We start from the raw sequence: 56,490 nt of genomic DNA on the forward strand, positions 1-56,490 counted from the left end.
GTGACGACCTCGACCTTCGCGTCACCGCACCACTCGAGCAGCTCCAGGATCTTCCGCGCCCCCGCCCGGTGCCCGTGCGCGACGTCGGTGAACCCGGCCTCCCGAGCCCACCGCCGGTTCCCGTCGAGCACGACACCGACGTGCTTGGGCACCTGCGTCCCGCTCAGCTCGCGCCGGAGAATCCACTCGTAGAGGTGGATAGCGACGTCTTTCACACGCGTGCGGAGTGCCACGTCCGAACAGCGTACGCCGTGCGGAGTTCATCACTGATCCATGGTCGGAAACCTACGGTGGCGTAACCTGTTGTCCTGTGACCGCTGCTGCGCCTCTTCCCCCACAGCCCGGACTGCGGCCGCGCCTGCGTGGATGGCTGCACCTCTGGTCCTTCATAGTCTCCGTCGCCACCGGTGCCACGCTCATCGCGCTGGCGGCCTCCACGGTGTCCGGCCTCGCCGCACTGGCGACCTCCGTCTACGGCGCCACCGTCGTGGGCCTGTTCGGCGTCTCCGCGCTGTACCACCGCGTGACGTGGCAGTCCGAACGCGTCCGCACGTGGATGAAGCGCCTCGACCACTCGATGATCTTCGTGTTCATCGCCGGCACCTACACCCCGTTCGCACTGCTGGCGATGGACCGCGACACCGGCCACGTCGTGCTCTGGGTGGTCTGGCTCGGCGCACTGGCCGGCGTGACCCTGAAACTGGTCTGGCCGCACGCCCCCCGCTGGCTCGGCGTGCCCATCTACATCGCCCTGGGCTGGGTGGCCGTCTTCGTCCTGCCCGAACTGCTGCACCACGCCGGGGCGGCCGCTCTGGTGCTGCTGCTCGTCGGCGGGCTGCTGTACACCGCCGGGGCCGTGTTCTACGCGACCCGGTGGCCGAACCCGTGGCCGCAGGTGTTCGGGTACCACGAGTTCTTCCACGCGGCCACCGTGGTGGCGGCCATCTGCCACTACATCGCCATCTGGCTCGCGATGTACTCGTGACCTGCGGTTTTCGGTCTAGCGGATCTTCCAGGCCGTCATACTCGTCCACATGACACGAGTGAGATGCCAAGCGGTGCGCTGGGTGAGCGATGAACCTCAACCGGGTTGGGTCGAGGTTCAGCTCACCGACGCCGACGGAGCGGTCTGGAGCCTCTTCGACAAGCCGCCGGTGTTCGATGCGGATGACCGGCTGACGCCCGACGCGGTGTACCCGGTCGAAGTCGAGCTGGACTGCGAGATCGTGTCGCGCCAAGCCGACGCCGGCGGCCGCGATCTGATCACCATCTCGACCCGGCGTCCCCGGGGCGTTGAAACGGAGACCGGCCGAGACCAGTTCACGGTCGCACCAAGTCAGCTCATCCGTGCCTAGCTGCAGCATCACGCCGTCTCCAGGCTGACGGCCTTCCTGCTCTTGTCGCCGCTGAACGGCATCAGGTGCGTGTAGACGCGACGGACCGGACGCGTTCAGCCTCCGAGGAACTCCACCCTCAGCGCCCGATCCACCACGAGCGCGCGGAGGTCGTCGAAGCGACGCCCCCGCGCACCCGGTCCTGCCGTGCTCCCGACGGACGACCTGGGCGTCAACGTCCGCCGCGGGCCATCCGCAGCACGTCCAGCGCCTCGTCCAGCTGCTCCTCGCTCAGCTTCCCGGGCACGTGACCGCGCTCCAGCACCACCGCGCGGATCGTCTTGCGCTCCTTCAGCGACTGCTTGGCGATGGAGGCGGCCTCCTCGTAGCCGAGGTAGCGGTTCAGCGGCGTCACGATCGACGGCGACGACTCCGCGTACTCGCGCATCTGCGACTCCTGGGCCTCGGCGCCCGCGAGCACCTTGTCGGCGAGCAGGCGGGCGACGGCGGCGAGCAGGCGGGAGGACTCCAGGACGTTGCGGGCGATCACCGGGAGCATCACGTTCAGCTGGAAGTTGCCCTGGGAGCCGGCGAACGCGACCGCGGCGTCGTTGCCGATGACCTGGGCCACGACCATCATCGTGGCCTCGGAGATCACCGGGTTGACCTTGCCGGGCATGATCGAGCTGCCGGGCTGGAGGTCGGGCAGTGCGAGCTCGCCGAGGCCGGTGCGGGGGCCGGAGCCGAGCCAGCGGAGGTCGTTGGCGATCTTGAACAGGGCCACGGCGGTCGCGCGGAGCTGGCCGGAGATCTCGACCACGCCGTCCTGGGTGGCCTGGGCCTCGAAGTGGTCGCGGGCCTCGGTCAAGGGGAGGCCGGTCGCGGTGGCGAGCTCGGCGGCGACCGCCGCGCCGAACCCCTCGGGGGCGTTCAGGCCGCTGCCCACGGCGGTGCCGCCGATCGGGAGCTCGGCCAGGCGCGGGATCGAGGCGTTCAGGCGTTCGACGCCGTAGCGGACCTGGGCGGCCCAGGCGCCCGCCTCCTGGCCCAGGGTGATCGGCACGGCGTCCATCAGGTGCGTGCGGCCGGACTTGACCAGGTCGGACCACTCAAGAGCACGCTGCGAGAGCACCGACTCCAGGTGTTCCAGTGCCGGGACGACGTCGGTCACCACGGCTTCCGTTGCGGCCACGCGCAGGGTCGTGGGGAACGTGTCGTTGGACGACTGGGAGGCGTTGACGTGGTCGTTCGGGTGGACGTCACGGCCCAGGGAGCGCGTGGCGAGGGTGGCGATGACCTCGTTGGCGTTCATGTTCGACGACGTGCCGGAGCCCGTCTGGAAGACGTCGACCGGGAAGTGCTCGTCGTGGGCGCCGGAGGCGACGTCGTCGGCGGCCGCGGCGATCGCGGCGGCGACGTCGTCGGGGAGGACGCCGAGGCGGGCGTTCACGCGGGCCGCCGCGGCCTTCAGCAGACCGAGGGCGCGGATCTGCGCGCGTTCCAGGCCTCGACCGGAAATCGGGAAGTTCTCGACCGCGCGTTGGGTCTGGGCACGCCACAATGCGTCGACCGGCACGCGGACCTCGCCCATCGTGTCGTGCTCGACGCGGTACTCCTGTTCAGACATACCCCGAGTCTCTACGCTCGATCACAGCACTGCCACCCACCACTGGCAGAAGGGCACCACTCATGGAGCGTGACGTCGACCTCCTCATCGTGGGCGCTGGTCCCACGGGGTTGTTCGCCGCTTACTACGCAGGCTTCCGGGAACTCTCCGTCGCACTCGTCGACGCCCTGCCCGAACCGGGCGGCCAGGTGACGGCGATGTATCCGGAGAAGATGATTTTCGACGTGGCCGGGTTCCCTGCGGTCCGCGGCCGAGACCTCGTCAACGGGCTCGTCGAGCAGGCGGGCCAGTTCAAGCCCACCTACCTGCTCGGCCGGCAGGCGCGAACCTGCGAGTCCACTGAGGACGGTCTGCGGGTCGGGCTCGCGGACGGCACCACCCTCAACGCCGGCGCGGTGCTCATCACCGCCGGCATGGGCGAGTTCAACCCGCGTCCGCTGCCCGCGGGCGACGGCTGGCTGGGGCGCGGCATGGTGCACTTCGTGCCGGTGCTCGCCGAGCACGCCGACCAGCACGTCGTGATCGTCGGCGGTGGCGACTCGGCGTTCGACTGGGCGCTGGCGCTGCACCCGATCGCCGCGAGCGTCACGCTGGTGCACCGCAGGGCGAACTTCCGCGCGCACGCCGCGACCGTGCGGCAGGTCCGCGAGCTGGGCATCGAGATCATCACCGACGCCGAGGTGCTCGCGCTGCGCGGCACACCGCTGTCCGAAGTGGACGTCAAGGTCAAGGGCGAGGACGTCAAGACGCTGCCCGCCCACACCGTGGTCGCCGCGCTCGGGTTCACCGCCGACCTCGGGCCGATCGAGTCGTGGGGCCTGGAGCTCGACCACCGCGCGGTCGTCGTCGACACCACCATGCAGACGAAGATCGACCGCGTCTACGCGGCGGGTGACGTCGCGCAGTACCCCGGCAAGGTCAAGCTGATCGCGACCGGGTTCGGCGAGGCGGCCACGGCGGTCAACAACATCGCCGTGGCGCTCAACCCCGGCGCCCACCTCTTCCCGGGGCACTCCAGCAACGCCGGCTGACCACGACCCGGCACCGCGCGCTACGGCAGCGGTGCCGGGTCGTGCTTCGCGATGGCCTGGAAGATGATCGACGTCCGGAAGCCGACGATCTCCTTGCGCTGGCTCAGCCGGTCCACCAGGAACGCGTGCAGGTGCTCGTTGTCCTGCGCGCTCACGTGGATCACGAAGTCGTCGCTGCCCGCCATCACGAACACCGACTGCACCTCCGGCAGTCCGGCGGCGAAGTTCTGGAACGCGTCGATCACGGCTCTGCTGAGCGGGCGGACCTGCACCGACACCAGGGCCTGCACCGAGCGGTTCAGCGCGATCGGGTTGATGTCGGCGTGGTAGCCGCGGATCACGCCGCGTTCGCGCAGCAGCCGGGTGCGTTCGAGGCACGTCGACGGCGCCACGCCCACCTTGCGCGCGATGTCGCGGTTCGACTGCCGGGCATCGCGCTGCAGTTCCCGCACGATCGCCGAATCAAGTTCGTCCACCACGCCTCCCGCCTGCCTCTGCCGAACAAGGTTCGGCACAGCATCCACGACCTTGGTCATCACCCTAACTTCAGGTGCGGATGTTGTTGGAAGTTCGGGGAGGACACGAGATGTGGGAACACGAGCGGCTGGTCGTGCGCACCGGGCGGAGGTCGGGGATGACCACGATGGTCGCCGTCCACTCGTCCGCGGCGGGCCCTGCGGTCGGCGGCTGCCGGATGAAGGCCTACCCGGCGGTCGGGGACGCCATCGCCGACGTGCTGCGGCTGTCCAGGGCGATGACGCTCAAGTGCGCCGCGGCCGGCCTCGCGCACGGAGGTGCGAAGAGCGTGATCGTGGCCGACCGGCCGCTCACGCCCGAGCTGCGGCGGGCGGTGCTGCTCGACCACGCGGAGCTCATCGAGGAGTTCGGCGGGCAGTACCGGGCGGGGCCGGACGTCGGGACCGGGCCGGACGACATGCTGGTGCTGCGCGAGATCACCCCGCACGCGTACTGCCTGCCGGAGGAGCACGGCGGCACGGGCTCGTCGAGCGGGCCCACGGCGCGCGGGGTGCTGGCGGCGCTGCGCGCGGCGGCCGAGGAGGTGTTCGGGAACGCGGACCTGACCGGGAGGAAGGTCGTCATCAGCGGGTTCGGGTCGGTCGGCGAGCTCATCGCACGGGGGCTGCCTGACGCGGACGTCGTGGTGTCCGATGTGGACCGCAGCAGGCGGACCGGCGAGTTCGGCTGGGTGGAGCCGGAGCAGGCGTACACGACGAAGGCCGATGTGCTGGTGCCCGCGGCCGTCGGCGGAGTGCTGAGCTCGGAGGTGGTGCGGTCGCTGGACGTCCGGCTGGTAGTCGGCCCGGCGAACAACCAGCTGACCGACGACGGCGTCGCGGACCTGCTGGCCGAACGCGGGATCGTGTGGGTGCCCGACCACGTCGCGGGCGCGGGCGGGGTCGTCTACACGCTCGCACGGGAGGACGAGGGCCTCGACCACGAGGCGGCCCTCAAGCGCGTGGACGGCATCGCCGGGACCGTCCGGCGCCTGCTGCACGGCGGCTGACCGCGCGACGAACCCGCCGGAGTCCACTTCGGACCCCGGCGGGCACGTCACCACTCGATCAAGGAAGGACCTGCACCTGCTCGCCGACCACCAGGTTGTCGTAGAACACCTGCGAGGCGTCGAGCGTCATCCGGATGCAACCGTGCGACTGGACCGCGATGTCACCCTGGTGGAACGCGATACCGGTCGTGGTGAAGTACACCGCGTTCGGCATCGGGCCGTTGTAGGGGACGCTCCAGTCGTTCTTCACCTTGCGCAGTACCGAGAACGTGCCGACGGGGGTTTCGTGCCCCGGCTTGCCGTGGCTCACCTTCACCGGGCCGTAGCTCGTCTTCCCGTTGTAGACGAGCCATGCCAGGTTCGAGTGCTTCTCCAGACACGCTCCGTTGTAGACGGTGCACCCCGCCTGAGCCTGAGCGGGAGTGGCGAAGGCCGCCACACCGAGGAGCAGGAGCACCGTCGTGATCAGAACTCGCATCCTCATCACCCCTCGGTGATGGGATAACCACCCTCAGGTGACTTCAATCATGTTCGGATGCACCCCGGCCACGGCACGAGCGGCGGTCGCGACGCGGAGGACCCGCCTCCCGCGATGAAGGGGAGACGGGTCCTCGGGGCTGCGCTTACCGCCGTGCGACTAGACGGTGCCGGCGTACTGGCTGATCCACGAGCGGAAGTACGGGACGTCCACGTAGATCGACGGGGCCTGGGCGCAGTTCGCGCCGCCACCGGAGCGGCTGGTCGCGCCGATGAGCTCCCAGCGGCCGTTGATCGACTTCACCTCGGGGCCACCCGAGTCGCCGTAGCAGGCGCCCTTGTTGCCGTCGGTGTTGTTGGTGCAGATCTCCGACGCGGCGCTGATGCCGGAGCAACGGCTGTCCGAGACGATCGAGGTGTTCAGCTCCTGCAGGGTGACCGGAGCGCCACAGGCACCGCGGACCGGGCAGGTCTGGCCCCAGCCGATGATGCGGGTGGCGGTGCCGACCGGACCGGACGTGGCCGCGACGGGGGCGGGCGCCTGGCTGACCGAGGTGCTGAGCTGCACCAGCGCCAGGTCGGCCGACGGGTGCGTGACGATCCGGGACGCGCCGGTGACCGTGCCGCCGCTGGTGCGGTTGGTCGTGCCGATCCGGGTGCGGATCGAGGCCGCCGAGGAGCCCTGGACGCAGTGCTTCGCCGTCACGACCCAGTTGGCCTTGATCAGCGTGCCGCCGCAGAAGTGGCTGCCGGAGGTGCTCTGCAGGGAGACCATCCAGGAGTAGACCTGCGTGGCGTTGCCGCCACCCACGATCATCGGCGAGACCTCGCCGTCAGCGGTGGGGGTGGGGGCCGCCGTCGCCGAGACGGCCGAGGCGAGCAGAGCGCCCGCGGCCACGACGAATGCGGAGAACAACGAACGTGCCCTCATCGTTGAGTTCCTTTCCTGAACCCGGCGCAGGGTTGCCGGGGTCAGGACGGAAACTAAGGACAAAACCGACCCGGTCACTAGGGTCACTCGGAGGGTGACAGTCCGTTGACGGTTCACAGATTCACAGCGACCTACGGCAGCGGCTGCTGGACGTTCTCGGGCGCGTCGAAGTCCACCGAGGCGTATTCGCGCAGCTTGTGCAGGCTGTGGAAGCCGTCGATCATGCGCACCGTGCCGGACTTGGACCGCATGACGATCGACTGGGTCGTGCAGCCACCCGCCCGGTAGTGCACACCGCGCAGGAGGTCGCCGTCGGTCACGCCGGTGGCGCAGAAGAAGACGTTGTCGCCCGACACGAGGTCGTTCGTCGTGAGCACGCGCGACAGGTCGTGGCCCGCGCCGATCGCCTTCTCGCGCTCCTCGTCGTCCTTGGGCCACAACCGGCCCTGGATCGCGCCGCCGACGCACTTGAGCGCCGCCGCCGCGATGATGCCCTCCGGCGTGCCGCCGATGCCCACGAGCATGTCCACACCGGACGTGGGACGTGCGGCCGCGATCGCGCCCGCCACGTCGCCGTCGGAGATGAAGTGGATGCGCGCGCCGGCCTTGCGCACCTCCCGCACGATCGACTCGTGCCGGGGGCGGTCGAGGATGCACACGTTCACGTCGGACACGTCGCTGTGCTTGGCCTTCGCCACCCGGCGGATGTTCTCCGCGATCGGGGCGGTGATGTCGATGACGTCGGCCGCCTCCGGGCCCACGGCCAGCTTCTCCATGTAGAACACGGCGGACGGGTCGAACATGGCGCCGCGCTCGGCCACGGCCAGCACGGCCAGCGCGTTCGGCATGCCCTTCGACATCAGCGTGGTGCCGTCGACCGGGTCGACGGCCACGTCGCACTCGGGGCCCTCGCCGTTGCCGACCTCCTCGCCGTTGAACAGCATGGGCGCCTCGTCCTTCTCGCCCTCGCCGATCACGACGACACCGCGCATCGACACGGTGTGGATCAGCTTGCGCATCGCGTCGACCGCGGCGCCGTCACCACCGTTCTTGTCGCCGCGTCCCACCCACCGGCCGGCGGCCATCGCCGCGGCCTCGGTGACGCGCACGAGCTCCAGCGCCAGGTTCCGGTCCGGGGCTTCGCGACGTCGTTCCGCGGGGGTGTTCACCATTGCGCGCCTCCATGCGACTACTCAGCGTGCCGGGTTTGTGATCGGCAATCTGAATCCTTGCACGGGATCACGCCTGCGAAACGTCCTCCTCGACCACGGCGAGAGCTGCATCGATTCGCTCGCGCGCACCGGCGAGATGCTGCTCACACGTCTTGGCGAGCGCCTCACCGCGTTCCCAGAGCGCGAGCGAGTCCTCCAGCGACAGGCCACCGGCCTCCAGCTTGCGGACCACCTCGACCAGCTCGTCGCGGGCGGCTTCGTAACCCAGTGTTTCCTTCTGTGCTTCCGGACTCACGCGGACTGGCTCCTCAGACGGCTCAGCACGGTCGCGACGGCCAGGTCGTACCCGACCAGCGCCTCCGCGAACTCCTCGCCGTCACCCTCTCGCACCGCCTCGTCGATGAGCGCCTCGGCCTCCGCGACACGCCGGTACTGCACCGTGCCCGCGGTGGCCTCGCTCAGGTCGTGCAACGTCAGGATCAGCGTCCGGCGGCTCGCGGTGTCGCAGTCGCCCACCAGATCGGTCCAGCACTCCGCCGCGGCCCTGTTCGCCGCCTCCGCCTTGGTGCGCAGCCCGGACGCGCACGCGCCGGCCGCCTCCATGGTCAGGGGCAGGAACACGGCATCACGCATCATCGGTACCTCCCCCTCCCGCATCGGTTCCCGCGCTGGTCACCACAGCGCGCACTGCTCCGTCAACGACGCGCACCCGCAGCTGTGTTCCGCCGGGGGCGTCCGTCACGGACCGCAACACACCGTCCGGCCCGTCGGGTGTGACGAGTTGCACAACGGCATATCCGCGCGCCAGCGTGGCGGCTGGTCCCAGGGTCGTCAAGCGGGCTTTCGTCCCGGAGAGGTGGACGTCCTCGCGGTCGAGACGTTGCGTGACCGCTCGCCGTCCCTGCTCCCGCAGCCGGTTCACCTCTTCGGCCCTGCGGTCGAGCGGACCGTGCGGGTCCGAAAGCACAGGTCGTGAGCGCAGCTGGTCGAGCAGGCGGCGTTCGCGGTCGACCCAGCCGTGCAGCGCGCGCCGGCCGCGGTCGCGCATCTGCCTGACCCGTTCACCCTCCTCGGCGACATCGGGAACCACCCGTTTGCCCGCGTCGGTGGGCGTCGAACACCGCACGTCAGCGACGTGGTCGATGAGTGGGGTGTCCGGTTCGTGCCCGATCGCGGACAGCACCGGCGTGCGGCACGACGCGACCGCGCGGCACATCGCCTCGTCGGAGAACGGCAGCAGGTCCTCCACGCTGCCGCCGCCGCGGGCGATGATGATGACGTCGCACTCCGGATCGCGGTCCAAAGTGGACAGTGCGGTGATCACCTGGGTGACCGCGGTCGGGCCCTGCACGGCGACGTTGATGACGCGGAAGTGCGCGCCGGGCCAGCGGTTCCGCGCGTTCGTCAGCACGTCCCGCTCCGCCGCGGAGGCGCGTCCGGTGACGAGCCCGATCTTCTGCGGCAGGAACGGCGGCCTGCGCTTGCGGCGCGGGTCGAACAGGCCCTCGGCGTGCAGCAGCTTGCGCAGCCGTTCGATGCGGGCGAGCAGCTCGCCGATGCCGACCGCGCGGATCTCGTCCGCGCGCAACGAGAGCGTGCCGCGGTTCGGGTAGAAGCTGATCTTGCCGTGCACGATCACGCGACTGCCCTCGGTCAGCTGCAGCTCGCGCACCATCCCCGAGCTCGCGGTGATCGACATGGACATGTCGACGCTCGGGTCGCGCAGCGTCAGGAACGCCGTGGAGCTGCGGGCGTTCAGCTGCGTCACCTGGCCCTCGACCCAGACCTCGCCGAGCCGGTTGATCCAGTCGAGCAGCTTGCGCGCGACCGTCCGCACCGGCCACGGGTTCTCCGGCGTGGATTTGTCGGTCACTGAGCCTTGACCGTCGCGATCCGCCGGTTGAGCATGCCGATGAACTCCGGCCGCGCGGCGTGGTCCAGCTCGTAGCGCAACAGCTCTTCGAGGTGCTCCAGCGACAGGTTCCGCAACCGGGCGCGCAGCTGGGCGATCGTCAGCTCGTCGTAGGACGGCAGGAACTCCGGCACCTCGGCGAGCGCGCGTTCCTCTTCCTCCCACGGGTCACCGGCGGGGGTTTCCTGAGAAGTCGTGACCGGCGTCTCGTCCTCGTCGAACGTCGCCCACTCCGGCTCCTCCTCCGCGGGCCTCAGTCCGGAGAGGACGTCGTCGCCCTTGATGGCGAGTTCGGTCACATGCTGCTGCACCCGCATGGAGAGCTGCATAGCCTCGCTGACCACCGTCAACGGGAGTCCGGCCAGCTGCTGCGGCAGCTTGCGGGCCTGTTCGAGGGCGGTCACCGCGAGCCCGGCGGCGACTCGGACACCCAGTGGCAGTGGCTTCATACCTCCTAGCCTGCCGCACCAGCGCGGCAAATGCCTAGGAACGGTCCTGGGTACCCTGGAGGCATGCCCAAGCGAGTCCTGTTGGCGAAGCCGCGTGGTTACTGCGCGGGCGTTGATCGTGCCGTCGAGACGGTCGAGCTCGCCCTCGAGAAGTACGGCGCTCCCGTCTACGTGCGCAAGGAGATCGTCCACAACAAGTACGTCGTGGAGACCCTGTCCGACCGAGGCGCGATCTTCGTCAACGAGACGGACGAGGTCCCCGAGGGCGCGCTCGTGGTGTTCTCGGCGCACGGCGTGTCGCCCGCGGTGCACGCGGAGGCCGAGCAGCGGTCGCTGCGCACCATCGACGCGACCTGCCCGCTGGTCACCAAGGTCCACAAGGAGGCCGTGCGGTTCGCCAAGGAGGACTACGACATCCTCCTGATCGGCCACGAGGGCCACGAGGAGGTCGAGGGCACCGCCGGTGAGGCACCCGACCACGTGCAGCTCGTCGACACCGCGGAGGACGCGGCCACCGTCGAGGTGCGCGACCCGAACAAGGTGATCTGGCTGTCGCAGACGACGCTCTCGGTCGACGAGACCATGGTGCGCGTCCGGCAGCTCAAGGACCGCTTCCCCGAGCTGCAGGACCCGCCCTCGGACGACATCTGCTACGCCACGTCGAACCGCCAGACCGCGGTGAAGACGATGGCGCCGTCGTGCGACCTGGTGCTGGTCGTGGGCTCCAAGAACTCCTCCAACTCGGTCCGCCTGGTCGAGGTGGCGCTGCAGCACGGCGCCAAGGCCTCGTACCTCATCGACTACGCCAAGGAGGTCGACCTGGCGTGGCTCGAAGGCGTCGAGACCGTCGGCGTCACCTCGGGCGCGTCGGTGCCGGACCTGCTCGTGATGGAGCTGCTGAAGTTCCTGGAGACGCACGGTTACGGCGAGGTCGAGGAGATCACCACGGCGAACGAGCGGATCACGTTCTCGTTGCCGCGCGAGCTCCGCAAGGACCTCGTCCGCTAGTCCTCCGAAGTGCACGCGGGGACCTTTCGTACTCTCACTGAGTACGAAAGGTCCCCGCGTGCCCTCAGCCGAGGTTGTGCGGGGTGTGGTTGAGCGGGCTGGGCCCGGACAAATGAGTCAGGGTGTTTCAGCAGCTCAGCGGTCGTCGCGTGGGGGGCGGGGTCGGCGCTGGCCGGCCGGGCGCTCGCCGCGGGCGGCACCTTCCGGGCGCGGGCGGCGGGCCGGAGCACCCTCCGGACGCGGACGGCGTGCAGGGGCCCCCTCAGGACGTGGGCGGCGCGGACGCTCCTCCGGCTCGTCGACGACCTCTTCGCGCGCGGGCTTGCGAGCGGGCTTGTTGCGCGACTTGATCTCGGCCTTCGCCTCGCGGACCTCGTCCGCGCTCGGCCGGTTCGGGTCCTTCTGCAGGAAGATCCGCACGATGCCCAGCGCCACGGTGACGGCGGTGGTGATCGCCATGACCGGGAAGCTGTCGATCAGCGGCTTGCCCAGGCCCAGCGCCATGGCGGCGAGGCCGCCCTTCTCCACCCCGCCGGTCATCAGGACCAGCAGCGGCACGGTGGCGGCCAGCACGAGCGGCGGCTGCACCATCGGCGCGAACAGGCTGCGGCGCTGCACCAGCAGGATCGCGGCGAGCGCGCCGAGGAAGAACGCCACGTTGAACGTCCAGCCGACCGTCTTGGTGCCGCTGATGTCGATGAACGCACTGATGGCCGCCGGGATGAACGCGCAGAGGATCGCGGCCCACCACGGGATGCCCTTGAACGACCCGCCGATGGCCCGGTAGTTCCACGGCACGGCGTCGTAGTCCTCGACCTCGTCGAGGTCGTCCTGACGGTCACGCAGCTCACTCACGAGGCACACGGTAGCCGTTCGGCCATTCGGTGTTCGTCAGTCCGTGGTTATCTCACGAGAAAGCAACCCGACTGCACGCTCTGTGCGTTTTATGCGGACTGTTCGTCCGCCCTTCGGACGATCGGGAGGGGCGTTGGGGTGGCGGAGGCGTCGGTGAGCGGCTCCACGCTCGCGCGGAACCCCTCCAGCGCGTCGAGCTCACGGCGCCGCGCGCTGAGGAAGCGCTGCAGGTGGGTGGAGGAGAGGTTGACCGCGTCGATCGCGGCGTCTGCGGCCCGGTGGGCCCGCCCGGCCTGCACACGGACCTGTTCGACGTCGTCGGCCAGTGCCCGTTCGGTCACCGCGAACATCGCGGAGGACGCGATCACCGCGAACCCGGTCGGGCCGCACAGGAACACCCGGCGGTCGAGCAGCCAGCGCAGCAGCTCCGGGTCGGTGTCCAGGGCGGCGACGACGGCGCCGTCGTTGGGGACGAACATGATCGTGCCGTAGATCGCGTCGGCCCAGCGCTGGTAGCCCTTGCCGGCCAGCTCCGCGGCGCGCGAGCGGATGTTGCGGACGTGCACCCGCAGCGCGTCCCGGCGTTCCTGCGGGTCGTCGGTCTCGACCGCTTCCGCCCAGGTCGCCATCGACATCTTCGAGTCGACCGGGACCGCGCGGCCGCCGCCGACGTTGAGCACCATGTCCGGCCGCACCGAGCCGCCGCCGGCCACGTCCGTCTGCAACGTGTAGTGCAGGTTCTCCCTCAGGCCGAGTGCGCGCGCCGTCTCGACGAGCACCTGTTCGCCGAGCTCGCCGCGGCCGGAGACGCTGGAGAACGCCACCTCGTACCGTTGCAAAGCCGCTTGCTGGGCGTCCACGCGCGCGCGTTCGGCCTGGATGGCGAGCATGGCCTCGTCGGTCCGGCGGACGCCGTCCTGGTACAGGCGCCAGACGAACACCAGCGCCCCGGCGCACACGAGGGCCAGGACGAGGGAGGCGGTGATGATCACTGCGGTCACGGCACCGATGATGCTCCACCACCGATGTGAACTCGATCGGGTGACACGCCGGGAACCCTGGCGGAGTTTGGTCGGACCCCGTCTCTACGGTTGGGCCCATGCGGATCCTGCACACCTCCGACTGGCACGTGGGGCGGACGTTCCACGGCCGGGACCTGCTCGTGGAGCAGGAGTCGGTGCTGGGCGGCCTCGCCGACCTGGTCGCCTCCGAGCGGGTCGACGTGGTCGTGATCTCCGGCGACCTGTACGACCGGGCGGTGCCGTCGGCGGACGCGGTGTCGTTGTGCGCGCGGGTGCTGATGCGGATCAGGGCGGCCGGCGCGCGGATCGTGATCACGCCGGGCAACCACGACTCGGCGGCGCGGATCGGCGTGTTCGGCGAGTTCGCGGCGGCCGGCGGGCTGCACCTGCGCACCTCGATCGCCGAGCTGGCCACGCCCGTCGAGCTGGCCGACGAGCACGGACCCGTTGTGCTGTACGGCATCCCGTTCCTGGAACCGGAGCCGGCCCGGCACGTCCTGGGAGTCGTGGAGAAGGGTCACGCCGGGGTGCTGACCGAGGCGATGCGGCGGGTGCGGGCCGACCTGGCCGGTCGCGCGGCGCGGTCGGTGGTGCTGGCGCACGCGTTCGTCACCGGCGGGGCGCCGTCGGAGTCGGAGCGCACCATCGCGGTCGGCGGCGTGCAGGACGTGTCCTCCCGGGTGTTCGAGGGCGTGGACTACGTGGCGCTGGGGCACCTGCACGGGCCGCAGACGTTGGCGGACAACCTGCGGTACTCGGGCAGTCCTTTGGCCTACTCGTTCTCCGAGGCGCGGCACCGCAAGTCCGTGTGGCTGGTGGAGCTCGACGAGGGCGGCCTGGTCGGCGTGGAGCGGCGCGACCTGCCGGTGCCGCGGGCGCTCGCGACGGTGACGGGCACGCTGGAGGGCGTGCTGTCCGACCCGGCGCACACGCCGCTGGAGGACCACTTCCTGTCGGTGGTGCTGACCGACCGGGTGCGGCCGATGGACGCGTTGCGGCAGCTGCAGAAGCGGTTCGAGCACGCGGTGCACGTGGAGTGGCGGCCGCAGCAGGGCCAGCAGCACACCATGACCTACGCCGAGCGGGTGCGCGGCCGCACCGACGAGGAGGTGGCCTGCTGCTTCGTCTCCGACGCGCGCGGGTCCGAGCCGTCGGAAGCGGAGAAGGCGTTGCTGCGCGAGGCTTTCGCGTCGGTCGCGAGGGAGCGGGAGCGATGAGGCTGCACCGCCTGGAGCTGACGGCGTTCGGGCCCTACCCGCGGCCCGAGGCGGTCGACTTCGACCAGCTCGGCGCGGACGGGCTGTTCCTGCTGCACGGGGACACGGGCGCGGGCAAGACGACACTGCTCGACGCGGTGGCGTTCGCGTTGTTCGGCCGGGTGCCTGGCGCGCGGGGCGACGTGAAGAAGCTGCGCTGCGAGTACGCCGACCCGCAGACGCCGACCGAGGTGTCGCTGGAGCTCACCGTGCAGGCGCGTCGGTTCCGGATCGTGCGCTCGCCGGAGTTCGACCGGCCGAAGAAGCGCGGCGGCGGCTTCACCACGCAGCCCGCGAAGTGCTCGCTGACCTGGCTGGAGGGCTGGGACGGCGAGGGCATCACCCGCATCGACGACGTGGCACGCGCGGTCGAGGACCTGCTGGGCATGTCGTACGAGCAGTTCTTCCAGGTCGTGCTGCTGCCGCAGGGCGAGTTCGCGAAGTTCCTGCGGTCGGACACGGCCGAGCGGGAGGTCCTGCTGGAGAAGCTCTTCGGCACCGAGCGGTTCCTCGACGTGGAGAAGTGGTTCCGCGACAGGCGGCTGACGGCCGGCCGCGCGCTGGACGAGCGCCGGCGCGGTGCGAACGAGCTGGTGCACCGGGTCGCCGAGGCCGCAGGCGAGGAGCCGTCCGACGAGCCGGACTGGCTGGAGGCGTTGCTCGACCGGCTGTCCCGCGCGGTGAAGGAGCTGGAGGAGCGGTCGGTGGAGACCGCGGGGCTCGCCGACTCGGCCGACGCGCTGCTCGCGCAGGCGCGCGTGCAGGCCGACCAGATCCGCCGCGTCCGCGAGGCCCGCGACCTGTTGCAGCGGGTGGAGGACGCGGACTCCGCCGCCTGGTTCGCCGAACGCGACGCCGCCCGCCGCGCCGTCCCGGTCGTGCCCGCGCACGGTGAGATCGCGAAGCTGCGGCAGTCCCACGAGTTCGCGCTGCGCGACGAGGCGCGGGCCGCCGAGGCGCTGGAGCGGCTGGGGTACGCGGGCACGGAGCTGCGGGCCGACGCCGAGCGGTTCCGCGAGGAGGCCGGTGGGCTCGGGGAGCTGGCCGCGGAGGCCGAGCGGCAGAAGGCCGACGAGCGGCGGCTGTCGGAGCTCAAGCACGCGTCCTACCAGGTCGAGCGGCGGCTGCTCGCGGTGAACGCCGAGCTGGAGGTGCTGCCGGAGGAGCTGGCGCGGTGCCGTGCCCAGCTCGACGCCGCGGCCGAGGCGTCCGCGCGGCTGGAGGGCCTGAAGGCCAAGGCGGACGCGGCCGAGGCGCTGCCCGGTGCGCTGAAGGCGTTGGAGGCGCGCAAGAACGAGCTGCACCAAGCGATCGACGTGCACCAGAAGGCCAAGGACGTGCTGCAGCAGGTCCGCCAGCAGCGCCTGGAGAACATGGCGATCGAGCTGGCGTCGGCGTTGCAGCGGGGCAAGCCGTGCGCGGTGTGCGGGTCGCCCAGCCACCCCGCTCCCGCGCAGCCGATGCTGGGCGGTGTCGGTGCCGCCGACGAGGAGGACGCGGCGCGCGACGAGCAGGCCGCGCTGGAGCAGCGCAACGCGGCCGAGAAGGCCCAGCACGCAGCCGAGCTGCGCATCCAGTCGTGCTGGGAGGTGCTGGGCTCCGACGAGCCCGCCGTCGTGGTCGCCGAGCACCGCGCCGCGGCGGAGCTCGCCCGGACCCGGTCGCAGCGGCAGACGGAGTTCGTGGCGCTGGAGGCCAAGACCCGCGAACTGGGCGCGGAGAAGTCGCGCGTCGAGCAGGACCTGGTCGGCCTGCGCACCGAGCACGCCGCCCTGACCACGACCGTCGAGGTCCGCGCCGCCCGCCTGGACGCCGCGCGCGGTGAGCACGACGACGTGCTGACCCGCCGCGACCACCTCCTGCGCCTGGCCAAGGCCCTGGTGGAGCTGGCCGACCGCCGTTCCGCCCGCGACGCCGCGCTGGCCCGCGTGACCGAGCAGGAGGCGCTGGTCGCCGCTCTCGCCGCGGAAGCCGGCTTCGCCGACGTGCCCACCGCCCTGGCCGCCGCCCGCCCGCCGGTGAAGCTGCAGGCCCTGGACGACCGCATCGCCGCCTGGGAACGCGCCCGCGCCAGCGCCACCGCCACCCTGGAGGAGCTCGCCGGCGTCGACCCGGCCACCGCCGTGGACCTCGACGAGGTGGTCGCCCAGGCCACCGCGGCCCGCACGACCGCCTCGGAGGCCGCCACCCGCCTGGCCCGCGCCCGCGGCGCGTTCGACCGCGTCGGCGAACTGGCCGCCCGCCTGCGCGCCGAACGCAAGGCGCTGGAACCGCTGGAAGCCGCCTACGCCGAGCTGGACGCGCTCACCGACGTGATCAACGGCCGCGGCCAGAACTCGAAGAGGATGACGCTGCGCTCCTACGTCCTGGCCGCCCGCCTGGAGGAGGTCGCCGTCGCCGCCTCCGCCCGCCTGCACCGCATGAGCCAGGGCCGCTACAGCTTCGTGCACTCCGACTCGGCCGGCGCCCGCGGCACCCGCGGCGGCCTCACCCTCGACGTCCTCGACGACTACTCCGGCCGCGAACGCCCGGCCAAGACCCTGTCCGGCGGCGAGTCGTTCCTCGCCTCCCTCTCCCTGGCCCTGGGCCTCGCCGACGTGGTGGCCAACGAGACCGGGGGCGCCCTCCTCGACACCCTGTTCGTCGACGAGGGCTTCGGCACCCTCGACTCCGACACCCTCGACATCGTCATGAACACCCTCGACGAGCTCCGCGCCGGTGGCCGCGTCGTAGGCCTGGTCTCCCACGTCGAGGAACTCCGCCAGCGCATCCCCACCCGCCTGCGCGTCCGCAAGGCCCGCACCGGCTCCACGCTGGAGGTGTCGCTGGCCTGACCGTCCCGCACCACCTCCAGCGCGGAGCCGGTGTCACGCGGTTGGTCGCGCCGCGACCAGCTCGCTCGGTGTTCGTCGCGCCGCCGTCGGCTCGCACGCGGTTCGCCTGCGCGCCCGCAGGCTCGCGCTCCGCTCGCGTCCACCCGCTTTGCTCAGGTGCCACTCGCGACCGCTCCGCCCGCACAGCGGCCCTGCGCCTCGCCCGCTCGTGTTTCGCCCGTACGCGCCGCGCTTCGTCGCTGGCTCCGCTTCGCCCGGACGCGTCTCGCTCCGCCGCCTTGCCCGAACTGCCGTTCCGCGCCCGGTCCCTATCGCCCGGGGCTCAGCTCTCGTGCGCGAGCAGCCAGCGCTTCACGTCCAGCCCCCAGCGGAACCCACCCAGGTCCCCACCGATCCGGATCACGCGGTGGCACGGCACGAACAACGCCGCGGAGTTCCGCGCGCACGCCGACGCCGCCGCCCGCACCGCCGCCGGACGCCCGGACAGGGACGCGTACTCGCTGTAGGTGACCGGTTCGCCGGCGCGGACGGTCCGCAGGACGTCCCACGCGTGCTGCAGGAACGGTCCCGACCTCTGCCGCACCTCGACGGTGTCGATCACCTCCAGGTCACCCTCGTGGTAAGCCTCGACGGCCTTCGTCACGGTGCCGAGGTCGGGGCGCGGGACGATCTCCGACGGCATCAGCGAGGCGTGGATCTGCGGCGTCAGCAGCGCGAGGTCCGCGGTCCAGCCGCTGGCCAGCACCGCTCCGTCCGCCGCGACGACCGCGGTGAACGGGCCGGTCGGGGTGTCCACGGTGGACGTGTGGGCGACGCTCATGGGGTTGCTGCCTTCCTCGTCAGGTGTGCGCTCGCGTAGGAGCGCCACGGCCGCCAGTCCGGGCCGTGGGGAGCCAGGTCGCGCAGTCGCGCGGGGAGCACCAGGACGTCCGGTGCGCCCAGGACCCGCATGGCCACCTCGTCGGCGTTCTGGGCGCCGACCAGGGGTGCGAGCTCTTCGGTCAGGTCTTCGAGGGAGCGGCCCACGTCCACGACGAGTCTGCCGCTCGCCAGCGCCTCGGCCACCGGGTGGTCACCCGCCGAGTACAGGTGCGTCAGCGCGCCGTCCGGGACCCGCAGCGGGACGCCCGCGAACGGGGCCACGAGGCGCAGCAGGGTCTCGGCGCCGTCGACGCTGCCCGCGACGCGGATGCCGGGGACCGCGCGGACCAGCGGGCCGATCAGCGGGTCGGCGCCGAGGAACGAGTCCACGGCCACCGGGTCGGCGTCGAGGTCCAGCAGGCGCCGCACCCGCGCTACGGCGGCGCCCAGGTCGCGGACGTCGGCCAAGCGCAGCGAGCACAGGACGTGGTCGGCCGGGAACGTCAGCCGCACGGTCGCCTCGCCGTGCGGCAGGAGCAGCGTGCGCGCGTAGGAGTCGTCGGTGACCTCCTCGACGCCGGGCAGTGCGTGCGCGCGGAAGTGCGCGAGCAGGCCGACGGCGTCGAACGGGGGCCGGTAGGGCAGGCGCAGCACGATCCGTCCCGGCGTGCCGACCGGCGCCTTGCCGCGGCCGCGCATGTCGGAGGGCGTGGAGGCGAACACCATGCGGATGGTGTCGTTGAACTGCCGCACCGAGGCGAACCCGGCCGCGAACGCGATGTCGGCGAATGCCATCTCGGTCGTCTCGATCAGCAAACGGGCGGCGTGCGCGCGGTGGGCACGGGCCAGCGCCAGCGGACCCGCGCCCAGCTCGGCGGTCAGCACCCGCGTGAGGTGGCGTTCCGAGTAGCCGAGCTTCGTCGCCAGGCCGGACACGCCGTCGCGTTCGACCACGCCGTCGCTGATCAGCCGCATCGCGCGGGCGGCCAGGTCGGCGCGCAGGTTCCACTCCGGCGAACCGGGCGTGGCGTCGGGCAGGCAGCGGCGGCAGGCGCGGAAGCCGGCGGACTGCGCGGCGGCCGCGGTGAGGAAGAACCGGCTGTTGCGGCGCTTCGGGGTCACCGCGGGGCACGACGGCCGGCAGTAGATGCCGGTCGTGCGCACCGCGTGGATGAAGCACCCGTCGAACCGGGCGTCACGTGCGGCGCACACCCGGTACGCGTGCTCTTCGTCGATGACCATGTCAGCGATCCTGCCAGCGGGAACGCGCTATGGCTCGCGGGAATCGGACACCACCGTGGTCTGCCGTAGACTCGTCACCCGTGAGTTTGACCCTCGGTATCGTCGGCCTGCCCAACGTCGGCAAGTCCACCCTCTTCAACGCACTGACGCGCAACGACGTGCTCGCCGCGAACTACCCGTTCGCGACCATCGAGCCGAACGTCGGCGTCGTGCCGCTGCCGGACGCGCGCCTCACCAAGCTCGCCGAGATCTTCGGCTCGGAGCGCGAGGTGCCGGCCGTGGTGTCGTTCGTCGACATCGCAGGCATCGTCAAGGGCGCGTCGGAGGGCGAGGGCCTCGGCAACAAGTTCCTCGCCAACATCCGCGAGGCCAACGCGATCTGCCAGGTCATCCGCGTGTTCGACGACCCCGACGTGGTGCACGTCGACGGCCGCGTCGACCCCGCCTCCGACATGGAGACGATCAACACCGAGCTGATCCTCGCCGACCTCCAGACCCTGGAGAAGGCCGTCCCGCGCCTGGAGAAGGAGGCGCGGATGCAGAAGGACCGCCGCCCCGCCCTCGAGGCCGCGCAGAAGGCCAAGGAGATCCTCGACTCCGGCCGCACGCTGTTCTCCGCGAAGTCCGAGGTGGACCACGCGCTGATCCGCGAGCTGTCCCTGCTCACGACCAAGCCGTTCCTCTACGTCTTCAACGCCGACGAGGGCGTGCTGGGCGACGAGGCCCGCCAGAAGGAGCTGCGCGAGCTGGTCGCCCCGGCCGACGCGGTGTTCCTCGACGCCAAGGTCGAGTCCGAGCTGCTGGAGCTCGACCAGGAGTCGGCCCTCGAACTGCTGGAGTCCATCGGCCAGCACGAGCCGGGCCTGCACTCGCTCGCCCGCGCCGGCTTCCACACCCTCGGCCTGCAGACCTACCTGACCGCGGGCCCGAAGGAAGCGCGGGCGTGGACCATCCCGCAGGGCGCGACCGCCCCGCAGGCCGCGGGCGTCATCCACACCGACTTCGAGAAGGGCTTCATCAAGGCCGAGGTCGTGTCGTTCGACGACCTGGTGGCCGCGGGCTCGAAGGCCGACGCGAAGGCGGCGGGCAAGGTCCGCATGGAGGGCAAGGACTACGTGATGGCGGACGGCGACGTGGTGGAGTTCCGCTTCAACGTCTGACCCCGGACGACGGTGCCGGATCGTCGAGGTCCGGCACCTGACGCATTGACGCAATGTTTGCGTCATTCTATTGTTGGTCGATGCTGTACCCCACGCCCGTCCTCAGGTCTGAAGATCAGCGTGTTCTGCACGAGATCGAGGAACTGCGGCGCTCGTTGCGCCTCCAGGTCCGGTCCGCTCCGACGAAGTGGACCGACGGGCTGCGCAAGTTCCTGACCGCTGACGCGGTGGCCGCCTCCAACTCGATCGAAGGCTTCAAGGTGTCCACCGTGGACGTCGAGGACCTGATCGACGGTGAACGGGACGTCGACGTCTCCGAAGAAGATCGCGAGGAGACGCTCGCCTACCAGCGGATGATGACGTACATCCAGACGCTGCACGACGTCGAGGACTTCCGGTACGGCAAGGAGCTCCTCAACGCGCTCCACTGGATGCTGCAGGGGCACCGCAACACCCCGCGCAAGCCGGCTGGCCAGTGGCGTCGCGGCGCGGTGTACGTGACGGATGCCCGAGACCCCAGCATCGCGGTGTACACGGCGCCCGAAGCGGCCGACGTGCCGGATTTGATGGGCGAGCTGGTGGAGTGGCTGAACGCGGACGACGGCAGTCATCCGCTCGTGCGTGCCGCGATGGCGCATCTCCACCTCGTCTCCATCCACCCGTGGGCGGACGGGAACGGCCGCATGTCCCGGTCGCTCCAGACGCTCATGATCGCCAGGGAGGGAGAGCTGGCGCCGGAGTTCTCCTCGATCGAGGCGTGGCTCGGGCGGCCGGGCAACACCTGGGAGTACTACCGCGAACTGCAGAGCCGCGGGGCGATCTACCGTCCTGACCAGGACGTCTCCGGCTGGGTTCGGTTCAACCTCACCGCTTACCACCAGCAGGCGCAGACCGTGCGCAGTCGCCTGGACCGTTCTGGTCGCGTGTGGGTGCTGCTCGACGAGTTCGCCGCGTCCCGGGGGCTGGAGCAGAGGGTGGTGTCGGCTCTGCACGACGTCGCGATGTCGGGCCGGGTGCGCCGTACCCGCTACGAGCGAGCCGAGGACCTGGGCCTGCAACGAGCCCAGCGTGATCTCAGGGACCTGGTCGCCGCCGGGGTCCTCACACCTGTCGGTCGCACCCGTGCGCGCTTCTACACGGCCGGTTCGGCTTTTCCGGAACCGGCCCTCGAAGCGGCTCGGACACCGCTGACGCTTATCGACCCGTACGCGTCCTGACGGTGACCTGGACTCCCGGCCCGCGCGGTCGGAACGCGCGGGTACTCGGTTGACGATCACACCTAGACTCTCGCTGTGTGATCGTCGAGTACCGCGTCCTGGGACCGCTCGAGGTGCTGGCCGACGGCGAGCCGATCGCCGTCCCGGCTGGGCGGGGACGGGTGTTGCTGGCCACCTTGTTGTTGCGCGCCAACGAGTTCGTGTCCGTCGACGAGTTGGTGGACCGGGTGTGGGAAGGGGCGCCGCCGGCTGCGGAACGGGCGCACAAGACGTTGCAGACGGTCGTGTTGCGGTTGCGGCGGGCGTTGGGGGCGGCCAACTGCGTGCGGACGGTGTCCGGTGGGTACCGCGCGGAGGTCGCGCCGGAGCAGCTGGACCTCACGCGGTTCCGGGCGTTGGTGGAGCAGGGGGAGTTCCGGGCGGCGCTGGGGTTGTGGCGGGGGCCGGTGCTGGCCGACGTCGCTTCGGAGGCGTTGCACCGCGAGGACGTGCCGCCGCTGGTGGAGGAGCACGTCGTGGCGTTGGAGCGGCGCATCGACGAGGACCTGGCGCGGGACACCGACGTGCTGGTGCCCGAGTTGCGGGCGTTGATCGGGAAGCACCCGTTGCGGGAGACGTTCTGGGCGCAGCTGGTGCTGGCGTTGCACCGGTCGAACCAGCAGGCGGAGGCGCTCGCCGTCTACGAGGAGGTGCGCAGGAGCCTCGCCGACGAGCTCGGGGTCGACCCCGGTCAGCGGTTGCGCGACGCGCACCGGCAGGTGCTCAGCGGTGAGGTGCCGTCCGGCGGTGTGCCGCGGCAGTTGCCGGCCGGTGTGCCGCACTTCGTCGGTCGGGAGCGCGAGCTCGACCGGCTCACCGAGCTGGTGCGGACGCGGCCGGGTGAGCCCGTGCTGATCTCGGCGATCAACGGGATCGGCGGCGTCGGCAAGACCGCGCTCGCGGTGCAGTGGGCGCACCAGCAGGCCGACCGGTTCCCCGACGGGCAGCTCTACGTGAACCTGCGCGGGTTCGACTCCCAGGCCGAGCCCGCGGACCCGATGTCGGTGGCCCGCGACTTCCTGGTGGCGCTGGGCTTCGCGTCGCACGAGATCCCGACGTCGGGGGAGCCGCTCGTGGCGGCGTACCGGTCGGCGCTGGCCGAGCGGCGGATGTTGCTGGTGCTCGACAACGCGCGTGACGTCGAGCAGGTGCGGCCGTTGCTGCCCGGTGGCGCGGCGAACCTGGTGGTCGTCACGAGCCGCAACCGGCTCGCCGGGCTGGTGGCGCGGGAAGGGGCGCTGCCGGTCGCGCTGGACGTGCTCGACGAACGGCAGGCGGTCGCCCTGCTGGTCGAACGCGTCGGCGCCGCCAGGGTCGAGGCCGAGCCGGACGCGGTGCGGCGGCTGGTCAAGCGGTGTGCCGGGTTGCCGCTCGCGCTGAGCATCGTCGCCGCCCGTGCCGCGTACGGGGACTCGCTGGGCACCCTCGCCGACGAGCTGGACGACGAACGGCTCGACGCGCTGGACATCGACGACCCGACCACCGGCGTCCGCGGTGTGTTCTCGTGGTCGCTGCGGTCGGTCAGCGAGCCGGCGGCCAGGACGTTCGTGCTGCTCGGGCTGCACCCCGGCCCCGACTTCGCGTTGAGCGCCGTGGCGAGCCTCACCGCGCTGCCGGCGGCCGAGGCCCGGCGCGCGCTCGCCGAGCTGGTCGCGGGCAGCCTCGTGCAGGTCGGTGCGAGCGGCCGGTACTCGCAGCACGACCTGGTGCGCGACTACGCGGCGGAACGGGCGGCCGAGCTGCCGGCGCAGGTGCGGGACGCGGCGGTGCACCGGATGTTCGAGCACTACCTGCACCTCACCCAGAACTGCTGGCAGCGGTTGCAGTTCAACATCCCGCCGGTCGTCACGGAGCCGCCCTCGCCGGGGGTGGTCGTCGAGGAGGTCCCGGACTCGGACGTGGCGTGGGCGCGGTTCGGCGCCGAGTACCCGGTGCTGTTCGGCACCGTCGAGCGCGCGAACGAGCTGGGAGCGGACCACGTCGTCTGGCGGGTGCCGTTCATGCTGCACGGCTACCTCTCCCGGCAGGGCTACATGCGGGAGGCGGTGGGCCTGCACCGCCTCGGGCTGGCGGCGGCGCAGCGGCTCGGCGACGTGGAGGCGCAGAGCCTCATGCACCGCAGGATCGCCGCGATCCTCATGAGCTTCGACGACTACGGGGAGACCGAGTTCCACCTGCGCGAGGCGATCCGGTGCGCCCGACCCGGCGGCAACGTCCTCGCGGAGGCGCACCTGCGGCGCGGGCTCGCGTTCGCCTACGAACGGCAGGGCCGGCTGGCGGACGCGCTCGACGTGCTGGCGGAGATCCACCCGCGGATCGTGGGCCAGGACGACAGCTACGAGGTCGGCCGCCACCTCGCCGCACTGGGCCGTGCCCACCACACCGTCGGGCAGCACGAGCGGGCCCTGCAGCTCTGCCTGCAGGCGGCCGAGAAGTTCGCGGAGACCGACTTCAACGGCCAGGACGAGGGACCGTGCGGCAACACGGAGACGCTGGGTGACATCCACCACGCGCTGGGACGGCACACCGAGGCCGTCGTGATCTACCGGCGGGCGCTGCAGATGTGGCGGGACATGCGGACCGCGACCAACATCGCCGACTGCCTGCGCAAGATGAGCGAGGCGTTCATCGCCATGGGGGACGCCGTCCAGGCGCGCGAGTGCCTCCTCGAAGCCGTGCAGATCATCAAGGGCAGCCAGGACTCGACGTACTACCAGGGGGCGGAGGACCTGCAGGACCTGCTCGCCCGGCTCGACCGGATCGAGGACGCCGACGGGACGACGGCGTGAAGGCCGAGTACCGGGTGCTGGGGCCGCTGGAGGTCCTGCTCGACGGTGCGCCGGTCACCGTCCCGGCCGGCCGCTGCCGGGTGCTGCTCGCGACGTTGTTGTTGCGCGCCAACGAGTTCGTGTCCGTCGACGAGCTGGTGGACCGGCTGTGGGACGGCGCACCGCCCGCACCGGACCGGGCGCACAAGACGTTGCACATGGTCGTGACGCGGCTGCGGCAGGCGCTCGGCGCGGCCGGCTGCGTCACCACCCGCAGCGGCGGCTACGCGGCCGTGGTGGCGCCGGAACAGCTGGACCTCACGCGGTTCCGCGTGCTGGTGGAGCAGGGGGAGCTGCACGCGGCGCTGGCGCTGTGGCGCGGCCCGGTGCTGGCCGACGTGGTCTCCGAGCCGCTGCACCGCGACGACGTGCCACCGCTGCTCGAAGAACAGGTCGTGGCGCTGGAACGCCGGATCGACCAGGACCTCGCCCGCGACACCGGCGCGCTCGTGCCCGAGCTGCGGGCGCTGGTCGCGCGGTACCCGTTGCGGGAGGTGTTCTGGGCGCAGCTGGTGCTGGCGTTGCACCGGTCGGACCAGCAGGCGGAGGCGCTGGCGGTCTACGAGGAGGTCCGCGCCCGCCTCGCCGCCGAGCTGGGAACCGGTCCCGGGCAACGGCTGCGCGACGCGCACCGGCAGGTGCTCAGCGGTGAGGTGCCGCCCGACGACGTGCCCCGGCAGCTGCCGGCCGGTGTCCCGCACTTCGTGGGCAGGGAGCGGGAGCTCGACCGGCTCACCGAGCTGGTGCGGGCGCGGCCGGGTGAGCCGGTGCTGATCTCGGCGATCAACGGGATCGGCGGGGTCGGCAAGACCGCGCTGGCCGTGCGGTGGGCGCACGAGCAGGCCGGACGGTTCCCCGACGGGCAGCTCTACGTGAACCTGCGCGGGTTCGACTCGCGTGCCGAGCCGGTCGACCCGCTGTCGGTGGCCCGTGACTTCCTGGTGGCGCTCGGTTTCGCCGCGGCCGGTGTGCCGGCGGCGGAGGACGCCCTCCTCGCGGCCTATCGGTCGGCGCTGGCCGAACGCCGCGTGCTGCTGCTGTTGGACAACGCGCGTGATGTCGAGCAGGTGCGGCCGTTGCTGCCCGGCGGTGCGGCGACCCTCGTGGTCGTCACCAGTCGCAACCGGCTCAGCGGGCTGGTGGAACGGGAGGGTGCGCGGCCGGTCGCGCTGGACGTGCTCGACGACCGGCAGTCGGTCGACCTGCTGGTCGAACGGATCGGGCCGGCCAGGGTGGCGGCGGAACCCGAGGCGGTGGCCCGCCTGGTGCGGCGCTGCGCGGGTCTGCCGCTCGCGCTGAGCATCGTCGCTGCCCGTGCCGCGTACGGCGACGCGCTGGGCACCCTCGCCGGCGAGCTGGACGGCGAACGGCTCGACGCGCTGGACATCGACGACCCCACGACCGGCATCCGCGGCGTGTTCTCGTGGTCGCTGCGGTCGGTCAGCGCGACCGCGGCGAGGGTGTTCGTGCTCCTCGGCCTGCACCCCGGCCCCGACTTCACGGCCGACGCCGCGGCCAGCCTCGCCGCGGTGCCGGTGGAGACCGCTCGCGCGGCGCTCGGCGAGCTCGTCGCCGGCACCCTCGTCCAGCACGGCGCGGACGACCGGTACTCCCTGCACGACCTGTTGCGCGACTACGCGGCGGAACGGGCCGCCGAGCTGCCGGAGACCGAACGGGAGCACGCGCTGCGCGGCATGTTCGACCACTACCTGCACACCTCGCTGCTCGCCTGGGCGCAGGTCCGGTCGGTGGTCGTCGAGCCGCCGGTCGCACCGCCGGTCGCGCACGCGGTGGTCCGGCCGGTCGCGGACCTGGCCGCCGCGGGGGAGTGGTTCGCCGCGGAGAAACCGGCGCTGCTGCGGGTCGTGGCGCACGCGGCCCGGTCCGGCGCGGACGACGTCGCGTGGGCGCTGGCGTTCTCGATGCACCTGGCGGTCCTGCGGGCCGGTGACCTCGCCGTTGCCGTGGCGCTCAACCTCCAGGGGCTCACGGCGGCGGAACGCGCCGGCAGCCGCTGGGGCCGTGCGCGGATGCACCGCTGCCTGATTGGCACGTACATCGCCATGCGGGCGCTGGACGACGCCGAGCTGCACCTGCGGGCGGCGCTGCGGCTGGAGGAGGACGACCCCGCCTCCAGGGTGAACCTGACCAGGGGCCTCGCCCAGATCTACCAGTTCCAGGACCGTCCTGCGGACGGGCTGGCCGCCCTGCTCGGGGTGCGGGACCTGGCCGATGGGCTCGCCGACCGGGTGGAGCGGGCGAACTACCTCGCGAGCCTCGGCGACTTCTACCTGATGTCCGGTGACGACGAGCAGGCGCTCGTGGTCGGGGAACAGGCGCGGGCGGCGATGCGGGAGGCCGGCGTCCGGCCGACCCCGGTGCTGTGCCGCAACATCGAGGGGCTCGCCGCCCTGCACCTGAAGGCCGCGCGGTATGCCGAGGCCATCGCGTACTACGAGGAGTCCGTGGGCCTGCTGCGGGAGATGCGGGCGACCTACGACCTGGCGCACACGCTCGTGCTGCTCGGGAAGGTCCTCAAGCAGACCGGTGACCTGCGGCGGTGCGAGGAATGTCTGCGCGAGGCGGAATACATCATCGGCGAACGTGATGACGGATCGTCACGAGACGTGCGCAGAGAGCTGAATGTCGTGCGGGGCTAGAAAATTCGTGTTTGTACCGACCTTCGTGGGGTATCCGAGTTGAGGATTTCCCCACCTGGAGGTGTCATGATCGTCCTCGGACTGATCCTGCTCGTCGTCGGATGGCTCGCCGGCATCAGCATTCTGACGACCATCGGTGTCGTGCTGCTGGTCATCGGCGCGATCCTCGCCGTTCTCGGCGCGGTCGGCAAGCCGATCGGCGGTCGCGCGCACTACTTCTAAGAAGGTCCTGACGCCAGGACCGCGGTCCTGAAGCAGGGCTACGAAGCCAGAAGGGGGAGCCTCCACTGTGGAGGCTCCCCCTTTCGGCTTGGGTGGCAACGGTTTGTGGACGTTGCTCCGGCTTCAGCTGCCTAGAGGCTGCTCTTGCTCCGAGCGGCCGCCGCGAACACTCCGAACGCGACTCCCAGCATGCCCAGAGCGGCGACAGCGGCAACAACAAGATCAACAGACATGATCAGAAAAACTCCCTACAGCGATCTCTCCCGTTCTGATGACGCTCGGGTACCCACTCGCGTTGCATCGAGTAACGTTTTCCGCGTGAAACTCCGTGCTGTGGAAGCGCGTGTGCTCTCCGTAGCGCCGTGGCTGCTCGCCCTGTCGGTGGTCGGGCACCTGCTCATGGTCGCCTTCCAGGCGAAGATGACCATGATCGACCTGCTCGTCTACCGCAACGGATCACCGCACCTGTTCCGGGGCGACCTCTACGAGTGGCGGCTCGACCAGTACGCGGACGTCTTCCCGCTGCCGTTCACCTACCCGCCGTTCGCGGCCGCGATCTTCACGCCGATGAGCTGGGTGCCGTGGGAGGCCTCCCGCTGGATCTGGCAGCTGATCTGCCTCGGGTGCCTGTACTTCATCGTCCGCACGAGCCTGAAGCTGCTCAGGCTCGACGACCCGCGCCGCGCGATGCTGTGGACCGCGCTGGTGCTGTGGATCGAGCCGGTGCGCACCACGCTCAACTACGGGCAGATCAACCTGGTGCTGTGCGCGATCCTCATCGGCACGCTCGCGAGCGCGCGCAACTGGGTCGGTGGCGCGGGTGTCGGTTTCACCGCGGGCATCAAGCTGACGCCCGCGATCTCCGGTTTGTACTTCCTCATCACGAAGAGGTGGATGGCGGCCGTTTGGTCGTTCGTCGCTTTCGCGGCCACGTACGGCATCGGCTGGGCGATCTCTCCGTCGCAGTCGGACAGGTTCTGGTTCCAGCTGCTCGGCGACGCGAGCCGGGTCGGGCCGGTCGGCAGCGCGATCAACCAGTCGATGCGCGGCGCGCTGAGCCGCACGGTCGGCCACGACGTGCAGACCGGGCCGCTCTACCTCGTCGCCGTCGTCGTCGCGGCCGCGCTCACGTGGTTCGCCGTCAGCAGGACCAGGGACGTGCTGGCGTTGATCGTCAGCGTGCAGTTCCTCGGCCTGCTGGTCTCGCCGATCTCGTGGAGCCACCACTGGGTGTGGGTGGTGCCCGCCCTGCTGTGGCTGGTCTACGAGGGCGGCCACGTGCTCTGCACGATCACCGCCGGCCTGTGGGTGCTGCTGACCGGCGGCTTCCTGATCTCGTTCCTGCTGCTCGCCCAGCCGAACATCTGGGACTTCGCCCGCCCCTGGTACCTCGTGGTGCTCGGCTGGGGCTACCCGGCCGCGGGCCTGCTGACGCTGGTCGCGATCGGGCTCGCGGCCCGGCGCCGGGCCGGCGGCCCGCCCTCCGGTGAGGAGAAGGCCGCCGACGGCGCACCGAGCCGGGTCGCCGGCTGACGGCAGCCTTCCCTCAGGAGAGCGCGTCCACCACCCCGTCGATCTCCTCGGCGAGGGAGACGTCCAGCGCGGTGATCCCGCCCTTGTAGTGCGTGCTCAGGCGGAATGTCAGCGTCCTGTACCGGATGTCGACGTCCGGGTGGTGGTTGTCGTTCTCCGCGATCTCCGCGACCCGGTTCACGACCATGATCGCCTGCGCGAAGCTCGCGAGCTCCACCGTCCGGACCAGTGCCGCGTCCTGGGCGGTCCAGTCGGGCAGCTTGGGCAGCACGTCGTTCAACTGATCGTCGCTCAACAGCTCGGCCATGTCCTGATCGTCCCACCACGTCACGTAAGCTGCGCGTTCGCCACGGGAGTCCGGTGAAGCGCCGGGCTGAGAGGAGGGCTCGCAAGCCCTCGACCGTCCACCTGATCCGGGTCATACCGGCGTAGGGAGAGATGATGAGAAGGATTTTCGCTGCTCTGACCGCTGCGGCGCTGGTCACCGGGTGCTCGGCCGGCACGTCGACCGCCCCGCAGGCGCGCGAGGTCACGCTGGTGACGCACGACTCGTTCGCGGTGAAGGACGGCCTGCTCGACGAGTTCAAACAGGCCACCGGCATCACCGTGAAGCAGATCGCGAGCGGTGACGCGGGTGAGCTCACCAACAAGCTGGTGCTCACCAAGTCGAACCCGATCGGCGACGTCGCGTTCGGCGTCGACTCGACGTTCGCGTCGCGGGCGCTGGCCGAGGGCGTCTTCGCCGAGTACGCCTCACCGGAGGCGGCCAAGGGCGCGCAGCGCTACCAGGTCGACGGCACGAACCGGCTGCAGGCCGTCGACGTCGGTGACGTGTGCCTCAACATCGACCCGGCTAAGCTCGGCGGCGTCGAGCCGGCCTCCTACGAGGACCTGGTCGACCCGAAGTTCAAGGACAAGCTGATCGTGGAGAACCCGGCCACGTCCTCGCCCGGTCTCGCGTTCCTGCTCGGCACGATCGCGAAGTTCGGCGAGAACGGCTGGCAGGAGTACTGGACCAAGCTCAAGGCCAACGGCGTCAAGGTCGTGAGCGGCTGGGAAGAGGCCTACAACCAGGAGTTCTCCGCCACCAAGGGCGACCGGCCGATCGTCGTGTCGTACGCGTCGTCGCCGTCGGCGGAGGGCGGCAAGACCAAGGCCGTGCTCGGCACCTGCTACCGCCAGGTCGAATACGCGGGCGTGCTGTCCGGCGCGAAGAACTCCGAGGACGCGAAGAAGGTCCTCGACTTCCTGCTGGGCGAGAAGTTCCAGGCGCAGGTCGCCGAGCAGATGTACGTCTACCCGTCGCGCGAGGGCGTCGCACTGCCCGAGTCGTGGACGAAGGACGCCCCGCTGCCGGCGAACCCGCAGACGCTGCCCGCCGACAAGGTGAAGGACAACCGCGAAGCCTGGGTCGAGCAGTGGCGCAAGCTCGTGCAGGGCTGACGCTGGTCTCGGCCCGCACCGGGTGGTCGGCGGCGGCGCTGCTGCCGCTGGCCTTCCTCGGACTCTTCTTCGCGTGGCCGGTGCTGGCGATCGTCACCCTCGGCCTGCGCGAGGGCGGGGTGCTCGACGCGGTCCTCGCCGGGGAGACCTGGGAGCTCGTCGGGTTCACCCTGGGCCAGGCCCTCGCCTCGACGGCCGTGGCGGTGCTCGCCGGGATGCCGCTCGCGTTCGTGCTGGCCCGGTGCCGGATTCGCGGGCTCGGGTTCGTGCGCGCGGCGGTGATGGTGCCGTTCGTGCTGCCGACCGTGGTGGTGGGCCTGGCGTTCCGGACGTTCTGGCCCGACGGCGGGGTGCTGCCGATCGTGCTGGCGAACGCTTTCTTCAACGTCGCCGTGGTCGCGCGGACCGTCGGCGGGCTGTGGGCGCACACGGACCGGCGGGCCGAGGACGCCGCCCGTGCGCTGGGGGCGTCACGGCCGCGGGCGTTCCTGTCGGTGGTGCTGCCGGCGCTGGCCCCCGCCGTCGGGTCGGCCGCGGCGGTGGTGTTCCTGTTCTGCGCCACCAGCTTCGGTGTGGTGCTGGTGCTCGGCGGGTCGCGGTACCGGACCCTGGAGACCGAGATCTACCTGCGGACGGTCGAGCTGTTCGACCTGTCCGGTGCCGCCGCGCTGTCGTTGCTCCAGTTCGCCGCAGTGCTGGCGGTGCTGGTGCTCGGAGCACTGGCCCGCAGGCGGCGGGAGACCGCGCTGTCGTTGCGCGGCAGGGAGGAGCTGGCACGCCGGCCGTCCGGTGGTGAGTGGTACGTGGTCCTCGCGGCGTTCGCCGTCGTGGCCGCGCTGCTGACGCCGGTGGTGGGGCTGGTCACGCGCTCGCTGTCCACAAGGGACGGCTGGAGCCTCGCCGGGTACGCCGCGCTGGCCACCCGCGGTGACCGCGGGACGCTCGCGGTCACCGGGATCGACGCGGCGCTCAACTCGGTGCGCACGGCGTTCGACGCGACCGCCGTGGCGCTGGTGGTCGGGGTGTTCTCGGCGGTCGTGCTGGTCGGGTTGCGGCGCGCGGGCGGCCGGTTCGCCGAGGTGCTGGACACCGCGCTGATGCTGCCGCTGGGCGTGTCCGCGGTGACCGTCGGCTTCGGGTACCTCATCACGATGGACGCGTTGCCGGGCGACTTCCGCACCTCGCCGCTGCTGGTGCCGCTGGCGCAGGCGCTGGTCGTGACGCCGCTGGTCGTGCGGATGGTGCTGCCCGTGCTGCGGGCGGTCGACGAACGACTGCGGCAGGCGGCGGCCACGCTGGGCGCCTCGCCCGCCCGCGTGTGGCGCGAGGTCGACCTGCCGCTGGTCGGGCGCTCGCTCGCGGCGGCGGCCGGGTTCGGGTACGTGGTGGCGCTGGGGGAGTTCGGTGCCACGAGCTTCCTGGCGCGGCCGGAGTCGCCGACGCTGCCGGTGGTGATCGCGCGGCTGATGTCGCGGCCGGGGGAGTTGAACAGCCAGATGGCCTACGCGGCGTGCGCGCTGCTGATGGTCGTCACGGTCGGGTGCGTGCTGCTGATCGAGCGGTTGCGCGTGCCGAGCAGCGGGGAGTTCTGATGGCACTGGCACTCGGCTCGATCACCGTCCGGTATGGACGGACGACGGCCGTCGACGGCGTGTCGCTGGAGGTCGCCGACGGCGAGGTCGTGGCGCTGCTCGGGCCGTCCGGCTGCGGCAAGTCGACGCTGCTGCGCACCGTCGCGGGACTGGAGAAGCCGTCCGCGGGCGCGGTGCGCTGGGACGGCGCTGACCTGGCCGGCGTGCCGGTGCACCGGCGGGGGTTCGGGCTGGTGTTCCAGGACGGGCAGCTCTTCCCGCACCGGTCGGTGGCCGGGAACGTGGCGTTCGGGCTGCGGATGCGGGGCGTCGACCGCGAGGAGCGCGACAAGCGGGTGGTGTCGCTGCTGGAGCTCGTCGGCCTCGACGGGTACGCCGACCGGCGCGTGACGCAGCTGTCCGGCGGCGAGCAGCAACGGGTGGCGCTGGCACGGGCGCTGGCGCCGTCGCCGCGGTTGCTGCTGCTGGACGAACCGCTGTCGGCGCTGGACCGGGCGTTGCGCGAGCAGCTCGCGGTGGACCTGGCGCGGCTGCTGCGGGAGTCGGCCACGACGGCGCTGGTCGTGACGCACGATCACGACGAGGCGTTCACGCTGGCCGACCGGGTGGCGATCATGTCGCGCGGCCGGGTCGTCCAGGTCGGGCCGCCCGCGGAGGTCTGGTCGGCGCCGGTCGACGTGGAGACGGCGAAGTTCCTGGGGTGCGGCAAGTTCGTGCCCGGTTCGTTCGTCGGGCTGGACGTTGCGCGAGTGGGGCTGCGGGCGACGGCGTTGCGCGTCGACGCCGACGGGCCGTTGTCCGGGACGGTGGTGGAACGGGTGCACCGGCGCGACCACGTGCGGTTGCTCGTGGAGATCGACGGCGAGGAGTACGAGGCCGTCGGACCGGTGTCGGTCGGTGACCGGGTGCGGCTCGCAATCGACTTGGACGGTGTCGCGCGCGTCGGGTAGTTGTTGGCCCATGGGACATCTCGACGGGCGGGTCGCACTGGTCACGGGCGTGAGCAGGCGGCAGGGCATCGGGTACGCGATCGCCACGCGCTTGGCCGGACTCGGCGCGGAGCTGTTCGTGCAGCACCACGTGCCGCACGACGCCGAACAGCCGTGGGGTGCCGACTCGGTCGACGAGGTCGTCGCGGGCATCGGCGGACGGGTCGAGCACCTGGGCCTCGACCTGGCCGAGCCGGACGCGCCCGACCGGCTGGTGGCGGCCGCGGTCGAGGCGTACGGCCGGGTCGACGTCCTGGTCTGCAACCACGCCCGCTCCGGCGGTGACGGGCCGTTGGGCGAGCTGGACGCGGCGATGCTCGACGCGCACCACGCGGTGAACACGCGGTCGACGATCCTGCTCGCGCAAGCGTTTGCCCGGCAGCACGACGGTGCTCGCGGCGGACGGGTCGTGCTCATGACGTCCGGTCAGAACCTGGGCCCGATGCCCGGTGAGGTCGCGTACGCGGCGTCGAAGGGGGCCCTGGTGGGAATCCTGCCGACGTTGTCGCACCACCTGATCAGGCAGGGGATCACGGTCAACGCCGTGAACCCCGGCCCGACGGACACCGGCTACGCGACGCCGGAGGTGCACGAGTGGGTGCGGGAGCGGATGCCGCTGGGCCGCTGGGGCCGGCCGGACGACGCCGCCCGGCTGGTCTCGTGGCTCTGCACCGACGACGCCGGCTGGGTCACCGGCCAGGTCATCAACAGCGAGGGCGGCTTCCGCTGACCCCCCTGCCTGCCCAGGCAGACGTCAGTTGTCCTTCGTGATCAGGCGAGCCGCCGCCAGGCCGGTGCCGATCAGCAGGTAGCAGCCCGCGAGCAGGGTGCTGTCCCAGATCTGGTCGAGCGGCATCGGGTCGCGCATCACGTCGACCAGGCCCGGGAAGCCGGTCGTGAGCAGGAACGGGTGCAGCCAGTCGAGCGACGGGAACTGCCCCAGCACCTGGAACACGATGATCCCGGTCATCGTGGCCGCCTGCACCACCAGTGGGTGCTCGGTGGTCGACGAGACGGCCAGCGCCACCGCGCCGACCGCGATCATCTGGAACGTCACCAGCACGATGAAGAACGCGATCCGCAGCAGGCCCTCACCGGTCGACAGGGTGTTGCCGGACAACGTCATCATGCCGTCGTTGCCCAGGAACGCCGTGCCCGCGGCCATGCCGACGACCGCCATCAGCGTGACGGCCAGCAGCGACATCGCGCTGATGCCGAACAGCTTCACGAACAGCAGCCGCACCCGTGACACCGGCGCGACCAGCAGCCCGCGCAACGTGCCGTGCTGCGCCTCGCCCGCGAGCCCGTCCGCCGCCCAGATCGACGCCACCAGCGGCAGCAGCAGGTTGAGCGACAGGAACAGCGTGAAGATGGACACGACCAGGCCGTTGCCGGTGAGGATCGCGGACAGGCCGGGCCCGCCGCCGTCGCCGTCGGCCGTCCAGATGCCGAAGCTGATGACGATGGGCACGAGCACCAGGCCGAACAACCCGATGAGGGTCCGCGGCCTGCGCAGCATCCAGCGCACCTCGGACCCCAGCTGACGCGTGATCATCGCGTTCCCCCGTCCAGCGTGTCCACGGCGGACATCCCGCGCTCGGCCTCCTCGGCCTCGGTGAGCCGCGCGAACAGCTCCTCCAGGCCGGTCTTCCAGCGCGTCGCCTCGTGGACGTGCACGCCGGCCTTGACCAGCGTCTCGATCACCTGCGGGGCACTGGTCCCCGCGAGCTCGACCCGCAGGCCCTCGCCGAGCGGCCGCGCGGAGATGCGGGCCTGGCGCAGTGCGCCGAGCGCGTCCTCCACGTCCGGCGTGACCACCTGCAGCGCCGAACCGCCCGCCTGCAGCAGCTCGGTCAGCTCTCCTTGCGCCACAACGGTTCCCCGGTGCAGCACGGCGACGTGGGTGCAGGTCGCCTCGACCTCGCTGAGCAGGTGGCTCGACACCATCACGGTGCTGCCGCTCGCGTGCAGCTCGGCGATGATCTTGCGGATCTCCCTGGTGCCGGCCGGGTCGAGCCCGTTGGTGGGCTCGTCCAGCACGACGAGCCTGCGCGGCACGAGCAACGCCCCGGCGAGGCCGAGACGTTGCTTCATGCCGAGCGAGTACCCGCGGAACCTGCGGTGGGCCGCCTGGGCGAGCCCGACGCGTTCGAGTGCGTCCTCCACCGCCTGCTTGACCTGCTTCTTCGGCAGCAGCGGCTCGAACGCGGCACAGCGGATGAGGTTCTCCCGCCCGCTCAGGAACGGGTGGAACCCCGGACCCTCGACCAGCGCGCCCACGTGCGGCAGCGCCTGCTCGGCCCCGTCCGGAAGCGGCCGGCCGAGCAGTTCGATCTCCCCCTTGGTGGGCCGCACCAACCCGAGCAGCATCCGGATCGTGGTCGTCTTGCCCGACCCGTTGGGGCCGAGCATGCCGAGCACGGCCCCCTCCGGCAGCTCCAGGTCGACGCGGTCCACGGCGACCGTGCTCCCGTACTCCTTGCGCAGACCCCTGGTCCGCGCGGCGACCCCGGTCTGCACCGGTGCGGCCGCCGGCGCGCTGGTCGAGGTGGTCACTTCACCTGTCCGATCGTGTCGAACAGGACCTGCTCGGGAACGGCACCCGCGACCACGCGGCCGTCGTCCGCGATCAGGACGTTCGCGACCTTCGTGGTGAACAGCTTGCCGGTGCCCCAGCTGCCGCTGACCTTCTTCGTGAACCGGTCGACCAGCCCCTGCGCCTCGGCGGGCACCCGGGTCATGGCCTGAGCCGGGATGCGCGCGCCGACCACGGTGTCCCAGCCGTCGCCGAAGAACTGCGGGTCCTTGCCCTGCAACGCCTGCTCCAGCGCGGCCTCGGGCTTGCGGTCACCCCGCTGCTCCTTCGCCTCGGGCGTCGTGACCTTCGCACCGGCGGCCGGGGTGAACTCGAACAGCTTCGCGTCCTGCGGTCCCACGGTCAGCTGGGTGAAGCCGACCTGGGCAGCGGGGGAGCTGGCGCCGTTCGTGTGGAACGCGACCCGCAGCGGCATCTTCGTCTCGGAGTCGACGGCGATGCGGACCTCGCGGACGAGGGTCTTCTCGGTCGGCTTCGGGGTGAGGACGAGCTCGTAGGCCGCGCGGTCGGCGACCCGCGCGGTGCCGTCGACGCTGAGGTCGCTCGACTCCTTCGTCAGGTTCACGATCTCCCTGGCCGCGGTCGTCGGGTCGACGGCCTTCGCCTCCGCGGGCGCCTTCCCCGCGTCGGCCCCGTGCTCGGCCTTCGTGACCTCGTTGGTCTGCGAGTTCCACGACCAGGTGGTCTTGCCGTCGTTGACGATCGTCTGCTCGGACTGGCCCGTCGGCAGGGCGAGGCGGAACTTCTCGTCCCCGTCGGTCCAGATCCGCGCGGTGTGGTTGCCGTCGGCCAGCTGCGGGATCTCGGCGATCGCAGGCAACCCGAGCTTGTTCTCGGCCTGCACGGTGCCGCCGAACGCGGCCGGCTTCGTCGTCAGGACCTGCTCGACCAGCGCTTCCGGGGTGATGGGCGGAAGCGTCGGCGGCTGACCTGCGCCTGCGGGCATGGCGAGCAGGCTGAGGCCTGCCGCGCCGGTGACCACCGTGGCCGCTGCCGCGGCCAGGGTCACCTTTCGCTTGTTCATCGCTGTGGTCCCCTCCTCCATGGGCTTGTGGGACCAGCTTGCTGGGGGCGAGCTGAGATGGTGCTGAGACTAACGTCGTCGCTGGTCGGCGGCATCGGGACGCGGCGTCGCACCGTGCCCGGCACCGGTCCGCTGAGAGTCGGCTGAGACCGTGCGAGCGACCGGGGTGGCGTGGGTGCATGCTGATCTCGTGAAGCCTCGAGTGCTGGTCGTGGACGACGAAGCCGGCGTGCGCCGGGCGTTGGAGCGCGGGTTGTCGGCCGAGGGCATGGAAGTCGTCACGGCCGCGGACGGGCCGACGGCGTTGCGGGTCGCGTTGACCGGGGCGTTCGACGTGGTGCTGCTGGACATCATGTTGCCGGGGCTGTCGGGGTACCGGGTGCTGCAGCGGATGCGGGCCGACGGGGTGCGGACGCCGGTGCTGATGGTGTCGGCCAAGGACGGTGAGGTCGACCAGGCCGACGGGCTCGACCTCGGGGCGGACGGGTACCTGGTGAAGCCGTTCAGCTTCGTGGTGCTGGTGGCGCAGGTGCGCGCGTTGCTGCGCAGGGGCGGGGGTGCGCGCCGCAGGCTGACGCTGGGGGAGCTCGTCATCGACCGCGGGTTGCGGGAGGTGAGCTGGGCGGGGCAGGACGTGTCGCTGAGCCCGCGGGAGTACGCGGTGCTGGACGTGCTGGCGTCGCGGGCCGGGTCGGTGGTGACGAAGGACGAGCTGCTGCGGACCGTGTGGGGCGATGAGCAGGCGGCCACGCGCAACGCCGTCGAGGTGTACGTGGGGTACCTGCGGCGGAAGCTGGAGGCGGTCGGGGCCGGGGAGGTGGTGCGGACCGTCAGGGGGCACGGGTACATCGCGTCGACTCCGGACCTGGACAGCGCGCTGGGGAACAGGTGAACCCTCGTCGCTGGTGGTCGCGGCGCAGTCTGCGGTTCCGCATCACCGTGGTGGCGACGGGGGTGGCGCTGCTGTGCCTGCTGGCGTTGACGGGGCTGGCGCCGTCGTTGATCGGGCTGGTCCAGCTCACCGCGGTGGACCGGGAGCTGGCGCAGGAGCCGCCGCGGGTGCTGGACCTCGCGGGAACGCCGGTGGACGGCAAGCCGGAGCTGCCGCTGACCGGGCAGGACGTCCGCGCGTTGAAGGCGGGGGAACCGGTGCTGCGGCTCGACGGGGCGTCCGCGTACCGGTGGCGGGGGCAGGTGGTGTTCCTCGGCGACGGGACGCCGCGGCTCGAGGTCTACGGCGACAAGCTGCTGGGGTACGAGAACGCCAACACGGTCGGCACGCGGTGGCTCGCGGTCGCCGCCGTGCTGGTGGCCGGGCTGGTCGGCACCGCCACGTGGCTCGCGGTGCGGTCGTCGCTGCTGCCGGTGGAGCGGATGCGGGTGGCGGCGGGGGCGCTGCCGCACGGGGAGCGGTTGCCGGTGCCGCCGTCGCGCGACGAGCTGCAGGCGCTGGCGCAGGCGCTGAACGCGTTGCTGGCGCGGCGGGACGAGGCGTCGGACCGGTTGCGGCGGTTCACCGGGGACGCGGCGCACGAGCTGCGGTCGCCGGTGGCGTCGGTGCGGGCGCAGGCCGAGGTCGCGGTGGCGCACCCGGACCCGGACTTCTCCATCGAGGTGCTGGAGTCGGTGGTCGAGGAGTCGATCAGGCTCAGCCGGCTCGTCGACTCGCTGCTGATCCTCGCGCGGGCGGACACCGCGGCACCGGGACGGGCCGAGGCGGTCGACCTGGTGCTGGAGGCGGAGGCGGCGATCTCCCGGCTCGACACCGAGCTGCTGGTGCGGCTGAACGCGCCGCCCTCGGCGTGCCTGGTGTCGGCGACGCGGTCCGAGGTCGAGCTGGTGCTGGACAACCTGCTGCGCAACGCCGGGCGGTACGCGTACTCGACGGTCACCGTCACGCTGGCGCCGGTCGGGCGGGACGTGCGGCTCATCGTCGACGACGACGGGCACGGCATCCCCGCGGAGCACCGGGCGAAGGTGTTCGACCGGTTCTACCGGGTCGAGGAGGACCGCGGGCGGGCCTCCGGCGGCTTCGGGCTGGGGCTCGCGCTGGTCGCGCACCTCGTGCAGCGGCGCGGCGGGACCGTGCTCGCGGCCGAGTCACCGGCCGGTGGCGCGCGTTTGGAGATCCGCTGGCCGTCCTGGTAGTCAACGCGGGTGCCTGAGTTGCGAGCGTCGGCGTTGGTCGACGCGCCCGTCGCGGTGGTCGCCGGTGCCCTGCTGGACACCTCGTTGCTGACCGGTCTCGGTGTGAGGGTGCCGGGGCCGCTGCTGTGCACCGGGGACGTGCTCACCGGGCCGTTCGGGGTGAAGCTCACCGTCACGCGCGCCGACCTGTCCGGGGTGTCGGCGGCGGGGGCGTTCCTGGAGCTGCACACGGACCTCGTGGTCACCGGTGCCGGGACGATGGTGGTCGACCGGGTGGGCTGGACGACCGTCGGCGGCGCGGTCGGGCGGTTCGCCGACGTCGTGGTCGGGCGCGGGATGGCGTTGCGCCTGCTGGAGAAGCGGTCGGCGGCGCTGGCCAGGCGGTGCGCCGAGCTGGTGGCCGCGCGGGTCGTCGTCGGAGCGGCCGTCGTCCGGGGTGGACGGTTGCTGGCGCAGCAGCGGTCGTACCCGGAGGGCCAGGCGGGGCAGTGGGAACTGCCCGGTGGCCGGGTCGAGGACGGGGAACGGCCGGAGGACGCGCTGGTGCGCGAGTGCGTCGAGGAGCTCGGCGTGCCGGTCGTGGTCGGCGACCGGGTCGGACCGGACGTGCCGCTGAAGCGGGACCTCGTGCTGCGGATCCACGCCGCACGGCTCGACCCCGCGGGCGGTGAGCCGGAGGCGTTGGAGCACAACGCCGTCCGGTGGCTCACCGCCGACGAGCTGCCGGGACTGCCCTGGCTGCCGGCGGACCGGGTGCTGGTGCCGGCCCTGCTGGACCTCCTCAGCTGAGCCCGGACAACCGCAGCGCCGCGTCGAGGCGGGGCTGCGCGCGTTCACGGGCCCGGTCGGCACCCGCGCGGCGGATGCGGTCCAGCTCCGCGGGGTCGGCGAGCAGCGCGAGCGTGCGGTCGCGGACCGGGCGCAGCTCCTCGACCACCGCCTCCGCCACGGCCTCCTTGAGCTCGGAGAACCGGCCCGTGAAGTCCTCCGGTTCCGCACCGGTGCACGAGGCGAGGACGTCGGTCAGGTTCGCGATGCCGTCGGTCGACGACACCGCGCGCCGGATCTTGCGCCGAACCAGGTCCGGTTCGTCGAGCACGAAGACCACGCCGGCCGAGCTCTGCGCCGACTTGTCCATCTTGCGCGCCGGGTCGGACAGGTCCTTGATCCGCGCGCCCACCTTCGGCACCACCGCGGTCGGCACGACGAACACGTCGCCGTAGGCGTGGTTGAACCGCCGGGCGAGCGCGCGGGCCAGCTCGACGTGCTGGAGCTGGTCCTCCCCGACCGGTACCTCCGCGGTGCCCTGCAGCAGGATGTCCGCCGCCATCAGCACCGGGTAGGTGAGCAGGCTCAGCCGCACCGACTCGCGGCCGAGCGACTTCTCCTTGAACTGGATCATCCGCGCGGCCTCGCCGTAGGTGCAGGTGCACTCCAGGACCCAGTTCAACGCCCCCAGCTCGCGGATCAGGTCGGACTGCACGCAGGTGCTCTCCGGTTCGATGCCGCACGCGATCAGCACCGCGAACTGCTCCCTGGTGAGCGATCGCAGCCGTTGCGCGTTGTGCGAGGACGTCATCGCGTGCAGGTCGCTGATGAAGTAGACGTCGTCCTTGGTGCCCTCACGCGCCCACGTGCGCAGCGCCCCCAGGTAGTTGCCCAGGTGCACCTGGCCGGACGGGGTGATGGCCGACAGCCTGATCATGGTCGGGTCCCTTCGAGGTTCGGGACCGCCCGCACGGAACGCATGAAAAAGCCGCCCCTGCCGGGCGGCCCGTGTTCGCGTCAGCGCACAGCTGTTACGGCCGCCTGGAAGCGGCCCACCAGAACGCGTTCATCGTGCGCATGCCCGGCAGTATAGGACTACCGTTGCTCCATGTTCATAGTGTTGCTGGAGTACGCCGCGCCGCTGGAACAGATCGACTACGCCCTCCCCGACCACCGCGAGTGGGTCGAGGAGCAGTACGGGCGGGGGCTCTTCCTCGCGTCCGGGCGTCAGGTGCCGAGGACCGGGGGCGTGATCATCACACGCCCGATGCCCCGGGGCAGGCTCGAGGCGCTGCTCGCCACGGACCCGTGGGCCGAGCAGAAGTTGGTGAAGTACAAGATCATCGAGTTCGAGGCGACGCGGACCGCCGACGAGCTCGCCAAGCTGAACGAGGCCGTGCTGCCGGCCCACTAGCCCGGTTGGCCGGCCTGCCACCCGATCGAGGCGTCGAGCACCCGGTCGCGGGTGCCGCTCGTGCCGGGAACGGCCTCGCGGAGTGAGCTTGCGCACGTGGAACGGCCCGTCCACGCGTGGACGGCAGGCGGTCTCACGCCGCCTTCTGGGCCTTCTTGGCGGCCTTCGCCGCCTTCTTCGCGGCCTTCTTCCTGGCCTTGTCGCGCTCCTTGAGCAGGAAGGGCACCGGGCAGCGCTTGCACTGCGGCTTCGACCTGCAGCACTTCTTCTTGAGCTTTTTACCCACGTGTTGAACTCCCCCTCACTCCTGCCGCTACAGTAGGTGAGGCTCACTTCACTGGCACTCTTGTGTGGTAATGCCGCCCCGGCCGGTACTCTGGTGTACGGCTGTGCGCATCGACGTGTCCGGCGCGAGCCCCCTCCACGACTTTCAAGCTCTAGGAGTTCTGCGTGCCCACGGCCACCGCGTCCGCCCTACAGACGCGCACTGACCTGCGCAACGTCGCTATCGTCGCGCACGTCGACCACGGCAAGACGACTCTCGTCGACGCCATGCTGCGCCAGTCCGGCGCCTTCTCCGCGCGGGCCGAGCTGGTCGACCGGGTCATGGACTCCGGCGAGCTCGAGCGCGAGAAGGGCATCACCATCCTCGCGAAGAACACCGCCGTGCGTCGTCACACGCCCGACGGTGACGTGATCATCAACGTCGTCGACACCCCCGGCCACGCCGACTTCGGCGGCGAGGTCGAGCGGGCGCTGTCGATGGTGGACGGCGTCGTGCTGCTCGTCGACGCGTCCGAGGGCCCGCTGCCCCAGACGCGCTTCGTGCTGCGCAAGACGCTGGCCGCCGGCCTGCCGGTGATCCTGCTGGTCAACAAGGTCGACCGCCCCGACGCCCGGATCTCCGAGGTCGTCGAGGAGGCCCACGACCTGCTGCTCGACCTGGCCACCGAGGTCGGCGCCGACGAGTCCGTGCTGGACCTGCCGGTCGTCTACGCCTCCGCGCGCGCCGGTCGCGCCTCGCTGACCCAGCCGGAGGACGGCGGCCTGCCGGACGAGGAGAACCTGGACACCCTGTTCCAGGTGCTGATGGAGCACATCCCCGCGCCGCACGTCGACGTGGACGGCCCGCTGCAGGCGCTGGTCACGAACCTCGACGCCTCGACGTTCCTCGGCCGCATCGCGCTGTGCCGCATCCACCAGGGCACGATGCGCAAGGGCGAGACCGTGGCGTGGTGCCGCGAGGACGGCGAGCCCGTCAAGGTCCGCATCACCGAGCTCCTCATCACCGAGGCGCTGGACCGCGTGCCCGCCGAGTCCGCTCGCGCGGGCGACCTGGTCGCCATCGCCGGCATCGCGGACATCACCATCGGTGACACGCTGGCCGACGCCGAGAACCCCGAGGCGCTGCCCCGGATCACGGTCGACCAGCCCGCCATCTCGATGACCGTCGGCGTGAACACCTCGCCCCTGGCCGGTCGCAACGGTGGCACCAAGCTCACCGCCCGCGTCCTCAAGGCGCGGCTCGACGCCGAGCTCGTCGGCAACGTGTCGGTGAAGGTCCTGCCGACCGAGCGCCCGGACACCTGGGAGGTGCAGGGCCGCGGTGAGCTGGCGCTGGCCATCCTGGTCGAGCAGATGCGCCGCGAGGGTTTCGAGCTGACCGTCGGCAAGCCCCAGGTGGTCACGCGCACGGTCGACGGCAAGGTCCACGAGCCGTTCGAGCGCCTGTCCGTCGACTGCCCGGAGGAGCACCTCGGCGCCGTCACGCAGCTGCTGGCCAACCGCAAGGGCCGCATGGAGAACATGTCGGGCCACGGCACCGGCCGCATCAAGCTCGACTACGTGGTCCCGTCGCGCGGCCTGATCGGTTTCCGCACCGAGTTCCTCACCGAGACCCGCGGCACCGGCATCGCCAACGCCGTCGCCGAGGGCTACGGCCCGTGGGCGGGCGAGATCCGCACCCGTCACAACGGCTCCCTGGTCGCCGACCGCGCCGGCTCCATCACCGCCTACGCGATGATCCAGCTGGCCGACCGCGGCACGTTCTTCGTCGAGCCGGGCGCGGACGCCTACGAGGGCATGGTCGTGGGCGAGAACCCGCGCGCCGAGGACCTCGACGTCAACGTCACCCGCGAGAAGAAGCTCACCAACATGCGGTCCTCCACGGCCGACGTGATGGAGACCCTGGCCCGTCCCCGCAAGCTCTCGCTGGAGGAGGCGCTGGAGTTCTGCGCCTCCGACGAGTGCGTGGAGGTCGCGCCGGAGGTCGTGCGCGTGCGCAAGGTGACGCTGGACGCCAACATGCGCGGCCGTGAGCGGTCGCGGCTGAAGCAGCGCGGCTGATCTTCGCCCGGTCGGTGGGCGGTCCGGCTCCTGCCGGGCCGCCCACCGGCGTTTGGCGGCCGGTCGGGCCCGCCTGACCGGTGAACCCGCCCGAACCGCCCACCGGCGTTTGGCGGGCGGCCGGACCCGCCTGGCCGGTGAACCCGCCCGAACCGCCCGCCGGGGTGAGCCGTACTACCCGGCAGCGACGCAACCCCGCCGCGGACCGGGACGTCCTCCCAGTGACGCGGGTGACAGGTACACCGGGTTGCCCGCACGCGTTCACACCACTTCTGGCAATGTGAGGACCCATGAGGCGTCTCGGGGGAGTGCTGGCAGCCGCCGTCCTGTGCGGCGCCGCGGCCTGCACGAACGCGCCTCCGCCACCGCTGGTCCCCAAGTCCGAGGCCCCGGTCATCACCACGACGGGACCGAAGGTCAAGGAGGTGGTGGTCGGCGTCGACGACGTGGCGGGCGGCTACAACCCGCACGCCACCGCGACGCAGAGCCAGATCACGACCGCGCTCAGCTCCCTGCTGCTGCCGTCGGTGTTCCGCAGCGGGCCGAACGGTGCGCCGGAGCTCGACCGGAACCTCATGGTGAGCGCGAGGGTCACCAAGGCCGAGCCGTTCACGGTCACGTACACGATCCGCAAGGACGCCTCGTGGTCGGACAGCGCGCCGATCGCCGCCGAGGACTTCTACTACCTCTGGCAGCGCATGCGCAGCGAGCCCGGCGTGGTGGACCCGGCCGGCTACCGGCTCATCGACAACATCAGCGCCCGCGAGGGCGGCAAGGTCGTCGAGGTCGCCTTCGGCACGCCGTACCCGGGGTGGCGCAGCCTGTTCGGCAACCTGTTGCCGGCGCACCTGCTCAAGGACGCGCCCGGCACGTGGTCCAACGTGCTCGCCACCAACTTCCCGGCCACCGCGGGGCCGTTCGCCGTGCGGAGCCTCGACGAGCCGCGCGGCGAGGTGATCCTGGAGCGCAGCGACCGGTACTGGGAGGTGCCGACCACGCTCGACCGGCTCGTGCTGCGGCGGGCCACGCACAGCGCGATGGCCGAGTCACTGTCCAAAGGCGACAACCAGGTGGTGTTGCTGCGAGCGGACGCCGCCGACGTCAACCTCATGAGGACGGTCGCCGGTCTCGACACGAAACCCGTGCCGCGCAACGAGGTCGTGCAGGTCCTGTTCAGGCCCGCCAGCCAGCAGCTCGCGGATCTCAAGGTGCGCAAGGCACTCGTGGCCGCCCTCGACCGGGACGCGTTGATCGCGAGCGGTGCGCAGAGCGGCCCGAGCGCGCAGCTGCGGGCCGACTCCTACGTCGTGCCGCCGAGCCGCGCCGGGTACCGGCCGGTCATCCAGGGCAACACGCTCGACCCGGCCGCGACCGAGCAGCTGCTCACCGAGGCGGGGTACGCCAAGGGCGCCGAGGGGTGGACCAAGGCGGGCAAGGCGCTGAAGCTGCGGATCGCCGCCGCGGACGGGATCGAGCCGTACGTGACCGTCGCGAACCAGGTCAAGGCGCAGCTCGGGGCCAGGGGGATCGCGGCCGAGGTGGTCACGCCCAAGGCCGACGAGCTCTTCACCGTCCAGCTGCTGCAGAAGGACGTCGACGTCGTCGTCGGGCCGCGCGTGGACGCGGGCGACTCGGCGGCCGGGCTCGCGAGCCAGTTCGGGTGCACCGGGGACGCGCCGGACGGTGCCACGCCGAACCCGGCCAACGCCGCCGGGTTCTGCGACCCGGTGCTGCAGGCCGAGATCGACGCGGCGCTGGGCGGCAAGGTGCTGCTGGCCGACGCGCTCACCCGGATCGAGCCGCAGCTGCAGGCCCAGGCGGTGGCGCTGCCGCTGTTCCAGGTGGCCGACCTGCTCGGGGTGCTGCCGACGGTGTCCGGCGTGGACACCGGAGCGCCGCTCGCGGGTGTGCTGAGCGGTGCGCCCGAGTGGCGCCGCCTCGACACCAAGTGACGGGCCGCCCGGCCGTCTGGCCACACCGCGCACGGGATCGTCGTCGAGCAGGTTCAACCGGTGGAGAAGTGGGCACCCTCGCTGCGGCCGCCGAGGAAGTCGATCTTCGAAACGGGCTCGTCGTGCCGGGAAAAACGGCCGGGTGGGCCCAATTCCGCGTTGGTACGTTCGGTCGCCTTCGTTGACAGAATTCCCTGTGCCCGGTTAACGAACGCCTTCGCCCGGTAATCGGGCCATTGCATTGGGCTACAAGGCGTCACCATTGGGTCACGATCGCCCTCCCAGGTAGTGACCGCCGCCTCAACGGGTTCTTACGGTGCTGCCCACGATGTGCCGGTTCGGGGCGCGTATGGCACATCACGGTCACGGGTGTGCACACCGGATGAAGGTGCGGCCGCCCAGTGCTAGGAGGGCACGTGTCGATGAGGAAGACCAAAGCACTGCCGGCGATCGCGCTGATCTCCAGCGCGGCGCTCGTGCTGAGTGCGTGCGGTGGTGGTGGCGGCGGCAACACGGACGCGAACGGGAACGACGCGACCGTCGCCGAGATGGCGACCGCGCGCGGCGAGTCCGGAGACGGCTACACCGCACCGGACACGAAGTCCAGCGAGCAGGTCGTCGTGTCCACGGACAAGCCGTACACGACGTACAACAACGCGACGGAAGACGGCAACAACTCGTACAACACGTTCGCGCTGGTGCTGGTCCAGCCGGGTGCGCACATCCTGAACGGCAACAACAAGGTCATCCTGAACAAGGACGTCATGGACGGGGTCGAGCTCACCTCGAAGTCCCCGCAGACGGTGACCTGGAAGCTGAAGAAGGGCGTCACCTGGTCCGACGGCGAGGCGTGGGACTGCGACGACTTCTACCTGGCCTGGTTCTCGGCCAGCACGAAGGCCAAGAAGGCCGACGGCAGCAAGTACTTCAAGCCGGCCGGTACCACGGGCTACGACCTGATGACCGGTTCGTGCAAGGACGACCAGACGTTCGTGGGCACCTTCGACAGCCCGTACCCGGACTACGAGGGCCTGTTCAACAGCGACGTCCTGCCCGCGCACATCCTGGAGAAGGGTGCCGGCGTCGCGGACGTCACCAAGCTGACCGCGACGAGCGACCCCGCCGAGCTCGAGAAGGCCTCCGCTTTCTGGAACGAGAAGTGGAACGGCTTCGACAAGGCGCTCATGCCCGGTGCGGGCCCCTACATGCTGACGAGCTACGAGGCCAACCAGTCGGTCACGCTGGAGCGCAACCCGAAGTGGGCCGGCAAGCCCGGTGGTCCCGCCAAGATCATCCTGAAGGCGATCCCGGACCCCGTCGCGCAGGCGCAGGCGCTGGAGAACGGTGAGGTCTCCGTCAACTCCTTCGCGCAGCCGGACGCGAACGCGGCCACCAAGCTGAAGAGCCTGAACGCCCAGGGCGTCACGTTCGGCGCGGGCCCCGGCCTGTCGTTCGAGCACCTGGACATCCAGTTCAAGCACCCGGCGCTGTCCAAGGAGGAGATCCGCAAGGCCTTCTTCATGTGCGTCAAGCGCCAGGACATCATCGACAAGCTGATCTCCGAGGTCCAGGCCGACGCGAAGCCGCTCGGCAGCCTGATCTTCTTCCCGAAGGACGAGGGCTACAAGGACGTCTACGGCGAGAAGGCCAAGGGTGACGCGGCCGCCTCGAAGAAGATCCTCTCCGACGCGGGCTGGACGCAGGGTGCGGACGGCGTGTTCGCGAAGGACGGCGTCCGCGCCTCCTTCCGGATCAGCCACACCGACATCCCGCGGCGCAAGCAGACCGTCGAGCTGATCCAGGGCCAGTGCAAGGAAGCCGGCATCGAGGTCAAGGACGACACCGACCCGAACTTCCTCGACGAGCGCGTGTCCAACGGTGACTACGACGTCGCCCTGTTCGCGTGGTCCGGTGACCCGTTCAAGAGCTCCAAGAAGTCGATCTACGAGACCGGCGGTGGCCAGAACTGGCAGAACATGAGCGTCCCGGCTGCGGACGAGGCCCTCAAGACGGCCGTGTCCCAGACCTCGATCGCGGACTCGCTCAAGTACTTCCAGAAGGCCGACGAGGAGATCGCGAACGCGTACGGTTCGCTCCCGCTGTTCCAGATGCCGAACATGTGGGCGTTCAAGGGTCTCGACCGCGTGTACTTCCAGAGCTACTACGGCGCTCTCTGGAACGCCAACGAGTGGCAGCCCAAGAACTAGACGGGCCTGAGCAGTACACGAGGCTGAACTGAGGGGACGGGGCCGGGCCTACAGGTCCGGCCCCGTTCGCCTGGGTTCCCCGCACGCCACCACCGCGCGTACATTCCGCGCTGCGGGGTTCCCGTGCCCGGCCTCACCCCCCGGCAGCCGGGTGCCGCCCAACAGGAGCTTGTCGTGATTCGCTACATCATTCGTCGTTTGCTCATATCCATACCGATCCTGCTGATCGGTAGCTTCGCCTGCTACGTCCTCGTCGCCACGGCGGGCAACCCGCTGGCGGAGATGCGGTTCCGCCCCGGTGTCACCGAGGCCGACATCAGGGCCGCCGAGATCTCGCTCGGTCTCGACAAGCCGATCGTCGTCCGCTACTGGAACTGGCTCACCGACTTCCTGTCCGGTGACTGGGGACAGAGCATCGCACTCGGCCAGGCGAAGCAAGCGGTTTTCCCGGCGGTCACCGACGCGCTGTGGACCACCGGGCGGCTGGTCATCGGGGCCGAGCTCCTCGCGCTGACCCTCGGCGTCTCGGTGGGCGTGCTCGCCGCGGTGAAGCAGTACTCGATCTTCGACTACCTCGCCACCAGCACCGCGTTCCTCATGTTCTCGATGCCGATCTTCTGCGTCGCCGTGATCGTGAAGAACTACGGCATCCAGTTCAACAACGTCCTGGAGTCGATGGGGCTGGACCGCTGGCTCACCACCGCCGGTCCGCGGCCGGGTGGCTTCAGCGGCGACCTCGGCGACGTGATCTTCAAGTACACCGGCACGTTCCTGTTGCCGACGGTCGCGCTGATGCTGATCAGCTTCGCCGCCTACAGCCGGTTCGAGCGGGCCTCCATGCTGGAGATCCTGCACTCGGACTTCGTGCGCACGGCGCGGGCGAAGGGCATCTCGCAGAGCCGGGTGGTCTTCCGGCACGCGTTCCGCAACGCGCTCATCCCCGTCGCCACGCTGTTCTCGTTGAACTTCGGCGCGGTGCTCTCCGGCGCGATCATCACCGAGACCGTCTTCGGCTGGGCCGGCATGGGCACGCTGCTCGTGAACTCCGTGCGCCAGTTCGACCCGGCGATGCTCATGGGCTGGCTCGCGGTCACCGCGACCCTGATCGTGCTGTTCAACCTGGTTGCCGACGTCGTGTACGGCATCCTCGACCCGAGGATTCGCCTTGGCTAACATCAACCTGGCGTCCGAGGGCGGCGTGGTCAGCTCCGCGCCCGAGGCGGGCGCCCACGAGTTCGACTCGGCGAAGACCCGCACGCAGGGGCAGCTCGTCATCCGCCGCTTCCTGCGCCACCGGCTCGCCATGGTGAGCCTCGGCGTGTTCGTCTTCCTGGTGCTCTTCGCGTTCGTCGGCCCGTTCATCTGGACCTACGACTTCGAGGACGTCTCCAGCAGGTCCTACCAGCCGATGAGCGGCACCCACCCGCTCGGCACCACCCAGGTCGGCAAGGACATGCTCGCGCTGCTCATGCGCGGCACCGGCTACTCGCTGCAGATCGCGCTGATCGTGGCCGCGCTGGCCACCGCCATCGGCGTGACGTTCGGCGCGCTCGCCGGCTACCTGCGCGGGTTCGTCGACGCGGCGCTGATGCGCCTGGTCGACCTGCTGCTGATCATCCCGCAGATCGCGGTCGCCGCGATCGTGGTGAAGGGCTTCTCCGGCAGCTGGTACGTGGTCGCGCTGGTGCTCGCCGCGTTCGCGTGGATGCAGATCGCCCGCATCACCCGCGGTGAGACGCTCTCGCTCGCGCAGCGGGAGTTCGTCGAGGCGGCCCGCGCCTGCGGTGCCACCACCCCGCGCATCATCTTCAAGCACCTGGTGCCGAACATGATCGGCAGCATCACCGTGAACGCCACGCTGGCGATCGCGGCGGCAGTGCTCACCGAGGCCGCGCTGTCGTTCCTGGGACTGGGCGTCCAGCCCCCGGACACCTCGCTCGGCGTGATCGTGCTGGAGAACTACGGGCAGTTCCTGAACCGGCCCTGGCTGTTCTGGGGTCCGTTCATCGTGCTCGTGTCGCTCTCCCTCGCCGTCAACTTCATCGGTGACGGCCTGCGCGACGCGTTCGACCCGCGGCAGACGAAGGTGCGTGCCTGACCATGACCACTGTTCCCGAACTGACCGAGGACTTCCTGCCGGCCGACAACGGGTCCACCGCACCGCTGCTGTCGGTGAAGGACCTGTCGGTCACCTTCCCGACCGACGACGGCGACGTCCGCGCCGTGCGCAACGTCTCGTTCGACCTCAACGCCGGTGACGTGCTGGGCATCGTCGGCGAGTCGGGCTCCGGCAAGTCGGTGTCGTCCATGGCGATCATGGGCCTGCTGCCGGGCAGCGCGCGGATCGAGGGCTCCATCCGCTACCGCGGCCAGGAGCTCAACGGCCGCACCTACAAGCAGATGCAGCCGTTCCGCAGCAAGCACATCGCGATGATCTTCCAGGACCCGATGACGTCGCTGAACCCGGTCTACAGCGTCGGGTGGCAGCTCGCCGAGACCTACCGCGCGCACCACGACGTCTCGAAGAAGGCGGCGTGGGCGAAGGCGGTCGAGGCGCTGGAGCTCGTCGGCATCCCGCAGCCGGACAAGCGCGCGGCGCAGTACCCGCACGAGTTCTCCGGCGGCATGCGGCAGCGCGTGGTGATCGCGATGGCGATCATCAACGACCCCAGCGTGATCATCGCGGACGAGCCGACCACCGCGCTCGACGTGACGGTGCAGGCGCAGATCCTCGACACCATGCTGCGGCTGCAGGCCGAGACCGACGCGGCGATCATCATGATCACCCACGACCTCGGCGTCGTCGCCGGCATGGTCAACCGCGTCCAGGTCATGTACGGCGGCACCGTGGTCGAGTCCGGCCCGGTCGACGACGTGTTCGAACGGCCGCGGATGCCCTACACCGTGGGCCTGCTGGGCTCCGTGCCGAACCCGGCCTCGCTGGGCAAGCGGCTCACCCCGATCAAGGGCGCGCCGCCCTCGCTGGTGAACCTGCCGACCGGCTGCTCGTTCTCCCCGCGCTGCCCGCTCGTCACCGACGTGTGCCACGAGTGGGAACCGCACCTGGAGGAGGCGGGCCGGCCGGACCACCGCACGCGCTGCCACCGCTGGGAGCACCTGGCGGCCCACGAGCAGCCGCAGAGGCTGTTCCTGCACGACGAGATCGGCACCGTGGAGAACCCGGCGGTCTTCGCCGCGGCCAACCCCGACGAGTCGCTCGAAGTCACCGCCGTGCACGGAACCCTGCTGGACGAGGAGTCGAAGTGACCACCCCGCTGTTGGAGGTCACCGACCTCGTCAAGGAGTTCCCGGTGCGCGGCAAGGGGATCATCCCGCGCAACGTCGGCACCGTGCAGGCCGTGTCCGGTGTGTCGTTCACGCTGAGCCCCGGTGAGACGCTCGGACTGGTCGGCGAGTCCGGTTGCGGCAAGTCCACGACCGGGCGCGCGATCCTGCAGCTGCACAAGCCCACCTCGGGCTCGGTGAAGTTCGAGGGCCGCGAGCTGACGTCGCTCAGCACCAAGCAGCTGCGGCCGCTGCGCAAGGACATCCAGATCGTCTTCCAGGACCCGTACGCGTCGCTGAACCCCAAGTGGCAGGTCAACGACATCATCGCGGAACCGCTGGTGATCCACGGGGTCGAGGGCGGCGTGCAGCGGCGGGTCAACGAGCTGATGGAGCTCGTCGGCCTGAACCCGGAGCACCGCAACCGGTACCCGCACGAGTTCTCCGGCGGTCAGCGGCAGCGCATCGGCATCGCCCGCGCGCTGGCGCTGAACCCGCGCTTCCTGGTGCTCGACGAGCCGGTGTCCGCGCTGGACGTGTCGGTGCAGGCCGGTGTCGTGAACCTGCTGGAGGAGCTGCAGGAACGGCTCGGGCTGGCCTACCTGTTCGTCGCGCACGACCTCTCGGTGGTGCGGCACATCTCGGACCGGGTCGCGGTCATGTACCTCGGCAAGATCATCGAGATCGGCGAGCGGGAGGCGATCTACACCCGCCCGATGCACCCGTACACGCAGGCGTTGCTGTCGGCGGTGCCGATGCCGGACCCCAAGCAGGAGCGCAAGCGTCAGCGGATCGTGCTGACCGGTGACGTGCCGTCGCCGGTGAACCCGCCGTCGGGCTGCCGGTTCCGCACGCGGTGCTGGAAGGCCCAGGACATCTGTGCCACCGAAGAACCGAAGCTGGAAAGGCGAGGTGCGCCGGACGGAACGTTGTCCGCCTGCCACTTCGCTGAGGAAAAAACGGTCGTGTGAGACCGATGTGAAGGCCACCTTCGTCCCTGGACAAAGGTGGCCTTTACTCTTTTCTGGTGACGCTGACTGCCCCACCACGGTTGCTCTTCGTGCACGCCCACCCAGACGACGAGAGTCTGTGGACGGGCGGCACCATCGCGCGCTACGCCTCGGCCGGCGCCCACGTCACGGTGATCACGTGCACGCTGGGGGAGGAGGGCGAGATCATCCCGCCCGCGCTCGCCCACCTGGCCGCCGCGGAGGCCGACCAGCTCGGCGGCTACCGCGTCGGGGAGCTGAGGTCCGCCTGCGCGGCACTGGGCGTGACCGACCACCGGTTCCTCGGCGGCATCGGCAGGTGGCGCGACTCCGGCATGGTCGACGTGCCGTCCAACGCCCACCCGCGCGCGTTCGTCCAGGGCTCGGTGCAGGAGCAGGCCGCGCAGCTCGCCGACGTGCTGCGCGAGGTGAAGCCGCAGGTCGTGGTGAGCTACGACGCGTTCGGCGGGTACGGGCACCCGGACCACATCCGCGCGCACGAGATCACGATGGCCGCCTGCGCGCAGGTCTCGGACGTCGAGCGGGTGTTCTACGCGGTGACCTCGCGCGACGCCACGGAGGCGGGCATCGCGGCGCTGTCCGCGGTGCCGGAGGCGTTCCGGCTGCCGGAGCCCGGCGAGCTGCCGGTGACGCCGGACGAGGACATCACCACCGTGATCGACATCTCGGAGCACCTGATCGCGAAGCGCCGTGCGTTGCGCGCGCACTCCACGCAGGTCAGTGTGTGGGACGAGGGATACGCGTTGTCGAACGGCATCGCCCAGCCGCTGGTCGGCAACGAGTACTACGTGCTCGCCAAGGGACCGGCGGACGGCGTCGCCGCGGATCTGTTCGGAGGACTGGGTGAGCGCTAGCTGGCGAGTGGTGTTGCTGCTGCTCCTGTGCGTCGAGGCAGCGGTGCTCGCTGTGCTGGAAGTGTTCTTCCTGCTCGTCCGGTTCGACGGGACGCTGCTGCCGGACCTCGGCGCGTGGCCGTTCCCGGTCATGGTCGTGGTGGCGGTGGTCACCACGCCCGTGCTGGTCATGTGGGCCGCGGCGCTGTCGGACCGGGTGTCCGCCGCCGCGGCGCCGCTGCTGGTGTGGTTCTTCACGATCTTCGCGCTCGCCTACCTGGAGCCCGGCCGGGTCGCCCGCGTCAGCTTCCTGCTGGGCGACTGGCGCACGCTGCTGCTGATCGCCGGCGGCGCGCTGCCGGGCGCGGTGGCCGTGAGCGCGGCGATGGCGCGCAACGCGGCCAACCGGCCCGGTCTCTACGACCCCGCGGGCACCCAGTAGCGGTAGCGGTGGTGCTCGGAGCAGCCGAGCTCCTCGTACAGCCGGATCGCCGCGGTGTTGTGCTCGGCGACCTGGAGCGCGCACGTCGTGGCGCCCTCGGCGAGACCCCACCCGGCCAGCTCGCCCATCAGGCGCGTGGCCAGACCGCGGCGGCGGTGCTCCGGCCGCACGGCGAGCCGGGCCACGTGCAGCACGTCCTCGACGACCGCCCCGCGCACGGCGGCGACCACGACCCCGTCCTCCTCGACGCCCGCGAAGCACACCCGGCCGGTGCCGAGCACGTGCCGCATCGCGGCGGTCACCTCGGATCCGGCCGTCAGTTCCCACCATCCGGGAAGATCGCGGCTTTCGGCGGCACCGTCGGCGAACTTCTCCAGCGGACCCGTCATGACCAGCGACTCCGCCCCGCCGGGGTGGTCGAGGTCCACCCGCCAGCCCGCGTCGGCGATCGCCCGCTCGTGACCGCTGCCACGCACGACGTGAGCAATGGGTTTGATGCCGTGCGCACGGGCGAACCCCTCGACGGCCGACAGCGCCGACGGAACCGGTACACCGGGATCGCCGCAGGTGAGCGTGCTGTTCGCGCGGCCGGTGAAGCCGGCGGCCGCGCGCATCAACCAGTCTCCAAGCCGTTCTTCTGCCACCGCGGGCCATGCTCGCGCGCAGAGCGATTCCAGGTGATCCACTGTGTGCACGGGTCCATCCTCGTCTCAGGGAGCGAGCCGGGGTGGGTGGTGTGACGTGGCGCACCAGGCAGCTAAGGCAAGCCTGACCGGGTGATACTCGAACGTGCCGCGTACTCTCCGGCTTGCGCGGTGTGGACCAGTGAGAAGCAGGAGAGCGCAGTGACCTATGTGATCGCCCAGCCGTGCGTGGATCTGCTCGACAAGGCGTGCATCGAAGAGTGCCCCGTCGACTGCATCTACGAAGGCGACCGGATGCTCTACATCCACCCCGACGAGTGCGTGGACTGTGGCGCGTGCGAGCCGGTGTGCCCAGTGGAAGCCATCTACTACGAGGACGACGTCCCCGACGAGTGGAAGGACTACACCAAGGCGAACGTCGACTTCTTCAACGAGCTCGGCTCACCCGGTGGCGCCTCGAAGGTCGGCAAGGTCAGCGCCGACCCGGAGTTCGTGAAGGCACTCGCACCGCAGGCTGCTGAGGGGCATTGATCATCCAACGCCGAGGTCCGGGCCTGCCGGACTTCCCGTGGGACTCGCTGGCCGGCCACGCCGCCAAGGCGCGCAAGCACCCCGGCGGTGTGGTCGACCTGTCGGTCGGCACACCCGTCGACCCGGTTCCCGCGGTGATCCAGTCCGCGCTGTCGTCCGTCGCGGACGTTCCCGGCTACCCGACCACCCACGGCACGCCCGAGCTGCGCGCCGCCTTCGTGGCGGCCGTGCGGCGGCGCTACGGGATCACCGGCCTGTCCGCCGACGCGGTGCTGCCCACGATCGGCTCCAAGGAGCTGGTGGCGTGGCTGCCGACGTTGCTGGGCGTCGGTCCCGGTGACGTCGTGGCCGTGCCGTCGGTGGCGTACCCGACCTACGAGGTCGGCGCGCTGCTCGCCGGTGCCGAGGTCGTCCGGCTGGCCGACGACGAGCGGCCTCCGCCCGGCACGAAGCTGGTGTGGCTGAACTCGCCGTCGAACCCGACCGGCCGTGTCCTGTCGACCGAACAGCTGCGTTCCGCCGTCGCCGCCGCGCGCGAGGCCGGAGCCGTTGTCGCGTCGGACGAGTGCTACCTCGCACTGCCGTGGGACTCCGCGCCGGTGTCGGTGCTCCACCCGTCCGTCGTGGACGACTTCGACGGCGTCCTCGCCGTGCACTCGCTGTCGAAGTCGTCCTCGCTGGCCGGTTACCGGGCCGGGTTCGTCTTCGGCGACCCCGAGCTGGTCGCGGGCCTGCTGGAGCTGCGCAAGCACGCGGGCATGATCGTGCCGCGGCCGGTGCAGGAGGCCATGCGCGCCGCCCTGGAGGACGACGCGCACGTGGCCGAGCAGCGGGCCAGGTACCAGGCCCGGCGCGAGGTGCTCAAGCCCGCGCTGGAGGCGGCCGGGTTCACCGTGTCGCACTCCGAGGCGGGGCTGTACCTGTGGTCCTCGCGCGACGAGGACGCCTGGGAGACCATCGCCTGGCTGGCGGACCGGGGCATCCTGGCCGCACCGGGCACGTTCTACGGTCCCGCGGGCGCCCGGCACGTGCGGATCGCGCTGACGGCCACCGACGAACGGGTCGCGGCCGCCGCGGAGCGGTTGAAGGCCTGACCCGGCGTTGCCGGCGCGGCGTCAGGGCGCCAGGGGCGTCAGGGCTTCAGCGCCGACCACACCCGGCGGGTGAACTGGTTGGGCGGCACCGCGTCTGTGGTGAGCCGCACGCTCGTGCTGATCTCCTCGCCGCTCAGGCCGAGGCCCAGCACGAGGTGCCAGTGCAGGTCCCACAGGTCCTGGAAGGCGTCCAGCTCCACGTCGGTGTCCGCGCTGACGTGGAGCACGGCCGGTTCCGCGACCCGCACGACCCGTTCGACGGCCCGCACGTCCCTGCTGTTGGTGCGGAAGCTGAACCCGAGGTCGACGGTCTCGCTGTCCAGCCCGTACGTGACGTAGGAGTGGCAGCGGTGGTGCGGCAGGCTCAGCGGCTGGTTCGTCTCCAGGTAGAGGTCGCCCTCGAACCGCAGCGTCGGCGAGTGCTGGCTGAGCGTCGCGCGGGCGCTGACGAACTCCCAGCCCGGCATCTCCAGCCTGGGCAGCAGCAGTTCCAGGATCTCGCCGCGGCGTGCTGACCGCGTGCGTTCACCGGAGCGCCACGGGATCTCCCGGCTGTAGGGCTCCTTCTTCGTGACGAACACGTACGGCGCGTTGTCGGTCTGCAGGGACAGCACCACGACCGTCCGGCGCGGAGCCCAGTCGAACGCGACGGTCGTGAGGCCGGGCGCGACGCCGTCGAAGTGGCTCTCCACCTTGGGCCACCAGCTCGACAGCTCCTCGGCCGGCGCGCCCTTGACGTAGCGGCCCTTCTCGTCGACACCGACCACCCACATCGCCTCGGAGCCCCTGGCGGCGTTGCAGAGGGCGGCGATCTGCCGTGCGGCCTTGCCGTGGTCGACCGGCCACTGCGTCTTGAACTCGACGAACGAGTCCTCCGACTGCGCACCCTGGAGGGCACGCTCGATGGCGGCGCGAGCGTTCAACTCGAGTCGCTGTTTCAGCACGTGCACCTCCTGCGGGTCGAGACGGCAAGGGCC

General features: G+C 71.0%; 54 protein-coding genes and 1 riboswitch (1 of these 55 cut by a window edge). Of the genes, 32 read left to right on the forward strand and 22 right to left on the reverse strand.

What is annotated here, in order from left to right; genetic code table 11:
• Window positions 1-233 carry the 5' portion of an isoprenyl transferase gene (locus AB0A63_RS06585; protein ID WP_360386035.1) on the reverse strand. Its footprint begins 547 nt before the window's first position, so 233 of the gene's 780 nt are visible here — the first part of the coding sequence; it begins with the start codon at window positions 231-233; its stop codon lies beyond the left edge, outside the window.
• A 77-nt stretch (window positions 234-310) separates the two neighbouring features.
• Here AB0A63_RS06585 and AB0A63_RS06590 point away from each other — a divergent pair, with 77 nt between their 5' ends.
• On the forward strand, window positions 311-985 hold the full coding sequence (locus AB0A63_RS06590; RefSeq protein WP_360386037.1) for a hemolysin III family protein: 675 nt from the start codon (window positions 311-313) through the stop codon (window positions 983-985).
• 82 nt (window positions 986-1,067) lie between these two features.
• The gene (locus tag AB0A63_RS06595; RefSeq protein ID WP_360386039.1) at window positions 1,068-1,355 is read left to right on the forward strand and encodes a hypothetical protein; all 288 of its coding nucleotides are present in this window, start codon (window positions 1,068-1,070) and stop codon (window positions 1,353-1,355) included.
• 211 nt (window positions 1,356-1,566) lie between these two features.
• Here the strand turns inward: AB0A63_RS06595 and AB0A63_RS06600 are convergent, their stop codons facing one another.
• The gene (locus AB0A63_RS06600) at window positions 1,567-2,961 is read right to left on the reverse strand and encodes a class II fumarate hydratase (protein ID WP_360386041.1); all 1,395 of its coding nucleotides are present in this window, start codon (window positions 2,959-2,961) and stop codon (window positions 1,567-1,569) included.
• A 62-nt stretch (window positions 2,962-3,023) separates the two neighbouring features.
• On the opposite strand from AB0A63_RS06600, the gene AB0A63_RS06605 reads away from it, so the two are divergent.
• A complete protein-coding gene (locus tag AB0A63_RS06605) occupies window positions 3,024-3,992 on the forward strand; it encodes an NAD(P)/FAD-dependent oxidoreductase (RefSeq protein ID WP_360386043.1) in 969 nt (322 codons plus the stop codon).
• A gap of 20 nt (window positions 3,993-4,012) precedes the next feature.
• Here AB0A63_RS06605 and AB0A63_RS06610 read toward each other — a convergent pair whose 3' ends face one another.
• Window positions 4,013-4,468, reverse strand: coding sequence for an Lrp/AsnC family transcriptional regulator (locus AB0A63_RS06610; RefSeq protein ID WP_360386045.1), 456 nt, complete (start codon window positions 4,466-4,468; stop codon window positions 4,013-4,015).
• A 110-nt stretch (window positions 4,469-4,578) separates the two neighbouring features.
• On the opposite strand from AB0A63_RS06610, the gene AB0A63_RS06615 reads away from it, so the two are divergent.
• Window positions 4,579-5,517: a Glu/Leu/Phe/Val dehydrogenase dimerization domain-containing protein gene (locus tag AB0A63_RS06615; protein ID WP_360386047.1), complete on the forward strand. Its 939-nt coding sequence runs from the start codon at window positions 4,579-4,581 to the stop codon at window positions 5,515-5,517.
• 58 nt (window positions 5,518-5,575) lie between these two features.
• Here the strand turns inward: AB0A63_RS06615 and AB0A63_RS06620 are convergent, their stop codons facing one another.
• From AB0A63_RS06620 to AB0A63_RS06650, 7 genes are all read right to left on the reverse strand, one after another.
• Window positions 5,576-5,995: a L,D-transpeptidase gene (locus AB0A63_RS06620; RefSeq protein WP_360386049.1), complete on the reverse strand. Its 420-nt coding sequence runs from the start codon at window positions 5,993-5,995 to the stop codon at window positions 5,576-5,578.
• A gap of 159 nt (window positions 5,996-6,154) precedes the next feature.
• Window positions 6,155-6,925, reverse strand: a complete 771-nt coding sequence (locus tag AB0A63_RS06625) for a serine protease (RefSeq protein WP_360386051.1) — start codon at window positions 6,923-6,925, stop codon at window positions 6,155-6,157.
• Window positions 6,926-7,056: 131 nt separating this feature from the next.
• Window positions 7,057-8,097 (reverse strand): class II fructose-bisphosphatase, encoded by a 1,041-nt coding sequence (gene glpX, locus AB0A63_RS06630; protein WP_360386053.1) that lies wholly within the window; start codon window positions 8,095-8,097, stop codon window positions 7,057-7,059.
• Window positions 8,098-8,164: 67 nt separating this feature from the next.
• Window positions 8,165-8,392 (reverse strand): exodeoxyribonuclease VII small subunit, encoded by a 228-nt coding sequence (locus AB0A63_RS06635; RefSeq protein WP_360386055.1) that lies wholly within the window; start codon window positions 8,390-8,392, stop codon window positions 8,165-8,167.
• Window positions 8,389-8,733 carry a sugar ABC transporter substrate-binding protein gene (locus tag AB0A63_RS06640; protein ID WP_360386057.1) on the reverse strand — a complete coding sequence of 115 codons (345 nt, stop codon included), beginning with the start codon at window positions 8,731-8,733 and terminating at the stop codon, window positions 8,389-8,391. The genes AB0A63_RS06635 and AB0A63_RS06640 overlap by 4 nt, the downstream gene beginning before the upstream one ends.
• Window positions 8,723-9,970, reverse strand: a complete 1,248-nt coding sequence (gene xseA, locus AB0A63_RS06645; RefSeq protein WP_360386059.1) for an exodeoxyribonuclease VII large subunit — start codon at window positions 9,968-9,970, stop codon at window positions 8,723-8,725. The genes AB0A63_RS06640 and xseA overlap by 11 nt, the downstream gene beginning before the upstream one ends.
• Complete coding sequence (locus AB0A63_RS06650; protein ID WP_360386061.1) at window positions 9,967-10,458, reverse strand: lipid droplet-associated protein; 492 nt, start codon at window positions 10,456-10,458, stop codon at window positions 9,967-9,969. Before AB0A63_RS06650 ends, xseA begins: the two co-directional genes overlap by 4 nt.
• 63 nt (window positions 10,459-10,521) lie before the next feature.
• Here AB0A63_RS06650 and AB0A63_RS06655 point away from each other — a divergent pair, with 63 nt between their 5' ends.
• Window positions 10,522-11,466, forward strand: coding sequence for a 4-hydroxy-3-methylbut-2-enyl diphosphate reductase (locus tag AB0A63_RS06655; RefSeq protein ID WP_360386063.1), 945 nt, complete (start codon window positions 10,522-10,524; stop codon window positions 11,464-11,466).
• Between the two features lie 135 nt (window positions 11,467-11,601).
• On the opposite strand, the gene AB0A63_RS06660 is transcribed toward AB0A63_RS06655, so the two are convergent.
• Entirely contained in the window at window positions 11,602-12,321 is a 720-nt protein-coding gene (locus tag AB0A63_RS06660) for a DUF6542 domain-containing protein (protein WP_360386065.1), read from the reverse strand.
• Between the two features lie 89 nt (window positions 12,322-12,410).
• Complete coding sequence (locus AB0A63_RS06665) at window positions 12,411-13,322, reverse strand: DNA recombination protein RmuC (RefSeq protein WP_360386067.1); 912 nt, start codon at window positions 13,320-13,322, stop codon at window positions 12,411-12,413.
• Window positions 13,323-13,420: 98 nt separating this feature from the next.
• Between AB0A63_RS06665 and AB0A63_RS06670 the strand changes: the two genes are divergently transcribed.
• Together AB0A63_RS06670 and AB0A63_RS06675 are read left to right on the forward strand one after the other, a co-directional pair.
• Window positions 13,421-14,560, forward strand: a complete 1,140-nt coding sequence (locus AB0A63_RS06670; protein ID WP_360386068.1) for an exonuclease SbcCD subunit D — start codon at window positions 13,421-13,423, stop codon at window positions 14,558-14,560.
• The gene (locus AB0A63_RS06675; protein ID WP_360386069.1) at window positions 14,557-17,433 is read left to right on the forward strand and encodes an SMC family ATPase; all 2,877 of its coding nucleotides are present in this window, start codon (window positions 14,557-14,559) and stop codon (window positions 17,431-17,433) included. Before AB0A63_RS06670 ends, AB0A63_RS06675 begins: the two co-directional genes overlap by 4 nt.
• A 322-nt stretch (window positions 17,434-17,755) precedes the next feature.
• Here AB0A63_RS06675 and AB0A63_RS06680 read toward each other — a convergent pair whose 3' ends face one another.
• Both AB0A63_RS06680 and AB0A63_RS06685 read right to left on the reverse strand, forming a co-directional pair.
• A complete protein-coding gene (locus AB0A63_RS06680; RefSeq protein WP_360386071.1) occupies window positions 17,756-18,253 on the reverse strand; it encodes a methylated-DNA--[protein]-cysteine S-methyltransferase in 498 nt (165 codons plus the stop codon).
• Window positions 18,250-19,536: an AlkA N-terminal domain-containing protein gene (locus AB0A63_RS06685; protein WP_360386073.1), complete on the reverse strand. Its 1,287-nt coding sequence runs from the start codon at window positions 19,534-19,536 to the stop codon at window positions 18,250-18,252. Before AB0A63_RS06685 ends, AB0A63_RS06680 begins: the two co-directional genes overlap by 4 nt.
• An 80-nt stretch (window positions 19,537-19,616) precedes the next feature.
• On the opposite strand from AB0A63_RS06685, the gene ychF reads away from it, so the two are divergent.
• The 6 genes from ychF (at window position 19,617) to AB0A63_RS06715 (ending at window position 29,195) form a co-directional block, all read left to right on the forward strand.
• Window positions 19,617-20,696: a redox-regulated ATPase YchF gene (gene ychF, locus AB0A63_RS06690; RefSeq protein ID WP_360386074.1), complete on the forward strand. Its 1,080-nt coding sequence runs from the start codon at window positions 19,617-19,619 to the stop codon at window positions 20,694-20,696.
• Window positions 20,697-20,776: 80 nt separating this feature from the next.
• The gene (locus tag AB0A63_RS06695; protein ID WP_360386076.1) at window positions 20,777-21,913 is read left to right on the forward strand and encodes a Fic family protein; all 1,137 of its coding nucleotides are present in this window, start codon (window positions 20,777-20,779) and stop codon (window positions 21,911-21,913) included.
• Between the two features lie 77 nt (window positions 21,914-21,990).
• Window positions 21,991-24,741, forward strand: a complete 2,751-nt coding sequence (locus AB0A63_RS06700) for a BTAD domain-containing putative transcriptional regulator (protein WP_360386078.1) — start codon at window positions 21,991-21,993, stop codon at window positions 24,739-24,741.
• Complete coding sequence (locus tag AB0A63_RS06705; protein ID WP_360386080.1) at window positions 24,738-27,440, forward strand: BTAD domain-containing putative transcriptional regulator; 2,703 nt, start codon at window positions 24,738-24,740, stop codon at window positions 27,438-27,440. Before AB0A63_RS06700 ends, AB0A63_RS06705 begins: the two co-directional genes overlap by 4 nt.
• A gap of 66 nt (window positions 27,441-27,506) precedes the next feature.
• Complete coding sequence (locus AB0A63_RS06710; protein ID WP_170067891.1) at window positions 27,507-27,662, forward strand: DUF6131 family protein; 156 nt, start codon at window positions 27,507-27,509, stop codon at window positions 27,660-27,662.
• A 231-nt stretch (window positions 27,663-27,893) separates the two neighbouring features.
• Complete coding sequence (locus tag AB0A63_RS06715) at window positions 27,894-29,195, forward strand: mannosyltransferase (protein WP_360386082.1); 1,302 nt, start codon at window positions 27,894-27,896, stop codon at window positions 29,193-29,195.
• 13 nt (window positions 29,196-29,208) lie between these two features.
• On the opposite strand, the gene AB0A63_RS06720 is transcribed toward AB0A63_RS06715, so the two are convergent.
• Window positions 29,209-29,502: a 4a-hydroxytetrahydrobiopterin dehydratase gene (locus AB0A63_RS06720; RefSeq protein ID WP_360386084.1), complete on the reverse strand. Its 294-nt coding sequence runs from the start codon at window positions 29,500-29,502 to the stop codon at window positions 29,209-29,211.
• A gap of 32 nt (window positions 29,503-29,534) precedes the next feature.
• A riboswitch (TPP riboswitch) is annotated at window positions 29,535-29,649 on the forward strand.
• Here AB0A63_RS06720 and AB0A63_RS06725 point away from each other — a divergent pair.
• The 4 genes from AB0A63_RS06725 to AB0A63_RS06740 all read left to right on the forward strand — a co-directional run bounded on the left by AB0A63_RS06725 (window position 29,634) and on the right by AB0A63_RS06740 (window position 33,949).
• On the forward strand, window positions 29,634-30,638 hold the full coding sequence (locus tag AB0A63_RS06725; protein ID WP_360386086.1) for a thiamine ABC transporter substrate-binding protein: 1,005 nt from the start codon (window positions 29,634-29,636) through the stop codon (window positions 30,636-30,638). (Overlaps the previous riboswitch by 16 nt.)
• 38 nt (window positions 30,639-30,676) lie before the next feature.
• Window positions 30,677-32,230 carry an iron ABC transporter permease gene (locus AB0A63_RS06730; RefSeq protein ID WP_360386681.1) on the forward strand — a complete coding sequence of 518 codons (1,554 nt, stop codon included), beginning with the start codon at window positions 30,677-30,679 and terminating at the stop codon, window positions 32,228-32,230.
• The gene (locus AB0A63_RS06735; RefSeq protein ID WP_360386089.1) at window positions 32,230-33,180 is read left to right on the forward strand and encodes an ABC transporter ATP-binding protein; all 951 of its coding nucleotides are present in this window, start codon (window positions 32,230-32,232) and stop codon (window positions 33,178-33,180) included. Before AB0A63_RS06730 ends, AB0A63_RS06735 begins: the two co-directional genes overlap by 1 nt.
• Window positions 33,181-33,190: 10 nt before the next feature.
• Entirely contained in the window at window positions 33,191-33,949 is a 759-nt protein-coding gene (locus tag AB0A63_RS06740) for an SDR family oxidoreductase (protein ID WP_360386091.1), read from the forward strand.
• 24 nt (window positions 33,950-33,973) lie between these two features.
• Here the strand turns inward: AB0A63_RS06740 and AB0A63_RS06745 are convergent, their stop codons facing one another.
• Genes AB0A63_RS06745 through AB0A63_RS06755 form a run of 3 tightly spaced genes read right to left on the reverse strand, consistent with a single transcriptional unit; the run spans window position 33,974 to window position 36,839 of the window.
• Window positions 33,974-34,774, reverse strand: a complete 801-nt coding sequence (locus AB0A63_RS06745) for an ABC transporter permease subunit (protein ID WP_360386094.1) — start codon at window positions 34,772-34,774, stop codon at window positions 33,974-33,976.
• Complete coding sequence (locus AB0A63_RS06750) at window positions 34,771-35,775, reverse strand: ABC transporter ATP-binding protein (protein WP_360386096.1); 1,005 nt, start codon at window positions 35,773-35,775, stop codon at window positions 34,771-34,773. Before AB0A63_RS06750 ends, AB0A63_RS06745 begins: the two co-directional genes overlap by 4 nt.
• A complete protein-coding gene (locus AB0A63_RS06755) occupies window positions 35,772-36,839 on the reverse strand; it encodes a sigma-E factor regulatory protein RseB domain-containing protein (RefSeq protein WP_360386099.1) in 1,068 nt (355 codons plus the stop codon). The genes AB0A63_RS06750 and AB0A63_RS06755 overlap by 4 nt, the downstream gene beginning before the upstream one ends.
• Before the next feature lie 190 nt (window positions 36,840-37,029).
• Between AB0A63_RS06755 and AB0A63_RS06760 the strand changes: the two genes are divergently transcribed.
• Genes AB0A63_RS06760 through AB0A63_RS06770 form a run of 3 tightly spaced genes read left to right on the forward strand, consistent with a single transcriptional unit; the run spans window position 37,030 to window position 39,776 of the window.
• Window positions 37,030-37,731 (forward strand): response regulator transcription factor, encoded by a 702-nt coding sequence (locus AB0A63_RS06760; protein ID WP_360386101.1) that lies wholly within the window; start codon window positions 37,030-37,032, stop codon window positions 37,729-37,731.
• Entirely contained in the window at window positions 37,728-38,987 is a 1,260-nt protein-coding gene (locus AB0A63_RS06765; RefSeq protein WP_360386104.1) for an ATP-binding protein, read from the forward strand. Before AB0A63_RS06760 ends, AB0A63_RS06765 begins: the two co-directional genes overlap by 4 nt.
• Window positions 38,988-38,996: 9 nt before the next feature.
• Window positions 38,997-39,776, forward strand: a complete 780-nt coding sequence (locus AB0A63_RS06770; protein ID WP_360386107.1) for a (deoxy)nucleoside triphosphate pyrophosphohydrolase — start codon at window positions 38,997-38,999, stop codon at window positions 39,774-39,776.
• Here the strand turns inward: AB0A63_RS06770 and trpS are convergent.
• Window positions 39,769-40,692, reverse strand: coding sequence for a tryptophan--tRNA ligase (gene trpS / locus AB0A63_RS06775; protein WP_360386110.1), 924 nt, complete (start codon window positions 40,690-40,692; stop codon window positions 39,769-39,771). The genes AB0A63_RS06770 and trpS overlap by 8 nt on opposite strands.
• A 171-nt stretch (window positions 40,693-40,863) precedes the next feature.
• Between trpS and AB0A63_RS06780 the strand changes: the two genes are divergently transcribed.
• Entirely contained in the window at window positions 40,864-41,169 is a 306-nt protein-coding gene (locus tag AB0A63_RS06780; RefSeq protein ID WP_360386113.1) for a YciI family protein, read from the forward strand.
• Between the two features lie 133 nt (window positions 41,170-41,302).
• Here AB0A63_RS06780 and AB0A63_RS06785 read toward each other — a convergent pair whose 3' ends face one another.
• Window positions 41,303-41,455, reverse strand: a complete 153-nt coding sequence (locus AB0A63_RS06785; protein WP_360386115.1) for a hypothetical protein — start codon at window positions 41,453-41,455, stop codon at window positions 41,303-41,305.
• Between the two features lie 164 nt (window positions 41,456-41,619).
• On the opposite strand from AB0A63_RS06785, the gene typA reads away from it, so the two are divergent.
• The 9 genes from typA (at window position 41,620) to AB0A63_RS06830 (ending at window position 53,244) form a co-directional block, all read left to right on the forward strand.
• Window positions 41,620-43,515 carry a translational GTPase TypA gene (gene typA / locus AB0A63_RS06790; RefSeq protein ID WP_360386117.1) on the forward strand — a complete coding sequence of 632 codons (1,896 nt, stop codon included), beginning with the start codon at window positions 41,620-41,622 and terminating at the stop codon, window positions 43,513-43,515.
• Between the two features lie 290 nt (window positions 43,516-43,805).
• A complete protein-coding gene (locus tag AB0A63_RS06795; protein ID WP_360386119.1) occupies window positions 43,806-45,467 on the forward strand; it encodes an ABC transporter family substrate-binding protein in 1,662 nt (553 codons plus the stop codon).
• A gap of 422 nt (window positions 45,468-45,889) precedes the next feature.
• On the forward strand, window positions 45,890-47,674 hold the full coding sequence (locus tag AB0A63_RS06800) for an ABC transporter family substrate-binding protein (RefSeq protein WP_360386122.1): 1,785 nt from the start codon (window positions 45,890-45,892) through the stop codon (window positions 47,672-47,674).
• Between the two features lie 174 nt (window positions 47,675-47,848).
• A complete protein-coding gene (locus tag AB0A63_RS06805) occupies window positions 47,849-48,847 on the forward strand; it encodes an ABC transporter permease (protein WP_360386125.1) in 999 nt (332 codons plus the stop codon).
• Window positions 48,848-48,872: 25 nt separating this feature from the next.
• Window positions 48,873-49,772 carry an ABC transporter permease gene (locus tag AB0A63_RS06810; protein ID WP_360386684.1) on the forward strand — a complete coding sequence of 300 codons (900 nt, stop codon included), beginning with the start codon at window positions 48,873-48,875 and terminating at the stop codon, window positions 49,770-49,772.
• 2 nt (window positions 49,773-49,774) lie between these two features.
• A complete protein-coding gene (locus AB0A63_RS06815) occupies window positions 49,775-50,941 on the forward strand; it encodes an ABC transporter ATP-binding protein (protein ID WP_360386128.1) in 1,167 nt (388 codons plus the stop codon).
• The gene (locus AB0A63_RS06820) at window positions 50,938-51,930 is read left to right on the forward strand and encodes a dipeptide ABC transporter ATP-binding protein (RefSeq protein WP_360386131.1); all 993 of its coding nucleotides are present in this window, start codon (window positions 50,938-50,940) and stop codon (window positions 51,928-51,930) included. Before AB0A63_RS06815 ends, AB0A63_RS06820 begins: the two co-directional genes overlap by 4 nt.
• Window positions 51,931-51,986: 56 nt before the next feature.
• Window positions 51,987-52,823, forward strand: a complete 837-nt coding sequence (gene mshB / locus AB0A63_RS06825) for an N-acetyl-1-D-myo-inositol-2-amino-2-deoxy-alpha-D-glucopyranoside deacetylase (protein ID WP_360386134.1) — start codon at window positions 51,987-51,989, stop codon at window positions 52,821-52,823.
• Window positions 52,813-53,244, forward strand: a complete 432-nt coding sequence (locus AB0A63_RS06830; RefSeq protein ID WP_360386137.1) for a hypothetical protein — start codon at window positions 52,813-52,815, stop codon at window positions 53,242-53,244. The genes mshB and AB0A63_RS06830 overlap by 11 nt, the downstream gene beginning before the upstream one ends.
• On the opposite strand, the gene AB0A63_RS06835 is transcribed toward AB0A63_RS06830, so the two are convergent.
• Entirely contained in the window at window positions 53,220-53,939 is a 720-nt protein-coding gene (locus AB0A63_RS06835; protein ID WP_360386140.1) for a GNAT family N-acetyltransferase, read from the reverse strand. The two genes, AB0A63_RS06830 and AB0A63_RS06835, sit on opposite strands and share 25 nt — an antisense overlap.
• Before the next feature lie 150 nt (window positions 53,940-54,089).
• On the opposite strand from AB0A63_RS06835, the gene fdxA reads away from it, so the two are divergent.
• Complete coding sequence (gene fdxA, locus AB0A63_RS06840) at window positions 54,090-54,419, forward strand: ferredoxin (RefSeq protein WP_218130387.1); 330 nt, start codon at window positions 54,090-54,092, stop codon at window positions 54,417-54,419.
• Window positions 54,420-54,421: 2 nt separating this feature from the next.
• Window positions 54,422-55,513 (forward strand): succinyldiaminopimelate transaminase, encoded by a 1,092-nt coding sequence (gene dapC / locus AB0A63_RS06845; RefSeq protein WP_360386687.1) that lies wholly within the window; start codon window positions 54,422-54,424, stop codon window positions 55,511-55,513.
• Window positions 55,514-55,551: 38 nt separating this feature from the next.
• On the opposite strand, the gene AB0A63_RS06850 is transcribed toward dapC, so the two are convergent.
• Window positions 55,552-56,457 (reverse strand): hypothetical protein, encoded by a 906-nt coding sequence (locus AB0A63_RS06850; protein ID WP_360386142.1) that lies wholly within the window; start codon window positions 56,455-56,457, stop codon window positions 55,552-55,554.
• Window positions 56,458-56,490 lie beyond the last annotated feature (33 nt).

Source organism: Lentzea sp. NPDC042327, assembly GCF_040647275.1.
In the GTDB taxonomy this organism is placed as follows: domain Bacteria; phylum Actinomycetota; class Actinomycetes; order Mycobacteriales; family Pseudonocardiaceae; genus Lentzea.

Excerpts from the sequence above, each read along its gene's own strand:
- AB0A63_RS06680 (WP_360386071.1), bottom strand. The coding sequence starts at position 18,253 with ATGAGCGTCGCCCACACGTCCACCGTGGACACCCCGACCGGCCCGTTC.
- AB0A63_RS06675 (WP_360386069.1), top strand. The coding sequence starts at position 14,557 with ATGAGGCTGCACCGCCTGGAGCTGACGGCGTTCGGGCCCTACCCGCGG.
- AB0A63_RS06685 (WP_360386073.1), bottom strand. The coding sequence starts at position 19,536 with ATGGTCATCGACGAAGAGCACGCGTACCGGGTGTGCGCCGCACGTGAC.
- AB0A63_RS06795 (WP_360386119.1), top strand. The coding sequence starts at position 43,806 with ATGAGGCGTCTCGGGGGAGTGCTGGCAGCCGCCGTCCTGTGCGGCGCC.
- AB0A63_RS06600 (WP_360386041.1), bottom strand. The coding sequence starts at position 2,961 with ATGTCTGAACAGGAGTACCGCGTCGAGCACGACACGATGGGCGAGGTC.
- AB0A63_RS06755 (WP_360386099.1), bottom strand. The coding sequence starts at position 36,839 with ATGAACAAGCGAAAGGTGACCCTGGCCGCGGCAGCGGCCACGGTGGTC.
- AB0A63_RS06615 (WP_360386047.1), top strand. The coding sequence starts at position 4,579 with ATGTGGGAACACGAGCGGCTGGTCGTGCGCACCGGGCGGAGGTCGGGG.
- AB0A63_RS06725 (WP_360386086.1), top strand. The coding sequence starts at position 29,634 with ATGATGAGAAGGATTTTCGCTGCTCTGACCGCTGCGGCGCTGGTCACC.
- AB0A63_RS06670 (WP_360386068.1), top strand. The coding sequence starts at position 13,421 with ATGCGGATCCTGCACACCTCCGACTGGCACGTGGGGCGGACGTTCCAC.
- AB0A63_RS06780 (WP_360386113.1), top strand. The coding sequence starts at position 40,864 with ATGTTCATAGTGTTGCTGGAGTACGCCGCGCCGCTGGAACAGATCGAC.
- AB0A63_RS06735 (WP_360386089.1), top strand. The coding sequence starts at position 32,230 with ATGGCACTGGCACTCGGCTCGATCACCGTCCGGTATGGACGGACGACG.
- AB0A63_RS06715 (WP_360386082.1), top strand. The coding sequence starts at position 27,894 with ATGATCAGAAAAACTCCCTACAGCGATCTCTCCCGTTCTGATGACGCT.
- AB0A63_RS06800 (WP_360386122.1), top strand. The coding sequence starts at position 45,890 with ATGAGGAAGACCAAAGCACTGCCGGCGATCGCGCTGATCTCCAGCGCG.
- trpS (WP_360386110.1), bottom strand. The coding sequence starts at position 40,692 with ATGATCAGGCTGTCGGCCATCACCCCGTCCGGCCAGGTGCACCTGGGC.
- AB0A63_RS06625 (WP_360386051.1), bottom strand. The coding sequence starts at position 6,925 with ATGAGGGCACGTTCGTTGTTCTCCGCATTCGTCGTGGCCGCGGGCGCT.
- AB0A63_RS06650 (WP_360386061.1), bottom strand. The coding sequence starts at position 10,458 with ATGAAGCCACTGCCACTGGGTGTCCGAGTCGCCGCCGGGCTCGCGGTG.
- AB0A63_RS06620 (WP_360386049.1), bottom strand. The coding sequence starts at position 5,995 with ATGCGAGTTCTGATCACGACGGTGCTCCTGCTCCTCGGTGTGGCGGCC.
- AB0A63_RS06640 (WP_360386057.1), bottom strand. The coding sequence starts at position 8,733 with ATGATGCGTGATGCCGTGTTCCTGCCCCTGACCATGGAGGCGGCCGGC.
- AB0A63_RS06695 (WP_360386076.1), top strand. The coding sequence starts at position 20,777 with ATGCTGTACCCCACGCCCGTCCTCAGGTCTGAAGATCAGCGTGTTCTG.
- AB0A63_RS06815 (WP_360386128.1), top strand. The coding sequence starts at position 49,775 with ATGACCACTGTTCCCGAACTGACCGAGGACTTCCTGCCGGCCGACAAC.
- glpX (WP_360386053.1), bottom strand. The coding sequence starts at position 8,097 with ATGGTGAACACCCCCGCGGAACGACGTCGCGAAGCCCCGGACCGGAAC.
- AB0A63_RS06710 (WP_170067891.1), top strand. The coding sequence starts at position 27,507 with ATGATCGTCCTCGGACTGATCCTGCTCGTCGTCGGATGGCTCGCCGGC.
- AB0A63_RS06655 (WP_360386063.1), top strand. The coding sequence starts at position 10,522 with ATGCCCAAGCGAGTCCTGTTGGCGAAGCCGCGTGGTTACTGCGCGGGC.
- AB0A63_RS06740 (WP_360386091.1), top strand. The coding sequence starts at position 33,191 with ATGGGACATCTCGACGGGCGGGTCGCACTGGTCACGGGCGTGAGCAGG.
- AB0A63_RS06605 (WP_360386043.1), top strand. The coding sequence starts at position 3,024 with ATGGAGCGTGACGTCGACCTCCTCATCGTGGGCGCTGGTCCCACGGGG.
- AB0A63_RS06745 (WP_360386094.1), bottom strand. The coding sequence starts at position 34,774 with ATGATCACGCGTCAGCTGGGGTCCGAGGTGCGCTGGATGCTGCGCAGG.
- AB0A63_RS06720 (WP_360386084.1), bottom strand. The coding sequence starts at position 29,502 with ATGGCCGAGCTGTTGAGCGACGATCAGTTGAACGACGTGCTGCCCAAG.